This window comes from Nocardioides bigeumensis (assembly GCF_039531755.1).
Lineage (GTDB): Bacteria > Actinomycetota > Actinomycetes > Propionibacteriales > Nocardioidaceae > Nocardioides > Nocardioides bigeumensis.
The window spans coordinates 736,769-794,439 of sequence record NZ_BAAAQQ010000013.1; the positions used below are offsets into that span (position 1 = coordinate 736,769).

The 57,671-nt window shown below is 67.4% G+C and carries 45 protein-coding genes and 1 tRNA gene (1 of these 46 cut by a window edge); 23 read left to right on the plus strand and 23 right to left on the minus strand.

Annotated elements, in window-relative coordinates; all coding sequences use genetic code 11:
* Positions 1 to 446, minus strand: the 5' portion of a protein-coding gene (locus ABD295_RS17790; RefSeq protein ID WP_344305148.1) for a type III PLP-dependent enzyme domain-containing protein. It extends 349 nt beyond the left edge of the window; 446 of the gene's 795 nt are visible here — the first part of the coding sequence; it begins with the start codon at positions 444 to 446; the stop codon falls past the left edge of the window.
* Between the two features lie 150 nt (positions 447 to 596).
* Between ABD295_RS17790 and ABD295_RS17795 the strand changes: the two genes are divergently transcribed.
* Genes ABD295_RS17795 through ABD295_RS17805 form a run of 3 tightly spaced genes read left to right on the plus strand, consistent with a single transcriptional unit; the run spans position 597 to position 3,583 of the window.
* Complete coding sequence (locus ABD295_RS17795) at positions 597 to 2,150, plus strand: serine/threonine-protein kinase (protein WP_344305149.1); 1,554 nt, start codon at positions 597 to 599, stop codon at positions 2,148 to 2,150.
* A 34-nt stretch (positions 2,151 to 2,184) separates the two neighbouring features.
* Positions 2,185 to 3,126, plus strand: a complete 942-nt coding sequence (locus ABD295_RS17800) for an alpha/beta hydrolase (protein WP_344305150.1) — start codon at positions 2,185 to 2,187, stop codon at positions 3,124 to 3,126.
* A gap of 7 nt (positions 3,127 to 3,133) precedes the next feature.
* Positions 3,134 to 3,583, plus strand: coding sequence for a GNAT family N-acetyltransferase (locus tag ABD295_RS17805; RefSeq protein WP_344305151.1), 450 nt, complete (start codon positions 3,134 to 3,136; stop codon positions 3,581 to 3,583).
* On the opposite strand, the gene ABD295_RS17810 is transcribed toward ABD295_RS17805, so the two are convergent.
* The 3 genes from ABD295_RS17810 to ABD295_RS17820 are packed head-to-tail and all read right to left on the minus strand — an operon-like array spanning position 3,577 to position 6,475.
* Positions 3,577 to 4,833: a flavin monoamine oxidase family protein gene (locus ABD295_RS17810; RefSeq protein ID WP_344305152.1), complete on the minus strand. Its 1,257-nt coding sequence runs from the start codon at positions 4,831 to 4,833 to the stop codon at positions 3,577 to 3,579. The genes ABD295_RS17805 and ABD295_RS17810 overlap by 7 nt on opposite strands.
* Positions 4,830 to 5,618 carry a hypothetical protein gene (locus ABD295_RS17815; protein WP_344305153.1) on the minus strand — a complete coding sequence of 263 codons (789 nt, stop codon included), beginning with the start codon at positions 5,616 to 5,618 and terminating at the stop codon, positions 4,830 to 4,832. Before ABD295_RS17815 ends, ABD295_RS17810 begins: the two co-directional genes overlap by 4 nt.
* A complete protein-coding gene (locus tag ABD295_RS17820) occupies positions 5,615 to 6,475 on the minus strand; it encodes a DICT sensory domain-containing protein (protein ID WP_344305154.1) in 861 nt (286 codons plus the stop codon). Before ABD295_RS17820 ends, ABD295_RS17815 begins: the two co-directional genes overlap by 4 nt.
* A 126-nt stretch (positions 6,476 to 6,601) precedes the next feature.
* On the opposite strand from ABD295_RS17820, the gene ABD295_RS17825 reads away from it, so the two are divergent.
* Complete coding sequence (locus ABD295_RS17825) at positions 6,602 to 7,258, plus strand: CPBP family intramembrane glutamic endopeptidase (protein ID WP_344305155.1); 657 nt, start codon at positions 6,602 to 6,604, stop codon at positions 7,256 to 7,258.
* A gap of 11 nt (positions 7,259 to 7,269) precedes the next feature.
* Here ABD295_RS17825 and ABD295_RS17830 read toward each other — a convergent pair whose 3' ends face one another.
* The 3 genes from ABD295_RS17830 to ABD295_RS17840 all read right to left on the minus strand — a co-directional run bounded on the left by ABD295_RS17830 (position 7,270) and on the right by ABD295_RS17840 (position 10,659).
* The gene (locus ABD295_RS17830) at positions 7,270 to 8,190 is read right to left on the minus strand and encodes an NAD(P)H-binding protein (RefSeq protein ID WP_344305156.1); all 921 of its coding nucleotides are present in this window, start codon (positions 8,188 to 8,190) and stop codon (positions 7,270 to 7,272) included.
* A gap of 172 nt (positions 8,191 to 8,362) precedes the next feature.
* Positions 8,363 to 9,352, minus strand: coding sequence for a formylglycine-generating enzyme family protein (locus tag ABD295_RS17835; protein WP_344305157.1), 990 nt, complete (start codon positions 9,350 to 9,352; stop codon positions 8,363 to 8,365).
* 338 nt (positions 9,353 to 9,690) lie between these two features.
* Positions 9,691 to 10,659, minus strand: a complete 969-nt coding sequence (locus ABD295_RS17840; protein WP_344305158.1) for a LysR family transcriptional regulator — start codon at positions 10,657 to 10,659, stop codon at positions 9,691 to 9,693.
* Between the two features lie 117 nt (positions 10,660 to 10,776).
* On the opposite strand from ABD295_RS17840, the gene ABD295_RS17845 reads away from it, so the two are divergent.
* The 5 genes from ABD295_RS17845 (at position 10,777) to ABD295_RS17865 (ending at position 14,900) form a co-directional block, all read left to right on the plus strand.
* Positions 10,777 to 10,929: a hypothetical protein gene (locus tag ABD295_RS17845; RefSeq protein WP_344305159.1), complete on the plus strand. Its 153-nt coding sequence runs from the start codon at positions 10,777 to 10,779 to the stop codon at positions 10,927 to 10,929.
* A 145-nt stretch (positions 10,930 to 11,074) separates the two neighbouring features.
* Complete coding sequence (locus ABD295_RS17850) at positions 11,075 to 12,169, plus strand: alpha/beta hydrolase family protein (protein WP_344305161.1); 1,095 nt, start codon at positions 11,075 to 11,077, stop codon at positions 12,167 to 12,169.
* Positions 12,170 to 12,217: 48 nt separating this feature from the next.
* Positions 12,218 to 13,408: an NAD(P)/FAD-dependent oxidoreductase gene (locus ABD295_RS17855; protein ID WP_344305162.1), complete on the plus strand. Its 1,191-nt coding sequence runs from the start codon at positions 12,218 to 12,220 to the stop codon at positions 13,406 to 13,408.
* A 42-nt stretch (positions 13,409 to 13,450) separates the two neighbouring features.
* Complete coding sequence (locus tag ABD295_RS17860) at positions 13,451 to 13,864, plus strand: hypothetical protein (RefSeq protein ID WP_344305163.1); 414 nt, start codon at positions 13,451 to 13,453, stop codon at positions 13,862 to 13,864.
* Positions 13,865 to 13,898: 34 nt separating this feature from the next.
* Positions 13,899 to 14,900, plus strand: a complete 1,002-nt coding sequence (locus tag ABD295_RS17865) for a LysR family transcriptional regulator (RefSeq protein ID WP_344305164.1) — start codon at positions 13,899 to 13,901, stop codon at positions 14,898 to 14,900.
* 7 nt (positions 14,901 to 14,907) lie between these two features.
* On the opposite strand, the gene murD is transcribed toward ABD295_RS17865, so the two are convergent.
* The 3 genes from murD to ABD295_RS17880 form a co-directional block, all read right to left on the minus strand.
* Positions 14,908 to 16,179, minus strand: coding sequence for a UDP-N-acetylmuramoyl-L-alanine--D-glutamate ligase (gene murD / locus ABD295_RS17870; protein ID WP_344305165.1), 1,272 nt, complete (start codon positions 16,177 to 16,179; stop codon positions 14,908 to 14,910).
* On the minus strand, positions 16,176 to 17,495 hold the full coding sequence (locus ABD295_RS17875; RefSeq protein WP_344305166.1) for a MurL-like N-terminal domain-containing: 1,320 nt from the start codon (positions 17,493 to 17,495) through the stop codon (positions 16,176 to 16,178). Before ABD295_RS17875 ends, murD begins: the two co-directional genes overlap by 4 nt.
* A 110-nt stretch (positions 17,496 to 17,605) precedes the next feature.
* Positions 17,606 to 20,368: a hypothetical protein gene (locus ABD295_RS17880; RefSeq protein WP_344305167.1), complete on the minus strand. Its 2,763-nt coding sequence runs from the start codon at positions 20,366 to 20,368 to the stop codon at positions 17,606 to 17,608.
* A gap of 626 nt (positions 20,369 to 20,994) precedes the next feature.
* Here ABD295_RS17880 and ABD295_RS17885 point away from each other — a divergent pair.
* The 7 genes from ABD295_RS17885 to ABD295_RS17915 all read left to right on the plus strand — a co-directional run bounded on the left by ABD295_RS17885 (position 20,995) and on the right by ABD295_RS17915 (position 37,118).
* The gene (locus ABD295_RS17885) at positions 20,995 to 21,972 is read left to right on the plus strand and encodes an AAA family ATPase (protein ID WP_344305169.1); all 978 of its coding nucleotides are present in this window, start codon (positions 20,995 to 20,997) and stop codon (positions 21,970 to 21,972) included.
* A 177-nt stretch (positions 21,973 to 22,149) separates the two neighbouring features.
* Positions 22,150 to 24,348, plus strand: a complete 2,199-nt coding sequence (locus tag ABD295_RS17890) for a S8 family peptidase (RefSeq protein WP_344305170.1) — start codon at positions 22,150 to 22,152, stop codon at positions 24,346 to 24,348.
* 132 nt (positions 24,349 to 24,480) lie between these two features.
* The gene (locus ABD295_RS17895) at positions 24,481 to 29,031 is read left to right on the plus strand and encodes an ATP-binding protein (RefSeq protein WP_344305171.1); all 4,551 of its coding nucleotides are present in this window, start codon (positions 24,481 to 24,483) and stop codon (positions 29,029 to 29,031) included.
* Positions 29,032 to 29,243: 212 nt separating this feature from the next.
* Positions 29,244 to 30,467, plus strand: a complete 1,224-nt coding sequence (locus ABD295_RS17900) for an MBL fold metallo-hydrolase (protein WP_344305172.1) — start codon at positions 29,244 to 29,246, stop codon at positions 30,465 to 30,467.
* A gap of 572 nt (positions 30,468 to 31,039) precedes the next feature.
* On the plus strand, positions 31,040 to 33,985 hold the full coding sequence (locus ABD295_RS17905) for a UvrD-helicase domain-containing protein (RefSeq protein WP_344305173.1): 2,946 nt from the start codon (positions 31,040 to 31,042) through the stop codon (positions 33,983 to 33,985).
* 106 nt (positions 33,986 to 34,091) lie between these two features.
* Positions 34,092 to 35,312, plus strand: coding sequence for a tetratricopeptide repeat protein (locus ABD295_RS17910; RefSeq protein WP_344305175.1), 1,221 nt, complete (start codon positions 34,092 to 34,094; stop codon positions 35,310 to 35,312).
* 759 nt (positions 35,313 to 36,071) lie between these two features.
* Positions 36,072 to 37,118, plus strand: coding sequence for a competence protein CoiA family protein (locus ABD295_RS17915; protein ID WP_344305176.1), 1,047 nt, complete (start codon positions 36,072 to 36,074; stop codon positions 37,116 to 37,118).
* A gap of 76 nt (positions 37,119 to 37,194) precedes the next feature.
* Here ABD295_RS17915 and ABD295_RS17920 read toward each other — a convergent pair whose 3' ends face one another.
* On the minus strand, positions 37,195 to 37,965 hold the full coding sequence (locus ABD295_RS17920) for a DUF4839 domain-containing protein (RefSeq protein ID WP_344305177.1): 771 nt from the start codon (positions 37,963 to 37,965) through the stop codon (positions 37,195 to 37,197).
* A gap of 176 nt (positions 37,966 to 38,141) precedes the next feature.
* On the opposite strand from ABD295_RS17920, the gene ABD295_RS17925 reads away from it, so the two are divergent.
* On the plus strand, positions 38,142 to 38,948 hold the full coding sequence (locus ABD295_RS17925; RefSeq protein WP_344305179.1) for a GIY-YIG nuclease family protein: 807 nt from the start codon (positions 38,142 to 38,144) through the stop codon (positions 38,946 to 38,948).
* A 199-nt stretch (positions 38,949 to 39,147) separates the two neighbouring features.
* Here ABD295_RS17925 and ABD295_RS17930 read toward each other — a convergent pair whose 3' ends face one another.
* The 3 genes from ABD295_RS17930 to ABD295_RS17940 all read right to left on the minus strand — a co-directional run bounded on the left by ABD295_RS17930 (position 39,148) and on the right by ABD295_RS17940 (position 41,326).
* Positions 39,148 to 39,927, minus strand: coding sequence for a DUF4145 domain-containing protein (locus ABD295_RS17930; RefSeq protein WP_344305180.1), 780 nt, complete (start codon positions 39,925 to 39,927; stop codon positions 39,148 to 39,150).
* Positions 39,928 to 40,093: 166 nt separating this feature from the next.
* A complete protein-coding gene (locus ABD295_RS17935; protein ID WP_344305182.1) occupies positions 40,094 to 40,696 on the minus strand; it encodes a recombinase family protein in 603 nt (200 codons plus the stop codon).
* A 132-nt stretch (positions 40,697 to 40,828) separates the two neighbouring features.
* Positions 40,829 to 41,326, minus strand: a complete 498-nt coding sequence (locus tag ABD295_RS17940; protein WP_344305183.1) for a hypothetical protein — start codon at positions 41,324 to 41,326, stop codon at positions 40,829 to 40,831.
* A 522-nt stretch (positions 41,327 to 41,848) separates the two neighbouring features.
* On the opposite strand from ABD295_RS17940, the gene ABD295_RS17945 reads away from it, so the two are divergent.
* On the plus strand, positions 41,849 to 42,688 hold the full coding sequence (locus ABD295_RS17945; protein WP_344305184.1) for a hypothetical protein: 840 nt from the start codon (positions 41,849 to 41,851) through the stop codon (positions 42,686 to 42,688).
* Positions 42,689 to 42,704: 16 nt separating this feature from the next.
* Here ABD295_RS17945 and ABD295_RS21270 read toward each other — a convergent pair whose 3' ends face one another.
* From ABD295_RS21270 to ABD295_RS21275, 3 genes are read right to left on the minus strand one after another with little or no spacing between them, the layout of a single operon-like run.
* Positions 42,705 to 43,088 carry a tyrosine-type recombinase/integrase gene (locus tag ABD295_RS21270; protein WP_425574119.1) on the minus strand — a complete coding sequence of 128 codons (384 nt, stop codon included), beginning with the start codon at positions 43,086 to 43,088 and terminating at the stop codon, positions 42,705 to 42,707.
* Between the two features lie 5 nt (positions 43,089 to 43,093).
* Positions 43,094 to 44,167 carry a site-specific integrase gene (locus tag ABD295_RS17950; protein ID WP_344305185.1) on the minus strand — a complete coding sequence of 358 codons (1,074 nt, stop codon included), beginning with the start codon at positions 44,165 to 44,167 and terminating at the stop codon, positions 43,094 to 43,096.
* Positions 44,137 to 44,334 (minus strand): helix-turn-helix transcriptional regulator, encoded by a 198-nt coding sequence (locus tag ABD295_RS21275; RefSeq protein WP_425574120.1) that lies wholly within the window; start codon positions 44,332 to 44,334, stop codon positions 44,137 to 44,139. Before ABD295_RS21275 ends, ABD295_RS17950 begins: the two co-directional genes overlap by 31 nt.
* A 622-nt stretch (positions 44,335 to 44,956) precedes the next feature.
* Here ABD295_RS21275 and ABD295_RS17955 point away from each other — a divergent pair.
* The 3 genes from ABD295_RS17955 (at position 44,957) to ABD295_RS17965 (ending at position 47,801) form a co-directional block, all read left to right on the plus strand.
* On the plus strand, positions 44,957 to 45,922 hold the full coding sequence (locus tag ABD295_RS17955; RefSeq protein WP_344305186.1) for a hypothetical protein: 966 nt from the start codon (positions 44,957 to 44,959) through the stop codon (positions 45,920 to 45,922).
* Positions 45,919 to 46,866 (plus strand): hypothetical protein, encoded by a 948-nt coding sequence (locus ABD295_RS17960; RefSeq protein WP_344305187.1) that lies wholly within the window; start codon positions 45,919 to 45,921, stop codon positions 46,864 to 46,866. The genes ABD295_RS17955 and ABD295_RS17960 overlap by 4 nt, the downstream gene beginning before the upstream one ends.
* A 194-nt stretch (positions 46,867 to 47,060) precedes the next feature.
* Positions 47,061 to 47,801, plus strand: coding sequence for an ATP-binding protein (locus tag ABD295_RS17965; RefSeq protein WP_344305188.1), 741 nt, complete (start codon positions 47,061 to 47,063; stop codon positions 47,799 to 47,801).
* 106 nt (positions 47,802 to 47,907) lie between these two features.
* Here ABD295_RS17965 and ABD295_RS17970 read toward each other — a convergent pair whose 3' ends face one another.
* The gene (locus ABD295_RS17970; protein WP_344305189.1) at positions 47,908 to 48,474 is read right to left on the minus strand and encodes a hypothetical protein; all 567 of its coding nucleotides are present in this window, start codon (positions 48,472 to 48,474) and stop codon (positions 47,908 to 47,910) included.
* 314 nt (positions 48,475 to 48,788) lie between these two features.
* Here ABD295_RS17970 and ABD295_RS17975 point away from each other — a divergent pair, with 314 nt between their 5' ends.
* A complete protein-coding gene (locus ABD295_RS17975) occupies positions 48,789 to 49,058 on the plus strand; it encodes a hypothetical protein (RefSeq protein ID WP_344305190.1) in 270 nt (89 codons plus the stop codon).
* A 397-nt stretch (positions 49,059 to 49,455) separates the two neighbouring features.
* Positions 49,456 to 49,824: a hypothetical protein gene (locus ABD295_RS17980; protein ID WP_344305191.1), complete on the plus strand. Its 369-nt coding sequence runs from the start codon at positions 49,456 to 49,458 to the stop codon at positions 49,822 to 49,824.
* A 31-nt stretch (positions 49,825 to 49,855) separates the two neighbouring features.
* On the opposite strand, the gene ABD295_RS17985 is transcribed toward ABD295_RS17980, so the two are convergent.
* The 5 genes from ABD295_RS17985 to ABD295_RS18005 form a co-directional block, all read right to left on the minus strand.
* Positions 49,856 to 51,031, minus strand: a complete 1,176-nt coding sequence (locus tag ABD295_RS17985) for a hypothetical protein (protein ID WP_344305192.1) — start codon at positions 51,029 to 51,031, stop codon at positions 49,856 to 49,858.
* Positions 51,028 to 51,807, minus strand: a complete 780-nt coding sequence (locus ABD295_RS17990; protein WP_344305193.1) for a GIY-YIG nuclease family protein — start codon at positions 51,805 to 51,807, stop codon at positions 51,028 to 51,030. The genes ABD295_RS17985 and ABD295_RS17990 overlap by 4 nt, the downstream gene beginning before the upstream one ends.
* A gap of 49 nt (positions 51,808 to 51,856) precedes the next feature.
* A complete protein-coding gene (locus tag ABD295_RS17995; protein WP_344305194.1) occupies positions 51,857 to 52,396 on the minus strand; it encodes a hypothetical protein in 540 nt (179 codons plus the stop codon).
* 1 nt (position 52,397) lies between these two features.
* Positions 52,398 to 57,299: a DEAD/DEAH box helicase gene (locus ABD295_RS18000; RefSeq protein ID WP_344305195.1), complete on the minus strand. Its 4,902-nt coding sequence runs from the start codon at positions 57,297 to 57,299 to the stop codon at positions 52,398 to 52,400.
* A gap of 260 nt (positions 57,300 to 57,559) precedes the next feature.
* A tRNA-Thr gene (locus ABD295_RS18005) sits at positions 57,560 to 57,635 on the minus strand.
* Between the last annotated feature and the right edge of the window lie 36 nt (positions 57,636 to 57,671).

Sequence of the window (57,671 nt, forward strand, 5' to 3'; positions counted from 1 at the left end):
GCGCCTTCCTCGGTCGAGGACAGCGGCACCACCCGGACCAGCACCGCAGACCCTGGGGCGGCGATCGCCACGCGGCAGGTCTCCTCGGGCGAGCGCACCACGAAGGTCCGCACGCCGGACCCAGCCATCGCCGCGACCTCGTCGCAGCTGTCGAGGCGGGCGGTGCTCACGAGGCCCGAGCGGTCCGGGCCGGCGTGAGCATGGGGTGCACACGCGGCCGCACCTGCGGCGTCCTCGACGGCGAAGCCCGCCCCCGCGCGGGCCAGGCTCACGAGGAGCGCCTCGTCGCCGCGGGTCGCGACGTCGTACAGCAGGGTGGTCCGGTCGAGCACGGCCGCCATCCGACGGAAGCGACGCGAGGCCGACGTGACGTCGAAGCCCGAGACGGGAGGGGCGGTCCGCCCGGACGGCAGGGTCCGGACCGGAGGGGAGGCGAGCATCGTCATGGCCTCAGCCTGGCCGGGCCGGGCGGCCCGGCACATCAGTCAAAATACGCATTCTGGGCAGATTCGTCCGCTCAGGCCGCATGCGGCGGCAGGTACTGCTCCGGACGATGGGGTACCTCGCCCTCAGGGGACCGAACCGAGGGGAGACCTGTGCCTGCTGCGCCAACGACCGTCGTCGGGGGTCGCTACCGGCTCGAGCGCGCCGTGGGCGCGGGGGGCATGGGCGTGGTCTGGCTCGGCCACGACCAGGTGCTGGGCCGCCCTGTCGCGCTCAAGCGCGTGGGCGTCCTTCCAGGCGAGTCGGCGGACGACCGGCGCCGGGCGATGCGTGAGGCGCGGGCGGCGGCTGCGCTCAACCATCGGCACGCTGTCTCGGTCTTCGACGTGGTCGAGCACGAGGACGCCCCGTGGCTGGTGATGGAGTACGTCGAGGCGCAGACCCTCGCAGACCTGCTCGCGGCCGGCCCGCTCCGCGCAGAGCGCGCCGCCCGCATCGGCGCCCAGGTGGCCTCGGCCCTTGCGGCGGCCCACGCGGCGGGGATCATCCACCGCGACGTCAAGCCGGCCAACATCCTGGTCGCCGACGACGACGAGGCGAAGATCAGCGACTTCGGCATCGCCCACCTGGTGGTCGACGAGCGTCTGACCAGGACCGGGCTGGTGAGCGGGACGCCGGCGTACTTCTCCCCCGAGCTCGCCAGCGGCGCCGCGGACCCGGGGCCCGCCTCGGACGTCTGGGCGCTGGGGGCCACGCTCTATGCGGCGGTCGAGGGGCACCCTCCGCACCCCCGCCAGGCCAACGTCCTCGCGACCCTGAAGAGCATCGCGGGCGACCCGGTGCCCCCGCCCGTGCGCGCCGGCCTGCTGACCCTTCCGCTGACCCACCTCCTCGACCCGGACCCTGACAGCCGGTGGACGATGGCCGAGGCGGCCCGCGCCCTGGACGAGCTGACGCACCAGGGCGACGCGAGCACCGTCGCCGCCCCTCCGCCGACCCGGGAGGCGGCCGCACGTACGCCGGCCCCCGCGCCGACACCCACGTCCACCCCGGCCCCGGAAGCGACGACGGCGTCGGCCCCGGCCCCCGCACCGCGGCCCGTGCCGGGAGCCACGCCGGCCGCACCGCGGCGGTCACGTGCGTACCCGCTCGCGCTCGGCGCCGCGGCCGCCCTGCTCGCGCTCATCGCGGTGCTCGTCGCGCTCGCGCTGCGCGACCCCGGCGCGCAGGACCCGACAGCCTCCGATCCTGAGCGCGGGGCGGCCTCGTCCTCGTCGGACGAGTCCGGCTCCGACGAGTCCAGTCCCGAGGAGTCGAGCTCCGGGAAGCCGAAGGAGACCGAGGAGCCGGACCCGAGCGCGGATCCGACGGAGGACCCGTCGCCCGAGCCGAGCAACCCGGCACCCGCGCCCGGCGGCGGGCCGGTGCGGACCGTCGACGGGTACTACGACCTCGTCCCCGACGACCTCGACACCGCGTGGGCGATGCTGACGCCCGAGCTGCAGGCGGAGATCGGCCGGGGCACCTACGACGGCTTCTGGAGCACGATCGCCGACGTGGACGCCACCGACGTCAGGTCCACCGGGCCGGGAGCGGTGACCGCCCGCATCACCTACACCCGCAACGACGGCACCACGACCGCGGAGGACCGGGCGTTCACGCTCGTCCGTGCCGGCGAGGGCTATCTCATCGCGTCCGACGGCTAGGACGGGTCTCTGGCCGGCGAACTACCCTCGCCGGGTGCCCTCCCGCCGTCACGCGCTGCTCGCCTACGCGGTGCCCCGGGTACGACGCGCGCGGGAGATGACCGACGAGCCCGCCGAGCGGGCCCGCGTCGAGGCCTGGCACCGGACCCTCGACCGCAGCTCCCTCCCGACCCGGATGGTGCCGCGCTTCGAGCAACGGTGGTCCGTGGTCACCGAACAGGTCGAGGGCGCGTCCGGCCCGTTCCCGTCGTACGTCGTCACCCCGCGCGGCAAGGAGCCGCACACGACGCTGGTGTGGATGCACGGCGGCGGTTTCATGGCCCCGATCGACCCGTTCCAGGTGCGCTACGCGCTGCGCCTCGGCGCCGCGATCGGCGCTCGCGTGGTCATGCCCGACTACCCGCTGGCGCCCGAGCACACCTGGCGCGACTCCTTCGAGCCCCTGGTCGGGATGATCGCGCGCCGTTGCGAGGAGCCGGGTCAGGTGGTCCTCGGCGGCGACTCGGCCGGGGGCGGCTACGCCTTGGCGCTGGCCCTTGTCCTGCGCGACAGGGCTGCCGTCGCCGGTGACGTCGGCGCACAGCCGAGCCGACTGGTGCTGCACGCCCCCTGGGTCGACCTCACGACCAGCACCCCTGAGACCGACTCGCTCGACCCGATCGACCCGTGGCTCTTCGTCGGCAAGATGCGCGCCTACGCCCTCTGGTGGGCCGGCTCGCCCGACGACCTCGGCCGCCCGGAGGTCTCTCCGGCTCTCGGCGACCTGAGCGGTCTGCCGCGCGCGATCGTCTTCCAGGGCACCAGGGATCTGCTCTGGCCGGGCACGAGGCTTCTCGTGGACCGGGCCGAGGAGGCAGGCTGGGACCTCACCTACGTCGAGGAGGACGGCTTGCTGCACGTCTACCCGATCCTGCCGATCATCCCGGAGTCGCGCCGGGCCTTCCGCCAGACGCTGGCCTTCCTGCGGGACCGGTGATCCGCCCATGAGCCGCCCGGCCGCCCAGGTGCGCGACCTGACCTTCGCCGACCTCGACGCTGAGACGGCGTACGCCGTGTGGCGGCTGCGCCAGCAGGTGTTCGTCGTCGAGCAGCACAGCCCCTACCCCGACCTCGACGGCCGGGACCTGGAGCCGACCACACGGCATCTCCTCGTCGAGGAGGACGGCGCCGTCGTGGCCTACGCGCGGGTCGTCGATGACGGTGAGACCGTGCGGGTCGGCCGGGTCGTGGTGGAGCCGACGGCCCGGGGACGCGGCCTCGCGGACGCCTTGATGCAGGTCGCCCTCGACGGCGACGGTGACCGCGCCGTCGTGCTCGACGCGCAGACCGAGGTGGCCGGCTGGTACGCCACCTACGGCTTCGAGGTCACCGGCCCCGAGTTCGACGACGACGGCGTGCTGCACCTGCCGATGCGGCGCGACCCCTCTCAGTGAGCCGACTCGCCCAGGTCGCGCAGCACCGCCCGCGCGATCCGCTCGCCTGACACCAGCGCACCCTGGATCGACGCGGTGTCGCGGTGGTCGCCTGCCGCGTAGGTGCGCTCACCGATGCGCGCCGCGCTCGTCGTCCTGAACGACCCCACGCCGACCGCCTGGAAGGGCAGCGCGTGCGCGATGTCGTGCCGGACGAGCAGGTCCCAGTCGTGGGCGGAGGTCCTCCAGAGATCGCCGAGGTGGCGGCGTACGGCGGTCTCGTCGGTCGCACCCTCGCGCGACGGCAGGCAGGTGGCCTCGACGAGGTGGCGCCCGGTCGGGGCGTAGGACGGGGCGGCGTGACTCACGACCGCGGCGTGCTGGACCGGTCCGCGCGCCCGGCCGTCGACGGTCAGGAGCGCCTGGTCGTAGGGCGGCGAGTCGGTGGCGAACCACCAGGTGACCAGGCCGCTGGTGCGAGGCGTCGCGCCCCCGGAGAAGCCGGCGACGTCCTCGGCCGCGACGGCGACCACCGCGGCCCGTGCGGAGATCGTGGCGGTGTCGGTGGTGACCCGGACGCCGTCGCGGCGGCCCTCGACCCCGGTCGCCCTGACCCCGAGACGGACCCGGTCGCCGAGCGGGGCGGCGAGCTGCTCGGGCAGCGCCTGCATGCCGCCGCGGGGCAGGCCGGGCGTGCCGAGGAGGAAGGTCCGCACGAGCAGCTTGACGAAGGTCGCGGAGGTGGTGCCGGTGTCGTCGGCGAGGACGCCGGCCAGGAACGGCTCCAGCACCTCCTGGCGCAGCGGACCGGCGACGCCCGCGCGGTCGAGCGACTCCGCCAGGGTCAGGTCGGGGGCCGACTTCACCCGGCCGGGACGCGCCACGACGGGCCCGGCCCACCGGGCGAGAGCGGCGAGCTCACGCGGCTTGAGCAGCCCGCCGGTCAGCGTGGAGCGCAGCCGCCGGGGCGCCCGGCGCGGGTCGGCGACGACGCTCAGGCCGGTCGGTCGGCGGACGGCGACACCGGCGTCGAACGTCTGCAGCCCGAGGGCGGCGACGTCGACGAGGCGGCCGACGGCGGGGTACGCCGGGTTGAGCAGCTGGAAGCCGCGGTCCACGAGAAACCCGTCCACGGGGTCGGTGCGCACCCGCCCGCCCACCGCGTCCGCCGCCTCGAGGACCACGACCTCACGGCCGGCCTCGACCAGCTGACCCGCGCACGCGAGCCCGGCGAGCCCGGCGCCGATGACGACGACGTCGGTGTCGGTCATCGCGTCGGCACCTGCCTCGACCGCAGGCGAGCCGTCGCGACGACCACGAGGACTGCCGCCGCCGCGGCGGCGGCAGCGGTGACTGCTGACTCCGGCCGGTCGGTGGTGCGGCCGACGACGATCCAGCCCAGCGCCCAGACGAGGGCAGCGGCGACCGGCCACCGGGCGCCGAGCTCGCGGGCGAGCAGGATGCCCACCGCGGCCGCCAGGACGAGCCCGCCCGCGGCGGCAAGCTCCGCGGTGGCCCGGCTCACCTGGAGGCCGGTGGTGGCGAGGGCGGCGGCGACGTTGGCGAAGCTCGCAGCGGTGACCCAGCCGAGGTAGAGGCCGAACGTGCCGTCGAGCAGCACCCTGTCGGTCCGGCCCGATGCGGGGAGTCGGGTCAGCCGGGCGACCAGCAGCGCCAAGGTCACCGCCAAGGCGAGGATCACCCCGACGCTGATCCAGACCCAGCCCTGTTGGGTGACGAGGAGCCATCCGGCGTTGAGCACCATCGACAGCGCGGCCGGCCAACCCGTGGCCCTGGCCCGCTCGCTGGTCGCAACCGAGGGCAGCCACTGCCACACGGCGTACGCCGCCAGGCCGGCGTAGATCACCGACCAGATCGAGAACGCCGGACCGGCCGGCGCCAACAGCGTCGCGTCGGCAGCGAGGGCTCCGCCAGACGACTCCGCGACACGGGTCCCGAGCACACCGGTGCCGACGAGGGTGCCGAGCACGCAGAACACCTCAGCGAGCGTCACGGCCACTTGGCGGGTGCGGTCGGCGCGGGTGGGGGCGCTCATCCGCGGACCCTCCGGTCGAGCGCGCCGATCACCCGGTCGCAGAAGTCCGTGACCGCCTGCGCCGACGACGGGGTCGCCGTCGGGGCGGCGAGCAGGTCGGCGCGCACCCGCGCGATCCCGCTGACCCCCGCGGCCTCGGCGATGTCGAGGCAGACGCGTGCGGCGGTGCGGACCGGGCCCGGGTCGAGGGTCCAGACGGCCTCGAACTCGCGATCGGCGTCGGCCTGTGGCTGCTGCCCCGGCGGCTCCCAGGCGCTCAGCACCGCGGCGAAGCCGGGCGAGTCGCACACGACGGCCCACTCCTCGCGCAGCGGCTCACCCAGGTCGAGCGGGACCAGGACGGGCCCGCCCTCCGCCGGGGCGGGCGGCGTCCCCAGGTCCGTGAAGTCGGCGATCGCGAGGCTGAAGCGGGACCGCCTGGCGATGTCCTGCCAGCGTCGCCGGGACCGCTCGAAGAACTCACCGCGCTGGAAGGCGGCGAACGCGAAGCCGCAGTGGCCCCGAGCGCACAGCTCGTCCTCGATCGCGTGCGAGAGCCCGACCAGGGTGGACTTGCGCAGCCGCTGCCGCGGCAGTCGCGGGTCGGCCTCGCGCACGGCGGCGAAGATGCTCGGCTCGTGGCTCTCGCGCAGGGCGCGCACGGCGGCAACGGCCCGGTCGAGGCGGAGCCCGCTCTGCTGGCGGGCCAGCACCTCGCGGACGGCGGCGACGTCGGCGGCCTGGTAGCGGCGGTGCCCGCTGGGCAGCCGCACCGGCTCGGGGAACCCGAACCTCGTCTCCCACATCCGCAGCAGCCCGGGACTCACGCCGGCGCGCTCGGCGAGGTCGCCGATGGAGAGGGTGGCGCCGGCCGTCATGCCTGCGACGATAACCTAAACACGTTGTGTAGATAGCGGTGCTGGCAGAGGGGAGGGTCCGTCCTGAGCGGCTGGTGGCAGCGCTTCGAGCTGGGGCGGTTCCTGCACGCCTCGCTGGTCGAGCAGGTGCCCCGCGACCACGTCGAGACCGAGTCCGCCTTCCGACGCCGGCGGATCGTCGTGGGCTTCACCTTGCTGGTCGGTGCCGCGCTGCTGGGGGTCTCGCTCAACCTCGAGCCGGGCGACGACCGCTTCTACGTGCTCACCGTGCTGCTCGCGGCGACCTGGGCGGTGGGCACGCTGGTCGCCGGGCCCGTGCACCTCGGCTGGGCGCACACGCGGTCGGCGACCCGGCACGCACGACCGATCGTCCAGCCCGTCGCGCTCGGCCTGCTGGCGGTCGGCGTCTTCTCGGCCGGCGCCGTCATCGTCGCGCAGGTCCCGCTGCTGCGCGACCAGGTCGACGAGGTCCTCGACCACGCCCGCTTCGCGTCGCTGCCGGTCGTCGCCCTGATCACCCTGGTCAACGGCCTGGCGGAGGAGGTCTTCTTCCGTGGCGCGCTCTACGCCGCGCTGCGCTCGCGGCAGGTGCTCTGGTCGACGCTCTTCTACACCCTCGCCACGGTCGCCACGGCGAACGTGATGCTGATCTTCGCCGCCGCCGTCCTCGGGCTGCTCGTCGGCCTCCAGCGCCGGGTCACCGGCGGCGTCCTCGGCCCGATGATCATCCACGTCGTGTGGTCGATGAGCATGCTCTTCCTGCTGCCCGTGCTGGTGTCCTGACCGGCTGAGCCCTAGGACTTGTCGGCCGCGCGCTCGGCGAGGGCGCGGCGGACGGCCTCGTCGAATCCGACCGGCTCGAAGGAGACGACGTCGCGGATGGCGTCGTCGCTGACGATCACCTCGTTGCTCATCGAGTCGATGAGGGACCGGCCGGTCGTGACGTCGACGTTGGTGACGAGGGAGAGCCAGCGCGAGGAGAGCCCGGGAGTGAGCAGCGGCACCGGGACGAGCAGGAGCGGGCGACCGCGGATGCCGGCCACCCGGCGCAGCATGTCGGCGTACCTCATCACCTCGGGGCCGCCGACCTCGAAGACGCGGCCGCGGGCGTCGGGATGGCCCAGGACGCCGACGAGATAACGGATCACGTCGTCGATCGCGATCGGCTGGGTGCGGGTGCGCACCCACTGCGGGGTGACCATCACCGGCAGGTGGTCGACGAGCTGGCGGGTCATCTCCCACGAGATGCCGCCGTGGCCCACGACGATCCCGGCGCGCAGCACGGTCACGGGCACGCCGGCGGCGCCGAGCAGCTCCTCGACCTCGCGCCGGCTGCGCAGGTGGGCCGAGAGGTCGTCGTCGCTGCGACCGAGGCCACCGAGGTAGATGATCTGCTCGACCCCGGCCTCCGCTGCCGCCCGGCCGAAGTCGGTGGCGGCCTCCGCGTCGAGCCGCTCGAAGTCGGCCGAGTCGAGCGAGTGCACCAGGTAGTAGGCCGCCCGGCAGCCCTCCAACGCGGCCGGCAGAGAGTCGGCGTCGTGGACGTCGCCGTACGTCGCGGTGCCCGCCCCCTCGTACTTCTCGGGCTTGCGGGTCATCGAGCGGACCTCGTGCCCGGCCTCCTCGAGTGCGGCGCCCAGGCGGCGGCCGACGAAGCCCGAGGCTCCCGTCAGCAGCACGGGTCCGGTCGACGCGTTCGTCGGCTGATCCGTCATGTCGGCCTCCTTTCGGGTGAACTTCGTCAACATTTCTCCACAGGCTGTGTAAGAACGAGACTAGTGGACGACCTCCCGGGTGCCCGCACAGCCGCGGTCTCGGATCTGGCGCCAACGCGCTCAGAACCGCGGATCAGGGGGACTTCGCCTGGACAGGGCTTGGTGGGCGCGGTCAGACGTCGGTGACGCAGCGGAAGCCCGCGTGCCCCGTCGTGCTGTCCGGGGTGTTCGCAGTGCGCGCGGCGACGCGGTAACGGTTGCAGTAGGACACGTGGCACAGATAGCTGCCGCCACGCTGCACTCGGGCGATCCCGGACACCGGCCCCTGGGGGTCGCGCCGCGTCTCCTCGGACTCGGGCACGTGGTGGTCGACGCTCCACCAGTCCGCCACCCACTCCCAGACGTTGCCGGAGGTCTCGTGGACGCCCAGGCCGTTGCCGGCAAAGGACTTTACAGGGGCGGTCCCGAGCCAGCCGTCGTCCACGGTGTTGCGGTCCGGGAAGCGCCCCTGCCAGATGTTGCAGCGGTGCCGGCCCCGCGGCGTCAGCTCGTCACCCCAGGGGTACGTCGCCCGCTCGAGCCCGCCGCGCGCGGCCTTCTCCCACTCCGCCTCGGTCGGGAGGCGCTGCCCCGACCACGCGGCGTACGCCACGGCGTCGTGCCAGGACACGTGCACCACCGGGTGGTTGCCGAGGTCGCCGATGTCGGAGCCGGGCCCGCCCGGCGCCCGCCAGGTCGCGCCGTCGACGGCGAGCCACCACTCGGCCCCGGGCACATGGGCGTCCTGGACGTGTCGCCGGGCGTCGGGATGGAGGAGCAGGTGGAAGACGTAGGACCAGCCGAGCTGCTCCGCCGTGGTCACGTGGCCGGTCGCCTTCACGAACGCCGCGAAGCGCGCGTTGGTGACCGCGGTCGCGTCGATGCGGAACTCGCCGACCTCGACGCGGCGCACCGGCCCCTCGCCGTCGTCGAGGAACGCGTCAGGGTCGTCGCCGCCCATCCAGAAGGCCCCGGCCGGGACCGGCACCGTGCCGCGCGCCGGGTCGCGGCGCGACCTCAGCACCGCGGTGGCGGCCTCGGGCGCACGCGGGCGGGGGGACGCCGCCGCGTCGACGGTCGAGGCGGTGTCGCGGGACGGGCCGCAGCACGACGACATCCGCATCTCCCCTTCGCTAAGTGGACCGGCTCAGTAGTCTATCGCTGCGCGAAGAAATGGCCGATCGGTCGGAATTCGATGGACCACGTCCGCAATTCAGCCTCTTGATCACACAATTTGTCAGTCCAGGTCCGGTCGGCCGGCCAGGGCCTCCGGGCCTGCCGAGACGCGTCGATCACAGGGGAGTCGACGACCTCGGCCGAGCCGAGGGCTGCCGGACCTGGACTGGACAGCTGTCGGCTGGACGGGAGCGGCGCTCAGTGCGCGACGCTCGACCACCTGGCTGGCCGCCGACCCGAAGCTGCCCCGGGTCAGGGTGATGATCTGCGACAAGGTCCATCTCACTACCTGGTGTGTTGTGACAAGGGCCGTGGAGAACTCGCAGTGAGGGGCTCGGTCCAGGGGTGGCGGAGCCCTTGGCGGATCGCCTTGAGGCAGGCGTCGATCCTCGGGTCGCCCTGGCTGCTGGTCCGGGTGAGCACTCGGACCGAGCGATACATCCGCGGCCGCAGTGGGATCCCTGCGACGTTGCGCTCGTAGGCCGCGACGCTCGACGGCAGCAGGGTGATCCCGGACCCGACGGCGACGAGCCGGGCCAGGACGTAGAGACCGTCGAACTCCCAGCGCCGGAACGGGATGGCGCCGAGGTCCGCCAGCCGGGCGTCGCCGGCCATCCGGGAGACCTGGCCGGGCGGGGAGCTCAGCCAGGTCTCGGTCCGCACCAGCTCCCGCAGCGTCGCCGCCGACACCGGCTTGTGGAGGTGGCTCAGCGCCACCGGGTGGTCGGCCGGAAGGGCGAGCACGATCGCTTCGCGGTGCCCACGCTGGGCCCGTAACGGTCCGGAGGTCACCAGCGCCTCCTCGCCCCATTCGTCGACGACCGCGATGTCCGTCGTCCGGTCCAGCAGGGCGGCCGACGCAGCGGTCGACTCGATCTGCAGGGCAACCACGTTGAGCTCGGGGTGCTGACGCTGGAGCTCGGCGAGGTCCGGGGCCGCCGCCGCCGCCAGTCCGGGGATGAAGCTCACCCGGACCCGTCCGGCGATCGTGCCGGACCGCTCCCGCATCCGGCTCTCCGCCGCCTCGACCGCGGCCAGGATCGTCGTGGCGTGCTCGACCAGCTCTTCGCCGGCATCGGTGAGGCTGGCACTGTGCGCGGTGCGCTCGATGAGTGACACCTGCGCCTCCCGCTCCAGGGCCGAGAGCTGCTGCGACACCGCGGATGGCGACACCCCGAGCTCCTGCGCCGCGGCCGCGATGCTGCCGCGCCTGGAGAAGGCCGAGAGCACTTCCAGGCGGCGAAGATCGAGCATCAGTTTTCCTTGTCCTACCCTCAGTCCGGCATGGTTTGTGCTGATGCTATCGCCGGATCATGATGGGTTGTGTCGCGAGACGGACTCGTGACCTACTTGCAAAGGATCTGATCAGCCATGGCGACCCGCAGCACGCACGCATCGAGGACCTCGAAGGTCTGGGGCCTCAACTCCGCACTCAGCCGAGCCTGGGAGAGCGCGCGTCTCGCCGACCGTCAGGTGATGGAGATCCGCGCCGACCTGAGCCGTCAGGCGATCAAGGCCCTCTGACCCGCCCGCCAGGGGCCAGCGGCAGGCATCGTCGCCGGTCTGGTCCTCGCTGAGGGTTGTCACGACGCCAGTGGCCCGGGTGTTTGCGGACACAGGCGGCGGAACGGACCGACGGCGGTTGCTGCTGCTGGCTACCGTGAGGCCAATGCGCACCCGGGAGGGTCTCGTCGCGATCGCGATGGCGGGCGCCCTGGTGAACGGCTGCAGCGCCGACGTGGAGCCAGAGGCCGAGCCGACGCCGAGCGCCTTCTCGTCGACCGCCACCGGTGACGAGTCCCCGGGCGCACCGAGCGACGACGCCACCGACGAGCCCGACGACCCCCGTGAGGAGACCGAGCCGACCAAGCCGGTGTCGGTGCTGGGCCTGGCGGCCGAGACCCACCGCGGCGACCGGCTGCGGCTCGGCGCGGTGCGGGAGCGGACGGCCGCCTACACGTCGTACGACGTCGCGTACCGCAGCCGCAGCACGACCCGCGCCGGCGCAGGACCCGAGGAGGGCTACACGATCTCCGGGGTCCTCAACGTGCCGACCGGGCGCGGACCGTTCCCGGCGGTCGTGCTGGCCCACGGCTACATCGACCCCGCCTACTACGTGCGCGGCCAGGGCATGACGCGCGAGCGGGGGTACCTCGCCGCGCGCGGCTACATCGCCCTGCACGTCGACTACCGCAACCACGCGGAGTCGACCGACGACCCGGCGTACCAGCGGCGGATGCGGCTCGGCTACACCGCCGACGTCATCAACGCGGTCAACGCACTCCGGGCCAGCCGTGACGTCCCGGTCGACGACGACCGCGTCGCGCTCTTCGGACGGTCGATGGGTGGCGGCGTGATCCTGAAGGCGCTCGTGGCCGCGCCGGGCCTCGTCCAGGCCGCGGCGCCATGGGCGTCGGTGTCGTCGCTCGAGGCCGAAAACTACCGCCGGTTCATGCGGGACCCCGAGGACGTCGGTGTCCGAGGCGAGCTCGAACGCCGGTGGGGCACGCCGGCGCAGAACCCCCGGCACTGGCGGCAGAACTCCTCGCGGCCCTACCTCGACCGGATCACCGAGCCCGTGTTGATGGTGCACGGCCGCTTCGACGACAGCTGCCCGCCGGAGTGGGCCACCGCGACCTTCCGGGCGCTGCGGGAGAACGGCGTCGACGCGCAGCTGCAGTGGTACGACGACGGCCACGCGTTCGGGCCGGCCTTCAACGCCGCGATGGACCGCACGGTCAGGTTCTTCGACCGGCAGCTCTGATCGCGGACGGCCCTCCCGTTTGAATGACTGTTCAAGTACGCTCTCCACGTGGGCGTCGTAGTCGTCGGAGGTTCCCTGGCCGGTCTCGGCACGGTGCTGGCGCTGCGCCGCCGCGGGTTCGAGGGCGAGGTGACCCTCCTCGGCGAGGAGACCGAGCGCCCCTACGACCGGCCCCCGCTCTCCAAGGAGTTCCTCGAGCCCGGCGCCGAGACGCCGTACCTCGTCAAGGACGGCGAGCTCGAGGAGCAGGGCGTGACCTTCCTCCCCGGCACCCGCGCCACCGCGCTCGACCCCGACCGCCGGCGGGTCCGGCTCGAGGGCGGCGAGGCTCTGGCGTACGACGCCGTCGTGATCGCGACCGGCGCGCAACCGCGCACCCTGCCGGTGCCGGGCGGAGACCTGCCGGGCGTGCGGACGCTACGCAGCCTGGACGACGCGCGCGCCCTCCGCGACGCGCTCGACGCGAGCCCCCGGGTCGTCGTCATCGGCGGCGGCTTCATCGGCGCCGAGTTCGCCTGCGCCGCCCGGGCGCGAGGCCTCGACGTGACCATCCTCGAGCGGGAGCGGGAGCCGTTCGCGCTCAGCCTCGGTGAGGCGGTCGGCCGTGAGCTCGGGCAGCTGCACCGCGCCAAGGGCGCGACCGTCCGCACGGGCGCAGGGATCGTCGCGCTCGAGGGGGCCGACCGGGTCGAGGCGGTGATCCTCGACGACGGCACCCGGATCCCCGCCGACCTCGTGCTGGTGGGCGTGGGCGTGACTCCCCGGACAGCCTGGCTCGACGGCTCCGGAGTGAGCGTCGGCAACGGCGTGGTCTGCGACGCCGCGCTGCGCTCGGTCTCGCACGAGGGCGTGTACGCCGCCGGCGACGTCGCCTTCTGGCCGCACCCCCTGCTCGGCGCACCGGTGCGCATCGAGCACTGGACGAACGCCAACGAGCACGGCGACCTGGTCGCCGCCGGCATCACCGGGACGGCACCGTCCGCGGACATGCCGCCCTACGTGTGGTCCGACCAGCTCGGCTTCAAGATCCAGGTGATCGGCCGGGCCGCGCCGACCGACGACGTCCGGCTCTTCCACCGCGACGGGCGGATCCACGCGGCCCTGTGGTCGCGCGATGGCGCGCTGATCAGCGCCTTGTCGCTCGACACCCCCCGGCTGCACCTGCGGGCCCGCAAGGCGATCGTGGCCGGCGATCCGGTCGACGACTTCGTCGCCGAGCAGGCCGCACTGCTCCTCTAGCTCCGAACAGGAGTCCCGCACATCGGGCGCGCGTCCTAGCGCGTGTCGATCAAGGGAGCGGGGCTCGGGCTGCACCGCACTCTCGAGGGGAACCTCCGCACGTCCGAACCGCTGTTCGAGGCGACGTGCGTGGCGGCCGGCGCGACGCACCGGGCCGACGACACGACGACGCCGGCGACGTACGTCTGCGAGGACGTCATCGGGGCATTCCCTGACGCGGGCGTGGGGCCGCGAGTAACATCGCTTAATACAGTCGCCTCATACGCCTTCCGCAGCAGGTGCCCCATGCTCGAACGCCCCCGTCCCACCCTGCGCCGCCGCACAGCGGTGGAAGCTGCCGTCGAGACCGCGCCGCTGGTCATCGTGGCGGGTGCCACAGGGATCGTCAGGGCCTGGGCCACCGCGAGGCACCCTGACGCCACCCCCGTGGTCACCGTGGCCGGTACGACGCTCTGACCACCCCGAAGGCCGGACCGCCGAGGCCGCTCGCATGACGTTGGAGGTGCGCCACCTCCGCGTCGTCGTCGCCATCGCCGACCACGGCTCCATCACGTCGGCGGCGCGCGCGCTCGGGGTCGCGCCCGCGACCTTGTCGACCCAGCTGCGCCGGACCGAGCGGATGACGGGGCGAGTGCTCTTCACCCGGCTGCCCCACGGCGTCCGCCCGACCCGGGCGGGGGAGGTGTTGATCCAGCGGGCTCGGGCCACTCTCGCCGACGTCGACGCGCTCGCCGAGGGCCTCGACCTCTCCGACGTGACCAGGCCCGAGGACGACACCCTGGTCGTCGGCGGGATCGCCTCGCACTGGTTCGGCCGCTTCCTCGCAGCGACACGCGTTCTGTCGGGGCGGCGGATCGAAGGGCGGGACGACGACTCGACGACGATCCTCGACGAGTGGCTGGCTGCGGGGCGCGTCGACGCCGCGGCCGTGGCGGTGCACGGGTACGCCGACCTCCAGCCGCCTCCCGGCTGCTGCCAGGTGACCGTCGTGCAGAGCCAGCCCTACCTCGTCGCCCTCGGCAGCGGACACCGGCTGGCCGGCCGCACGGAGATCGCGCTCGCGGAGCTGCGCGACACCCCGTGGTTGCTCCCCCGCGGGCACCCCGACGGCACCATGCCCGCCTTCCTCGACGCCTGCCGTCGGGCGGGCTTCCGGCCGGAGGCACCCGTCGGTCCTGCCGACGTGACCTACTACGCGTCCTGGCTGACCGACGAGGGCGCCGCGTGCCTGGTCTCCCCGGCCTACGCACCTGCGTCGGGGGTCGTCGTGGTGCCGCTGCGCCACGGGGTCGGGTCCGAGGTGCGGCTGCGCTGGAACCCCGAGCGAGTCGACGACGAGGTGGCCGACCAGCTCGCGGTCGCGCTCGCGACGGCGTACGTCGATCAGGTGCGCCTGGTCAGCGCCGGCGCCGACTGGTGGCGCGCCGTGCCGGACCTCCGGCCCCGGCTGGCGGCGGCGCTGCGCGACCGGGCGCCGCCCCTCGACGACTGAGGCGGGCTCAGGCGGACCCGGCGAGCGCCCGCATCGCCGCCTCGAACTGGTCGGCCCGGTCGGCGTAGTCGCGGAAGTGGTCGAAGCTCGGCGCTGCGGGTGACAGCAGCACCACCCCGCCCGGTCCGGCCGCCTCGTACGCCGCCGCGACGGCCGACCCGAGATCCGAGGCGGCCCGCACCGCGACGTCAGGGGCGTGCTCCGCGAGCGATGCGGCGATCCTCTGACCGTTGTCAGGCATCGTCACCACCAACAGGTCGTCCGCCCGACCCGCGAGGCCGGTCGCCAGCGGGGCGTAGTCGATGCCGCGATCCTGACCACCCACGAGCAGCACCACCCGGCGGCCAGGGAAGGCCGCCACGGCCGCGAGCGTCGGCAGCACGTTGGTGCTCAGGCTGTCGTCGACGAAGTCGATGCCGCCGACCGATCCCACGTGCGTGAGCCTGCTGCGCAGGGGCCGGTACGACGCCGCGGCACTCTCGGCGAGCGCGTCGTCCTCGGCGCCCGGCACGCCGAGCGCGACGAGGGCGGCCCGCGCCAGCAGGGCGTTGCGGCGGTTGTGCTCCCCGAGGAGCCCGAGGGCGGCGACCCACGCGGCGTCCGCGTCGGGCACGCGCTGGACGGAGCCCCCGAGGAGGGTGGCGTGGGCCTCGAGCTCGGTGTCACCGGCAGGAACCAGCACGGCCTCGACGCCGGGCTGGGTGCACAGCGACAGCTTGTCGCGCACGTAGGCGTCGTACCCGCCGTGCCACACGAGGTGGTCCTGCGCCAGCGAGGTGACCGCGACGACCCTCGGCCCGACGTGCAGGTCGTAGGCCTGGTGGCTGGAGGTCTCGATGATCCACCAGTCCGCGGCAGGGGCCAGCGGATCCCAGGGCGGGACCCCGATGTTGCCCCCCGTCAGGCACCGGACCCCCAGTCCGGTCGCGAGGGCTCCGGCGATCGAGGCAGTGGTGCTCTTGCCCTTCGTCCCCGTCACGCACACGACCCGGTCGCGCCGCGCCTCCTCCAGCCAGAGCGCCAGGCCACCGGTGAGCTCGACCCCCTGCGCCAGCAGGTCTCGAGCCGGCGCGGCGTAGGGGCTGATCCCTGGGCTCTTGACGATCACGTCGCAGCCTGCGAGCAGGTCCAGGTCGCTGTCCCCGTCCACCACGCACTGCGGCGCGATGCCCTCGGCCTCCAGGCGACGCAGGGTCGCCCGGCCCTCGACGCCGGTCCCCCAGATCCCCACCCGGCGACCGCGCAGGCCTGCCCACCCGCCCATGGCAGCGCGCGTCATGGCAGGAAGTGCGGACCGCGCTGGTCCAGCAGCACGGCCTCGGACGGGACCGGAAGGCCGGACTCCTCGACGTACGCCGCCAGCCGCGCCAGCAACGGCGTGTCCTGCCGGTCCGGGCGCGCGGCGGCGAGCAGCACCGCGCGGCGGCACTCTCCCTCGTCGCCCACGCACTCCAACGGCTTCGGTCGACCCGGCGCCCCGAGGAGGGAGCGGAACTCCGCCTCGAGGCTCGCGTCGGCGAGGGGCTCGCGACCACCGAAGATCGCCTCGAGGGCAGGACGATCAAGGTATGCGGCGAGCACCAGGTCGATGAAGCAGCACTTGTCGCAGCGGCCGCACCACTGCGCCAGGCGCTGGTCCGCGTCGACGAAGAAGGCCTTGTTGCAGCTGCGGAAGGCGTGGTGGTACGCCGACAGCGCGGCGAACCGCTGAGCGACCCAGACCTCGCTGTAGGGCCGCAGCGCGCTGTAGAACGTCACGCCGTCGACCGCGTCGGCCACCACCGCACGGAACGACTCCTCGAACGCGAAGCCCTTGCTCCACTGGTGGTTGACGCGCACACCGTTGGCGACCAGCTGCGTCGGTTCACTGGCGGAGTGCTCGTTGGACATCACCACACGGTCGCGGCCCTGGGTTGCCGCGACGAGCAGCGCCACAGCGGTCAGCACGCCGGTGACCGGGACGTGGCCGTTGAAGTAGCCGCGCTCCCGCGAGGCCAGCACCTTGGGGTCCAGGTGCCGCCGCGCGCGCACCACCGGCAGCCCGGCGACCGCAGCGGTGCGCTCGATCGGGTCGAACGGCACGTCCGAGGTGTTGGCGACGAAGAGCGCGATGTCGGGCTGATCCGCCCTGACCTCCTCGACGACCACGATCGAGTCGATGCCGCCGCCGAAGGGAATCAACGGCCGGCCTTCGGTCGTCCGTGCCTGAGCCGTCGGCACGTCACGAGCTGGCCCCTCGATCACGAGGTCGCTGAGGTCGAGTCCTCCGGTGTGCGCGAACTCCGCCAGCCCATGGAGGTAGAGGTCGCGCAGGAACTTCCGCTCCCGGTCGGTGACCCCGTCCGGCACCGAGATCCGCGCCGGCGCGCCGGTCTTGTAGTACGAGACCGCCGCCAGCAGGAACACCAGGCGGGCCAGCGCCTGCGCTGCCTCGGAGTCGAAGTCCCCGTCCGAGGCACCGCAGTCGATCCGCTCCTCGAACCGCTCGCCGTCGAGGTCGTAGGCGCAGGTGAGGAGCCCGACGGAGGTGAGCTCGAAGCCGACGTACGTGAAGACGGCGCCGCGGGCGCGCTCAGGGTGACTCCGGTGGCTCATCTCGCGGTCGAGCGTACTGGTGTCGCCCGCGCCGAGCAGACCCCGAGACTGCGTTGGCCCGCCTCCCTACCGGAGACGGGCCAACGATCACGAGGGGTGCAGCGGCGATCTCAGGAGGTACGGGGACCTGAGTTGATGTCAGCGGGGTTTGAACCTGCCTTGATCTCGGCCTTGTCGTTGACGCCGCTGCCGTCCGTGTCCTTCTTGTTCGGGTTGGTCGGCTCGTTGTCGAACTTGTCGTTGCGAGCACCCTTGACCTCAGCCTTGTCACGCAGGCCGTCCCGGTCGGTGTCCTTGAGGAGGGGGTTGGACTTGAACTCCTTCTCGAAGGCCTTGTTCACGAAGCCGCGCACCTCGGTGCCGTCCCCGAGACGGTCGTTGTCGGTGTCGGCGTCGTTGGGGTTGGCGCGGGTGTCGCGGATCTCGCGGGAGTCACTCAACCGGTCACCGTCGGAATCCCGCTTGAGCGGGTCGGTCGGCTCGTTGGCGAACTCGTCGTTCGCGGAACCCTGAGTTTCGACCCTGTCGTTCATTCGGTCACCGTCGGTGTCCTTCTTGAGCGGGTTCGTGCCGAGCGTGGCTTCCTGGGTGTCGGTCAGGCCGTCGTTGTCGGCGTCCAGGTCAGGGGCCGGGTTGGGCGTCGGGGCGGGGACCACGACCGGTAGGTCGTCCGAGGCGTCGAGCGGGTTGGTGCCCCGGTCGTACTCCACACCGTCGTTGATCGAACCACCGTCGGTGTCCTTGCGCAGCGGGCTGCTGCCGATGCGAACCTCGTCGCCGTCCCACAAGGCGTCGCCGTCGGTGTCTTGGACCAGCGGGTCAGTGCCTGCAAGCACTTCGCCGCCGTCGGTCAGGTTGTCACCGTCGGTGTCCTCGTCCCACGGGTCGGTGCCGTTGGCGATCTCGTCGCCGTCGTTGACACCGTCGTTCTCGGAGTCGGCTTCGTTCGGGTCGGTGTCGTAGACGTTGACCTCGTCGCCATCGGTGAGACCGTCGGCGTCGGAGTCGGGGTTGGTCGGGCTGGTGTGGTGCTGGTTGGCCTCCTCACCGTCGAGCAACCCGTCCTCGTCGGTGTCTTCGACCAGCGGGTCGGAGTGGAAGGTGTTGACCTCGGCACCGTCGTCGAGGCCGTCGTTGTCAGTGTCTGAGCTGTTGATGTCGGTGTCCTGAGCGACCTCCTCGCCGTCGACGAGTCCGTCCTCGTCGGAGTCGGCTTCGTTCGGGTTCGAGTCGTAGGTGTTCACCTCGGCACCGTCGGTGAGGCCGTCGTTGTCGGAGTCGGCGTCATTGGGGTCGGTTCCGAGAGCATCTTCTTCGGCACCGCTCAGACCGTCGGTGTCAGCATCCTGAAGCAGGTAGTCATCCAAGCCGTCGCGGGGGTCGGTGCCGGCGCTGGACTCGTCGAGGTCAGAGGAGCCGCCGTCGTCGGTGTCCACCAGGTTCGGGTCGGAGGTGTGACCGTTCGGGTTGGCGTTCACCTCGGCCGCGTCATCGAGGCCATCGTCGTCAGAGTCTGTGTCGTTGGGGTCGGTGAGGTGGGTGTGGACCTCGGGGCCGTCGTCGAGGCCGTCGCCGTCGGAGTCGGCGTCGTGGGGGTCGGTGTCCTGGACGACCTCATCGCCGTCCTCGAGGCCATCATCGTCTGAGTCGGCGTCGTTCGGGTCGGTGAGGTGGGTGAGGACCTCATCGCCGTCCTCGAGGCCATCGTCATCGGAGTCGGCGTCGTTCGGGTCGGTGAGGTAGGTGAGGACCTCAGGGCCGTCGTCGAGGCCATCGTCATCGGAGTCGGCGTCGTTGGGGTCGGTGTTGTAGGTGCCGGTCTCCTCGTGGTCGAGCAGGCCGTCGTTGTCGGTGTCCACGTCCGGGGTGCAGTCCACGCCGCCGACCTTCACCTGCGACTGGGTCGATGCATATCCCAACGTGACCTGACCCTCGTACTCGCCGTCCACCGAGCGCGTGTAGGTCGCGCGAACGGGATCGATGCTGTTGTAGGCGTAGGAGTAGGTACCGTCGCTGTTGGCGTTCTCGGAGGCAGCGTTGATGGTCAAGTGCAGCTGCATACCGGTCGCCGTGTCGGTGAAGACCAGGTTCGCTGGCCCAGTGGTGTCGTCGTTGACCGTTTCGACGCCTTCAGGGTCGGTCACCCGGACAGTGGCGGCCACCAGGTCAGAGACGGGAGGGTTCACGCCGTCGGCTGTCGACTTGGCGGTGGCTGCCTGCAGGATCTCGACCTTCACGGTCCCGTTCAGCAGGAGGTAGGTGCCGGTGTCGCCCTCGGAGGAGGTGGTGACGCCACGGTGGTTCGGGACCCCGTTGGCGAACATGACGCCAAGGGTGTGACCGGTCTGCGGCGTGCCGTCGGTGTCGAGAAGATCGAAGGACCCGAAACCGTCGTCACGCGCGTCGACCTCGACACTGGAGGAGCTGGAAGCCTCAAACAGAGGAGTCTCCAGGGGAAGACAGGTGGCCGGATCGGCGGACTGGTTGACCTCCAAGGTGCTGCTGGAGACACCGAGGTGGAACCCGCTGTCGCTGCCTGCGGGGCCGGTCACGCTCACCGGCCCGACGGCACCGTTGGGCTCGGAGTCACGGTTCTGTGCTCGAACGTCGGCAGCTACCGCCAGGTTGGTCCCATAGGCGTCCGCCTGCCCGTACGCGTAGCGGTCGATGTCGCTGTAGTGGTAGTTCGTGTTGTCGGCGACGCCGCCGGAGACATTGACGGCCTGCCCGTTGCTCGGGTTGTAGTCCTGCAGGTTGATCGGATGGATGCTGGCCCGGGCATAGAAGTGGCGCTGAGCCGGGTCGCTCGCAGCGGTCGCGGAAGGCGCGAGCACGATGGCGAACCCGGCAGTTGTCAGGCTGAGCACAGCCATGACGGACAGCCGCCCGGCAAGGGGGCGACCGCGGGTGTTCTTCACAGGGGAGTGTCCTGACTCGGTAGAGGAATCTGCTCCGAGGGTGGAAGCAGCGACCGTCCGCGGAAGGCGGGCGGTCTTGTGATGTATCGGCGCTGCTGGACCGTGACTTGATGGGCTGCTTGGGCGTCATCCAGACGGCTGCCTGGGAACCTCCGCCTGGGCGCGGTCGGTCGTCTCGAGACGTTGACTCTGCTGCGTGATCAGCTCCGAGCCGAAGGTCAGCCGAGGAGCCGGGGGTGGAGCCGCCTGTCGGAATCGAACCGACGACCTATTCATTACACGGAGCAGTGGCGACTAGGGACTCGGCGGGTGCCTCCGGGACAGGTATCGGCTCACTTCACGCTCAACTGACCTCCCGCCGCCACCCGTCGAGGCCCGAGGTATCCCCGGGGGTCCCGCACAAAGACCGGACCAATCACCGGACTTGACGGCCTCGGCGAGGACTCGCAACCAGTGCACACCTGTCGGTACCCCGAGACACCATTCCAGCATGCCCCGAGACACCCCGAACGCTGTGGTTCCCGACGCCTTCACGCTGCGTTGCTGCCATTCCCCAGGACCAAAACCGTTAGAGTCGACCCATGGCTGGTAGGCACCTGAAGGAGATGTTCGCGGCCTTCCATCGCCACGATGAACTTGCCTTCCGGCGCGCGGCTATGGAGGTCATCGAGGAAGAGCAGGGCAAGCACCACTACGCGTTGGCGCGCGACCTTCAGCGCTTGCTAGCGGCTGGTGGCGGGGCAACCTTGGACTCGGGCGATGTCCTCGTTCTCCCGGACCCGCCGATGGACCGTGACGGCGACTGGTCACTGGCAGCCGTACGCGCTCCGCAGGTTGACCTCGCCCAACTCATCGTCCAGCCGAAGGTGTCTAGGGTGCTCGACCAGGTTGCGGCCGAAGTCCCGCGCTGGTCCGAACTCGACCGACACGCCGTCCCGCGCCGTCAGCGGTTCCTGTTCCAGGGTCCTCCCGGCTGCGGCAAGACGACGGCTGCCGAAGCCTTGGCCTCCGAGTTGGGCCGACCCTTCGTTTTGGTCCGCATCGATGCCGTGGTGTCCTCTTACCTCGGTGAGACCGCGAGCAACCTCCGGCGCGTTCTCGACTTCGCAAACCAAGCGCCCTTTGTCGTCCTCTTCGATGAGTTCGACTCGCTTGGGCGCGGCCGGGATGACGCAGCCGAACATGGCGAGATGAAGCGCGTCGTGACTGCGTTTTTACAGATGATCGACCAGTACCGAGGCCCAAGCGTCCTCATCGCCGCCACGAACCACCCCGGCCTCCTGGACACCGCGTTGTGGCGTCGGTTCGACGAAGTGGTGACGTTCGACCGCCCATCGGTGCACGACATCCGGCGGCTGCTGCGCCACCGTCTGCGCAGCGTTCCGCATTCGGCTGTCAACATCGACGAGACAGCCTCCCGCCTGAAAGGGCTGCCTCACGCCGCAGTGGAGAAGGTTGTGTGGGACGCGCGCAGGACTGCCGTTCTCGCTGGGCGGGACAAGGTTGGCAGCGCCGACATGGCGGAAGCGGTTATAGGCGTCCGTTCAAGGCCCTGGTGACCCATGCCGAGACACCCCCAACTGCCGCCACCGGCGACAGTGCCGGAGCGACGCACCCCCACGGGCTTTCCTCCCCCACCTCCACGTAACCCGCATAGGCACGGTCAGCGCCTGACACAGGACCTGACCACGGCTCAGGCCGTTCGTCGCATCCCGACTGGCATCGACCCGAACCTCGTGTTCAAGATCCTGACGCCCAGTGGTGGACTGGATGAGGAGTCTCTCGCCCGCAGAGGGCTCGTCACCTTGGGAGACAACGGCGCGCACACCTATTTTGTCCTGACCTCGGACAACGGTGCCGCACTACGCTCCGCGCTCGACCAGTACTCATCCGCCGAAGACCGAGAAGGTGCCAAGGGCACCTACGGCACGATCTTCGACAAGGTCGACTCCCTTGCGCCCTACGGTCCAGAGGACCGTCGAGGCGTCGGCCTCGATGATGTCCCGACTGACGGCACCGCGTTCGTTGTCGATATCAGCGTATGGCCTTCCGAGGACTACACCGAGGCCCGGCGCAGGGCTGACGTCGTCCAGTCTGTGGTGACGCGCAGCGGCGGCTCTCTGGTGCATGCGGCGCAGGTGAGTGCACGTGTCACGGTCATCCGTGTGAGTGTCAACGCAGGCGGCCTCGAAGACCTTCTCGCTACGAGCGTGGTCGAGAAGGTCCGGACGCCCCCGGTCCCCTACATGGACCCCAGCGACTGGCAGGACATCTCCCTCGCAGACATCGAGATAGTTCCTGTGGAAAGCATGTCGGTCGGTGTGCTCGATGACGTGCCCGCGACGGGTCATCCGCTTCTGGGAAGCCTCGTCGCATCCGTCGACGAGTTCGGGCCGAGTGGCCATGTTTGGCAGCAGCAGGGGCATCACGGGACCCTCGTGACTGGCCGTGTCCTGTACCCGCGCCTGCAGGAAAGTCTTCGAGACCTCACCCCGTTCGAGGCGGTCGGGCACGTGCACATCGCCCGAGTCCTTGAACCCGACCCGGTCCAGCCACTCCGCACTCGGTTCGCAGGCGGCGACCTTGGCGAGCCTCCCCATCTTGTTGTTCGCAGAGCCGTCGAGTACCTCGCTGACACCTACGACGTCCGCGTCTTCAACATCAGCATCGGATATGACGAGCCGTACGACGGCTCCCATGTCGGGGAGTTCACCGAGACCCTCGATGAACTGGTTCGCGAACGCAACATCGTGATCGTCGTGCCAGCAGGCAACGTCCCGGCCTCGCCCACCGGCACGACCGCCAGCGGTCTTCACGGCGGGCACGACTACCCCGGACACCTCGACGCGCCGGAGCACCGCATCGCTGAGCCCGGTCCGGCGGCTCTGGCGGTCTGCGTCGGCTCAGTCGCGCACAGCGACGCTCCCCGCGAGTGGAACCCGCCACGGCTTGGCGACAAGGCTGTCGCGCCGATCGGAGGGGTGTCGCCGTTCAGTCGCAGCGGACCTGGCGTCGGGCACATCAAGAACTACTCCAACAAGCCGGACTTTGTTCACGAAGGGGGTAACTGGGTCGTCACCGACACCGGAAACCTCATCCTCGAAGACCATGGTGTGTCAGTCGTCAGCACCGCCTTGGAGCCGTCGGGCCGACTGTTTCGCGCGACCAGCGGCACGTCGTTCGCCGTGCCGCTGGTTGCGCGCGCAGCCGCCGATGTCCTCCACGAGTACCCGGACGCCTCCGCGAATCTTGTCCGTGCGCTGCTCGGAGCGTCAGCCACCGACGCCGGTCTCGAAGCGACGAAAGTTGCGGACGTGACAGCGAGGCGTCGTCTCTACGGCCTCGGGAAGCCGACCGCCGCCGCCGCCCGCCTGAGCGACGAGCACCGGGTGACCATGACGTTCGACGGTGAGATGGCAGTGGACTCGGTTGTCGTCCACCCGGTCCCGGTGCCCGAGGCGTTCGCCAAGACGCTCAGCCGGACGAGGCGCGTGCGCGTTGCTATGGCCTACGACCCGCCCGTGCGACGACAGCGGCGCGAGTACCTGGCGAGCACGATGCAGGTCGACCTCTTCCGCGCCATGACACTCGACGAAGTCCAGGACCTCGTGGGCAAGCAGGACCCGGCCAACGCCGTCCGCATGATCTCCGACCGGCGACGGGTCGCCCTTGAACCAGGTTCCGACCACGTTCGCAGTGCGACACTGCACGTACGGACTTGGGAGCCGAAGCGACTGAACGTCGACGATGGCGAGACCTACTACCTAGTCGTCACCAACACGACCAAGCCGTGGGCTCGCGACAAGACCGACTACGCGACGCAGAAGTACGCGCTCTCCGTCGTCCTCGAAGACGAAGGACGCCTCGACCTTGACCTGTTCTCCCTCGTTACGCAGCAGGTCCAGCCCGAGGTCCGCGCTCGACTGCGCACCTGATTCGGCGGCCTGCTCCGGTTGGCGCTGCGTGAACGGCCCACCTGACGGGCATAGACGTTTGCCACTGAACGTGCGCGCCGGATGAAAAGGTGGGCCGAGTCCGGAACTCTCCTGCTCACCGAAGGAGCCACAATGTCGCCGCCTGACCCTGACTTTGCTGACGGTCTTGGCATCGACGCGGCGGTGTTGAGCGCGAGGGCCGTCTTTCACAACCCGAGGACGACCGTTAGTCGCGAGCCCACAGGCGAGCGAGAGTGCGCTGCTGCCGTGGGCGCTTTGGCACAGGCGTACGCGGATGCGGGCGGCACTGTTCAGGAGATCATCGAGAACAGTCGCGGGGCAGCGGAATCACTATCATCAGATCCGTTTCAAGGCTTGTCGGAAATTGTCCAGAACGCCAACGACGTTGGGGCAGGCCACGTAGATATTCGGTTGCAGGATGGGCTGCTTGAGGTCAGACACGACGGCCGACCGGTGGGCCTACGGGACTTGCACGCGATGGCCGCCCCGTGGTTGACCACGAAGCGTGATGACGAGGCAGCGACTGGGCGGTTTGGTGTCGGCCTCAGCACCCTGCACGCGTTCAGCGCCACGTTCGAGATTCATAGCGGGGACTACCACGTAGAGGTCGGTGACCCCTTTCTCGCAAGTCTCGAAGGGAGCGTCAAGCCGCTATCCGGTCCGCTGCGCGATGACACGATGCTGCGCGTCCGCACGAACCCAGATGCCGTTCAGTCGGACGACTTCATCGCCTGGTGCGAGCAATGGGACGACCGTGGCCTTCTGTTCTTGAGCAGCGTCACCACAGTTACATTCGCGAGTCCTGGCTGGTCTCGCAAACTGTGCCTGTCTCGTGAACCCGAAAGTGGGTTCACCTGGTCATTGCGCGGAGTCGAGGTGCCAGTCGTCCAAGAGGTCGTGACGGCTCCCGACGGGCGTCGGTGGCTCCTGAGCGCCGTCACAGTGCCCAGCCCCAAGGGCATACGTCGAGCCCATAAGGCGACCGGGACCACTACGCCGGTTGGAGTGGCGCTCTCCTTAGATGGTGACCCCAGCGGATGTCTCTACGCCGGGCTGCCGATCGAATCTGTCGATGGACTGCCGTTCATGGGCAATGCTCAGTTTGACCCGATGACGAACCGCCAAGGCATGCGAGACACGGCCTGGAATCGGGAACTTATCGACGTCGTCGGCGCGCTCTGGAAGGCCGCAGTTCTAAACCTCTTCGAGGTCGACCCTGCGCAGGCGTGGGGCAGCGTGCCGCTCCTTGTTGGCTCGGAGTCGAGCGTCGGGTTCGCAGCCCTGCTGCGAGACCAGATCCGTTGCCGATCGGAGGAGATTGCTCAGCAGGTCACGTTCGCAATCAGGTCGGAACGCTTCGCACTGGTTGAACTAGCGATTGAGTCGGAAGAACTCGGCGACCTTCTCACCGCGCAAGAGGTCGCGAAGATCGCGGGCCGTGATGCCAGTTTGCCCGTTGAGGTACGCGATGCTGCGGGTCTCTGGCGGATGGTGACATCTGCTTGGAGAGATGCTGGGGTTCCGCTGCCGGGTGAGGTGACCGTCGAGGACGCCGTCGGGCTCTTGGGGGCGTCTGACCGTCCCACAGGCAAGGTCATTGCGCTCACAGCGGCGGCAGTGCGTGCGGGTTTGCTGGACCTCCTGCCCAGCATCGAGTGTGTTGTCGATGTCGGCGGCGAGCATCACTATCCGCCCACGGCAGGCGACGACCGCGTGCTCATTGACGAACTGTCCGGTTTAGCGACGGTGCTCGCCATGTCCATTGTGATCGCGCCGGAGTACCTAGCCGACGACGAGGACGCGACCGTGGTTCGCGAGTGGCTTCGTGAGGCAGGACATCTAGTTTCTGCGGACGACGACCAGACAGTTCTCGACCGGCTTTCACAACTAGGCCACAAGGGCGAAGTACTTGACCGCCCGCTGAGCGACGCGCAGGTCGAGGCGCTGCGAAGTGCCTTGGAGCCCCTGGGACCGACGCTCTGGAGTTCGCTCGGAGACGGCATCGGCAGGGCGATCTTATTGAGCGCGTACTCGTATGACGACAACGGGAAACGCGTCGAAGGCTTCGCCCGACCCTGCGACGCGTATCAGCCGCGAGCCGTAGACAGGGAAAAGGACGCCTTTGCGGTCGCCGCTGCAAGTACCCCGGATCTGACGTGGCTGGCCCCTCGCTACGCGCAGGTCATGCGGTCGAAAGTCGGGCGAGCCGGTTTGGGCGCCCAGAGATTCATGCGTCATCTCGGTTGCTCAACGACACCACGACTGGTGCCTCACCAGGACTTGTCCAAGCGCTTTCAGAGTGAAAAGCGGCTCGGACTCAAGCAGTGGATCGGCGACGGTCTCCACGAGCGAGGTCATGCCCTGACCGACCTGAATTGTGACTACACGCTCTCTGATCTCGACAGCCCGGACCTGACGGCGGTGTTGTTGAGCATCGCCGCCGAGAAGCGAACGAAGCCCCGACGAGAGCGGGCAATCGCGATGGCTAGCCTCCTCAGTCGGTCGTGGCGCGACCTTGCCGATAGTGCTGAGGTCCCTGCCGCGCAGGCATACAACGGCTGGAACGTACACGGATCCGTACGGGCCTACTGGCTATGGCGTGCTGCCACCATCCCCTGGCTTGACAGCGTCGACGGCGTCCCCTCCGCTCCGCAGAAGTTGCGGCTTCGCACGCCATCAACGATCGCCGTGTTCGGTCCCCATGCGACGGGATACCTGCATCCGAGCCTCGACCGCGCACGCCCTGAGGTGCTTCAGGCACTGGGCGTTGCTGGAGACCCCAACACTCACGACCTCCTAACGCGGCTGCACGACCTGCAGACCGCCGAGCGGAAGGGCGCGGTAGACGAGGCAGGGCCTGAGAGCGCGGCTGTCTATCAGGCTCTCGCTGCCCGTTTGGGAGAAGGCCGGTCCTCCATCGGCATGACTGACCGGCAACTGCGTGCGGCGTTCACCGCCCGGGGTGGGCTGATCAGAACCTCTGCAGGGACCTGGACTCGCCCCGAGGATGTCTTCCTCGACCCTCCCGTGTTCGGTGCGCGCCGCGACTTCGTACCCAGCGTCGCCGGGGCAAGCAGACTGTGGACGGCTCTTCAGGTCAGGGCACCAGGGGTCGACGATTGCATCAAAGTCATCACCGAGGTTGCAAAGACGAACCTAGCCGCGAGCCCTGCTGACGAATCAATTGTCATCAACTCCCTGCGGCTTCTCGAAGCATTGCTGAGCAAGCCAGGGTCGACCAATCCGCGACGCAAGAGACGACTCACTCAACTTCCAGTCTGGACGACTAGCGGATGGACGAGCACTAGACCCGTATACGCCCTCGAAGACCCGCAACTGGCTGAAGGAGTAGGCGACCGGGTTCCTGTCTGGCAGCCGGGCGGTGAAGCAGCGCACTACCAGTCACTTCTTGAGCACCTGCGCATCACCCTGCTCCCTGCTGCTCTCTTTCACGTCAGCGACGTTCAGGACGCGGAAGTTGACGTCGTTGCGACCGGAAAGTTCCGGTCCGCCGCACGCCTCCTGAAGGAGGATCTCGTGCGCAACGACCCAGACACTGAGCGCGCTGGCATGGTCACATGGGACGAACTGGTCGCGTTCGACGTGCGGGTAGAGCCCAATCTCCAAGTCGAGGCGCGGATGCCCGACGGGACCACGCTGAAACTCGCGGCTGACACCAAGGCTTCCATCCCTGATAGGGCGGTGTTCCTTCGCGAGCCAGCCTTACTCGATCGGCTCAGCGGAGGGGGGAGAGCCGTCGCAAGTTTGTTCGCGGCTGACCAGCGGCTCCTGGCCCAGGCTTGGCTCGCAGCCCTTGAGGCAGAGCGCTCGGGCCGTGAGGCGGTTGAGTTGCGGCTGGCACGCGAGCAGGCCGCTGCAGAGGAGGAAGACACCCAGGCAAGCATCGGCAGACTTCGCGACATGCAGGCTGAGGTGAAGGGCCGCCGCGCCGCAGGCAAGCAGAAGAAGTCAGCACGTCCTGTTGCGCCCGGGAACCAACCCCCGACGAAGACAGGAGGCATCACCCCAGCGAAGCAAACACCGCGTGTTCTGGTTGATCCCCAAACTCTCGCGGTCGTAGATGCCGATGGAAAGGTGGTCGAGGGACAGAAGAAGGACCCCTCACCACCCAAGACCCCCGGGCCAAAGGGCGGGCTCCGCAAACCAAACAGGGGCGGTGCGGCTCCGACCCCGCGCTCGACCTTCCGCTCGTACACGGACGAGGAGAAGGAGACACTGGGACTGGAACTGGCACGTCGCGTGTTGGCGAGCGACGACCAGGACATCATTGATATTCGGACTCAGCGACGCGTCGGCGCAGACGCTTTCGATGAACGAGGTCGGTACTACGAACTGAAAGTGAGTGCCCGAGACGAGCCGGACCAGATTCGACTAACCGACTCCGAAGTCGAGCGCGCCATGTCGACGCCTGACTTCTTCCTCGTCGTTGTATCGGGCCTCGAAGGTGCCCAGGCGAAGCCCAAGGTGCGCGTAATCGTCGAGCCAATGCGACACCTGAACGTGTCGAAGAGCAGCCAAGTCCTTCTCACTGGGGTTCACCAGGCGCAAAGCCTCGTGTTTGACCTCGCCCCCACGACCGAAGCGGTCGATTACGATGTGGAACCGGCGGAAGGGGATGAAGGGACAGGACCTGAAGACTGACTCCAGCCGAGGTGCGCAAGCGGATGGAATCCTGGTCGGGCAGCGGTGTCACGACTCGGTGTGCATCGCACCTAGGGAACGACCTCGGCGAACCAGGCCCCAGTCGGTGTACTCCCACTCTCAGCGACGGCAGACGCGCTCCCAGTGGTACCGCTGCTGCAACCGGCGCGCCAGGGTTCTCGCCGTGCGGCTTAGCGGTTAGCGTCCGGCGAATGCGAATGGTTCATGTCGTCGACGTGGGCGACGGCGCGTGCGCGATCCTGCGGCCCTGGCCCGACCACGGTCTCGGCCCTGCGACAGTCATCGACTGCGGCGTGTGGAGAGCCCGGGCCAAGACGGCGGCCGACACGCTGCTCGGCGCGCTCGACGGCGATCTTTCTGAAGTTGAGTCGTTCGTCGTCAGCCACTTCGATTGGGATCATTGGGGTGGACTTCGCAATCTGGAGCACTTCCCCACGGCCCTGAACACGCTCTACTCCGCCACCCTCTTCTATCCCTCCATGCCGTGGCGTGTACCGGCTGCTCTCTACGCGTTGATGGGTCCGCAGACAGGCACAGGATCGGCCGCCCTGGACCTGAGCAACTCGATGCACCCACTGCTGCGACGTGGCGAGACACTCACGCTGCAACCACTGCACACGGGGAAGGGGACCATCAGGCTTGCTGGCGAGCGGTTCGACGTGCTGTGGCCGCCGCAGTTCATCGACCGCGTCTTCAGTCGCAGGCTGGACGGGGCGGTCAAGGCGGTCGAGGACCTAGCCGAGGACTTGGAGGCGGCGGGCTACCCGACACTGAAACGCAACCTCGACGACGCTAGAAGCGGGGCCGCCACGCTCGCTGACGGGGTGGAGGCTGATGACGGTGCACCACCAGACCTCGGAATGCGTATCGCGGGCGACAGTGAGGCCGCCCAATTCCCACACGAGGACTTGGACTGGCTCGACACGGATGGTGGCGATGACCTTCCCCTGGAGGAAATCGACGCCGAGGAAGCACTGGGGGCGCGACTGGAACACGAGGACGACGACGCCGACCCCGATGATCCAGACCTCCATCAGGTCCTCGGGACGTTGCCGGAAGGCTTCACCGACAGACATCGACGCGTCCTTCGACGCATTAGGGCAGCCAACAACGACCTGTCCCTTGTCCTTGCCAGCAGAAGCGGCCGGCTGGTCGCTTTCGGCGACATCAGCGGCTTCGCTCTTCGCAGGGTGCTCATCTCGCCCCGACTTGCGGGGCGACGCTTCGAAGTGATGCTCCTTCCCCACCATGGGACACACCCGCTACCCGACGGCATGCCCGCAGCAAGATGGTGCGTCGCCCAGGGAGGGGTCCACCACCTTCCGCGATGGCAAGCGAACCATCCCCTGCCGCACCCCGACGCCCACGTCTGCTGGAACACCGCCGAGAGGGGCAGCCTGTTCCCAGGTTGGTAACGACGGGTTCCTCTCCGGACCGTGAAGTCATCTGCGTGGTGTTTCGTAATCGACCGTTCAAGCGACAAGTTCGTCGTACGCCTCGTTGCGCGAGGGGCGACCGGGTTTGGCCTACCAAGGTCCCCGCCGATAACTGCGGGGAGCGACGGCATCAGCGCGGTCGCCGGACGGACGGGGCATTTTCATGAAGCGCGCTCACACGAAGATGGTTGAGGTCCACGCGTCAGCATGCGGCGCGGTGCAGAAACACTTCGGCCCGCAGGAAGTGGAACGACGTCTACTGGGCGTCTGGGTCGAGCCAGATGGCCAGGTCGTGCTCCATCTCAACTCGACAGAGACTGCATCTGTCGTCACTCATGCCCTATGGCTCCGCTACACGGTCGACGGAGGTCTACACCGGGAACACGGTTTACTCATCCGGGTCCTTTGAGGCGCCGCGACGACGGCAGCGACGCTCGCCCAGGCTCGCACCCGAGCACCCGAGCACCCGAGCACCCGGGCACCCGGGCACCCGAGAGTGGGCTCTTTGAATTCGCGCGGTTTCGTCGTCACTGGTCGCTAGCGTGTTCGTCATGAAGGGCGAGGACGTCAACAAGGCTGTCCTCGTCGCTGTCCTTCACATCATCGAGACGTGGATTGAGAGCGACCGGAGCGCTCTCGCACGCGTGAACGGCCTGGCCGCGACCACCGACTCCACGGTGGATGACAAGAGCAAGCGGGCATACAGCGTCCTCAAGCACTTCCTGCCCCCTCAGGCGCATGCCAACCTGGTGGCGGGCATCGCCAACATCGCGCCTCGTGCCACGGACGGGGTAGGAGAGACTGCGCGTCGTTGGGCGCGTCCGGAGCGGCGTATAGAGGTGGGCCGGTCGCTGCTGGCTGCTGCTGCCCGGGCGCAGCGTGCGGCCGAGGCGAGGGATGAAGCGGCTCGCGTAGCCGCAGAGGAGGAGGCTGCCCGGCTCGCTGCCGTAGCACAGCGTCTCGCTGCCGAAGAGGCGCGCCGCGTTGCGGAAGCCGAGGCAGAGGCCCGCAGAAGGGCTGAACGGGCCGCCGCGCTGAAACGTTTCCGGGTCGAGGCCGAGGCGATGCTCCAGCGTGACTTCCTCGCTGGCGACGCGTGGTTCGACTCCTGGGATACCGACGGCCAGGTCACGCGGTCTGACTTTGAGGACTGGAAGGCAGCCTTCGTCCAAGAGTGGGCCCGCAACGTCCTCGGTTACGACAAGTTCGACAACCAACAGGCTCGGGCCGTCGCCACCACGTCCGCCGACCTACGCCTGGTCGCACGAGCAGGCAGTGGCAAGACCCGTGCGATCGTCACCCGCGCGCTCTTCCTGCAACTGCACTGCGGGGTCGAGCCCGGCGCGATCGTGCTCGCCGCCTTCAACCGCAAGGCTGTCGAGGAGATCAGTGACCGCCTTCGCGCGGCCCTCCCGGCAGATGCTCGCCTGCCACATGTGGTCACGTTCCACGCCCTTGCATACGCGCTGCTGCGGCCGGAAGAGGAACTCGTCTTCGACGATGAGGACTCTGAATCGTTCGCCCAGTCCAAGAGGGTCCAAGCGGTAGTCAACGACCTGCTCGTAGAACGCAAGGACGACGTGAGGCGGGCCATGCTCGGCCACTTCACGGAAGATTGGAAGCGAATCGAGCAACGCGGGTTGCACATGACGCGTGACGAGTTCTTCGCCAGCAGAGCCGAGGTGACCCGCGTGACGCTTCGCGGCGAGTACGTGAAGTCCTTCGGAGAGCGGGTCATCGCGAACGCCCTGTTCGAGCACGACGTCGACTACAAGTACGAACGCAACTTCACCCGGGGCGGGTTCAACTACCGCCCCGACTTCACCGTCCTGGCGGCCGGGAAGCCCCGTGTCGTCATCGAATACTTCGGGATATCCGGTGACCCGCTGTACCAACGCAACGCGGACCAGAAGCGCAACTTTTGGGCGAGTCAGAAGGACGTGACATTCGTCGAGTTCAATCCTTCGCAGATCGTCTCGCTCGGCGACGAAGCCTTCCGCAGCCACGTGCTGTCGACGCTCGACCAAGCCGGAATCCCCTACCACCGTCTAAGCGAGGACGAGATCTGGGAACGGGTCCGCCATCGAGCACTCGACACCTTCAGCAAGACACTGCGGAGTTTCGTAAGCCGGGCACGGAATCTGAACTTGAGTGCAGACGATATCCGGCAGCGCATGTACGCACTCGATGAGCCTGACGAGAGCGTGCGCGCGTTCCTAGAACTCGCTGCCGACGTCCACGAGGGATACTTGGCCCGCAGCCGCCTTGAAGGGTTTGAGGACTTCAGCGGCGTCATGTGGCGAGCATCCGCCGAGGTACGCGCCGGGCAAGCCACCTGGACACGAGCGGGCGGCAAGGAGCACGGTGATCTCCGCGACATCCGCTTCATCCACGTCGACGAGTTCCAGGACTTCTCCGAGATGTTCATGGACTTCATCCAGGCAATCCGCAACCAGGCACCACGTGCCGTGCTGTGCTGCGTTGGCGATGACTGGCAAGCCATCAACGGATTCGCCGGGGCCGACCTACGGTTCTTCGCCAACTTCGAGACTGACTTCCCTTCCTCGACCACCCACCAGTTGGTAACCAACTACCGCTCCGGCCGCCAGATAGTGTCGGCCGGCAACACCGTCATGAACGGTCTCGGTGAACCCGCTCGCTCCTTTCAATCGGCACCCGGCAGCATTCAGATCGCCCGCCTCACGGACTTCGTGTCCTCACCTATCGAGCGACACCTTTTCCAGGGCGACATCGGCACGCCAGCGCTGCTACGACTGATCAAGCACGCGCTGGCCGAAACCGACGGAAACATCGCTGTCTTGTTCCGACGCAACACCGTTCCATGGTTCACCAACACGGGCCAAGGCGCATTCGGAAGAAGACTCGACGCCTACCTCACCTACCTCCAAGGCCATTTCACCGAGGAGGAGAGCAAGCGGCTGGAGGTCACAACCGCCCACAAGTACAAGGGCCGGGAAGCCGACTTTGTCATCGTCGCGGATGCGGACGCGAAGTCCTACCCTCTGCTCCATCCCACTGCTGGCCTGTTCGAAGTGTTCGGCGACACTCTTGACAGCATCACCGACGCTGATCGTCGCCTGTTCTACGTCGCCACCACCCGTGCGGAAACTTCTCTCTGCTATCTCGTCACCCGCGAGGACCCCACGCCCTTCCTCGGAGCCCTCATGGCGACGGCCCACTCCGTCCGATGGGACAACCTCCCGGTCGCGGTCACAAACGCCGACGCCAAAGTCGAGATCCGCATCTACGACGGTTACGACGTCCGCGAAACCCTCAAGGACCGGTTTGGCTTCGCGTACGACGAGTCCAACAAGACCTGGTACGCCTTCCGCCCAGCGGACGGGTTCGACTTCCAAGTCGTGAGGCAGGTCCTCTCCTTCATCGGTCCACGACTCATCGAAGTGCGCGATGGAAGCCAACGCGTCATTCACCGCGCCGGGGCCAGATTGGAGCGAGACGTTCAGGTGCCGTTCTAGAGGGGTAATGAATGCGGTCAATCGCGCCTCGCGGGAGACGTGACGACCGCTATCGTGCGGCCAGCAGCATGCCGCCGCATCCGCCGGGAGATAGCAGGGGTTCTCAATGGAACAATCTGACTTCGTCGCGGCCGCGTTGGCCCAGATGCTGCATCCCGAGAACCTCTCCAAAGTCACCGGCAGGACCATCGCAGCGACAGACGGCATCCTGCAGACCTACGAGAACGTTGCAGTCGATTGGGCGCGCATCCATGGTCAGGCCGCCGAGCGCGACCGCACGGTGCCACGGTTCCGCTTCCCGCCATACTGGGACCGGACCAGCCGCCCGACGAGCATCCTGGCGTTCTGGGACCGTAGAGAAAGGGTCCGGCTCGCCGGTGACCCGGACACGCCACCGGAGTGGCTCCAACTTCTTGCGAGAGACGGAGAACTCCGCGTTCGAAACCAGGTTGCCCAGAACCTGAACACGCCCGCCGACACGAGGAGCAAACTCCTCAGCGACTCTGACTCTCGAATCACGAGGATGGTCGAGGTCGCCGAGGGTCCCATGACCCTCGGGAGGACAAATTCGGCAAACGCGATGCACAGCGTCGCTCAGGAGTACGACTTTCGAGGCGAGTTCAAAGAGGCCGTCCACTGGTACACGAAGGCCGCCGAGAACGGACATGTCGGTGCGATGCACGACCTGGGCGCTGCATACCTAGACCGCGACGACCGCAACCTCGCCATCGGCTGGTTCACCAAGGCCGCCGAGGCGGGCGGTGATGCCACGGACATGTTCGTCGTCGGCGCGCTCAATGAGAAGCAGGGCAACCCGGAGCAGGCGATCAGGTGGTTCACCAGGGCCGCTGAAGCCGGGCATGTCTCCTCGATGCTTGGTCTCACCGAAATCTACTCTCAGCGCGGCGACCGGTCTCGGGAGGTGGTCTGGCTTCGGAAAGCAGCCGATGCTGGTGACGAAAACGCTCGCACGATTCTGCAGTGGTACGCCAGCCAGGAGACGACCTCGGCGCAGCAGAGCGAGACCGCCGTCGGGCCAGTCGCGGGACAGAAGCAGGGTGGCTGCTACATCGCCACCGCCGTTTACGGCTCCTACGACGCGCCCCCCGTGGTGACGCTCCGGCGCTTGCGGGACGAGCGACTCGCCCGGAGCGTCTGTGGTCGCGCATTCATCCGGTTCTATTACGCGGTGAGTCCACCCTTAGCGAAGTACTTCGAGCAGGCGACCCGTCTCAACGGTGTCAGCAGGCTTCTTCTTGACGCTGCCGTGCAGAGGATCGATGAAGTGGATCGTGAGGAGGTCGCGCGCAATGTGAAGCGGCGTTGACCACGGCACTGCCGGTATGCGTCAACCCCGCCATAACCACACCCGACTCGGCCGTCACGGCAAGCACGTAGATCGCCGCTCTTCACCGGTGGCCCCCGTCAACACGAGTTGGTGCCGTCCCACATCGAGTAGGTAAGCGGGACATATTCGGCGTCACTCACCTGCGCGGCAGTGACAGTCCCAATATTCAGTCCCGGAAGTCAGAGTTCTGAGACCAACTTGTTGGGACGTGTCTTACTGCGTGTGTCCTGGTGGCCTTGTGCGTCTCCAGAGCGCACGCTGAGAGCGTGCCGGTCCGTTAAGGTGGCTCCAAATTGGACCCGTTAGGTTCATTCGTGGGCCCATCGCCATAAGGCGTGAACCGCGCACCGGGCAGGATGTGAGCCCGCCGAGTGCCGCAAGTCGAGGACGATCGACATGTCGGAATGCTCGAAAGTTTCCTACCCCAGCCGTTGGGCCGCCGTGGCTGCGATGCGGGCCATAAGCCGCAGGCATGCCAATCGGGGCCGCGTTGGCCCTAGGGGCGCTTACCTGTGCAACTGGTGCCGCTGCTGGCATCTCACGTCGAAGGCGGGCGTCCAAACCCCGCCTTGGGTGAAAGCGCAAGCACCGCGCTGAACGCGATCGGGGTGTGTACGCCGTGGGACCGGGCCCCTCGTCGGCCTCAAGAGCGGGCGTCGTCCACCGTCGAAGTTACGGATGGCTCCGGGTTAGCGGAAGACAGTACCGGTGTCGGTGTCCTCGCCTACCGTCGTCGCTGTGGACGCCGCACTCGACGTGCAGCCGGTCGAGCCCATCGAAACGCTCGACTCGTTCCGCGCGCAATCGGGCCGATTCCTGTTCGCTCAGCCGAGGTCCGGCGGCGACCTCGTCTACCTGGAGCAGGGCACAGCGCACGAGCGACGCGCAGATGTCCGCACGGCCCTGCGCTGCCCGGAGCCGGACTGCATCTCCCCGCAGATCACCACGGTCTCGCGGTCGGCCCGCAGCGCCCGGGACGGCTACAGGCACCTGGTCCGCCCCGGGCGAGGGCACGCCCCGGAGAGCGTGTTTCACCGACAGGCAAAGGCGCTGATAGTCCGGTGGGCGCGGGAGCAGGGGAACGTGGCCTCGGCGCGGGAGGAGGTTCGTGTTGGTGGCGGAGAGCGAGTCGCCGACGTCCTGCTGACCTCGTTTTCGGGCAACCTGCTTGCGGTCGAGATCCAGTACGCATCGCTGTCGTTCGAGCAGTGGGCTGAGCGTACGGAGTCCTATCAGCGGCTCGGGGTTGCGGTCACCTGGCTGTGGGGACACGTCGGCGCGCACATGCCGCTCCAGGGCCGGTGGCGCGAGATCGGTGCGCATCTGGTCCGCGATGCCCGGCCGGTCCTGTGGATCAACCCGGCCGACGAACGCATCGCCTGGGCCTACGACCTCCACGCTTTGCAGCAGCAGCCCCGGAAGCCGGACCCACCCAAGTACCAGTTCGGCCCGCTGTCCGGACTCGACCTGCGCCAGAACGGGATCTTCCCGCCGGGCTTCCTCGACGAGACTAAGCGGATCCGCGACGAGATTGAGCAGGCCGAGCGGGCTCGGGAACGGCGCGCAGCCGAGCACAACGAGCAGATGGAAACAGCCCGTCGTCGTCGGGCGCTCAACGCGCCGCAGGCGTCGCTCCGGATGGTCGAGCCGTTGCCCGAGCAAGACCCAGGACCGCCGTCCGAATGGCGGAGGCCCCGCAGGCACAACGGGCTGTGCCCCCGTTGCGGACTTCGGCTCGACCCAAGCCTCTCGGTGCACGCTGACCCGTTCTGCGACCGCTGGTAGGACCTAGAGCCAAACATTCAGCGGGGAGCCGAACTCGACTACACGGGCATCGGCATGAGGGCGGGGTGTTGCAACGTCAGCGCAACCGCGTGGAAACAGGCTCCAGCAGGAAGAGGCCACTGCGAGGCTCGAACGCTCCGACCTCGGCAACGATGTGGAGGTTGTCCCTGGTCCCGACGCTCGACCCGCGACCCTGGAGATTCAGGTCGTAGAAGTTGACGTCGCGGAACTGGAAGGAGGGGCCGGGGGCTGCGACCGTCTCGCTGTAGTCCCCGGCGTAGATGAGGAAATCGAAGCGCGTGTCGTAGTTCCCGTGCGGAGCCGTATACGCCACGTTGCCGTCGAACTCGATAGTCCTGCCCTCGTAGTTCTTCGCGAACGCCTGGCTCAGGTTGTAGTCCTCGCCCTTGGTCAAGAGCGTCTTGAGGTCCGGGTTGTTCTCGACCGTCAAGACCTCGTCGGTCACTGGTGTGGACGACTCGGTCTCTGTCGCGGTCGGCTCTTCCGAAGGCTCCTGGGATGGGGAGGTGGCTGTTTCGCTCGGTGTCTGGCTCACACCCTCGGACGACGATGCCGTGGCTTCGTCGGGGACATCATCGCCCTGGAGTGCGACGATGCCGCCGACGACCGCAATGGCCACGACGGCGACGGCTGCCAAGGCCGCGACCAGACCCCACGGCGTCGGCTTCTTCACTCGGCGAAACGTCATCTCCGTGCGCAACCGTCCCTGGTCACGAGTGTGAAGTTCCCACCCGGCGCTCTGCATCTTCTTGACCGTGCTGGACTCGCGGCCTCGGATGACCTTCATGGACTGGTACCGGTACTGCGCGTCGCCGCTGTCGGACATCTCGCCTGCTCCCGTCTGCGCGCAGTCGTCGCCGAGCGCGGTTGGATAGTAGGCGGACCCGGCGGTCGCAACGACATCGCCAGGCGCGGCCCGCCACACGGGCGAGCGAACCGGCACCACGGTTGGCGGTCGCTAGGGTCGCGACCGTGACTCCAAACCCTCGGCAGGCGGCAGCGATGACCCTCACGTTCGCAGCGATCATGGCCAGTGCGGGGATCGAGCCCGCCGAGACCTTGGTCATCCGGCACGCCTACGTGCCCCTACACAGGGACGGCAGCCCAGGCATCCATGCCGACTCCTCCGACGACGAACTCCTGGCCTACACCCGCGTGCAGTCGATCAGCGCGCGCACCTTCCCAAAAGCCCCGCCCCGAGTGTGGGTCGTGTTCCTACCTGAGGGTGGCGACCGCGCCCGGCTGTGGCGGGTGGTGATCAACCATGGCGAGATCGAGCGCAACGACGAGACCCGCACCTTCAACCTGAAGGTCTCGGATGAGATGAGTGACCTTCGGAACCGATTGGTCATCGCCTGGCGCTCACCCCGCACGTGGCGGGTCAACGCGAGCACGGCCGCGCCGTACCAGGTGATGGAGATTGCCGACGCCCAGCCGGTGCGGTTCCCGGGGTTCGACGCGCTCGTCCTGGGACACCCCCAACTCCAAGCCGTCGTCCGGGAGCACAGGTACGCCACCTGGCGCACTGCCCTCTCCTCGGTCGGCGGGATCTACCTCATCACCGACACTCGCGACGGCAGGCACTACGTCGGCAAGGCCGACGGCGCAGAAAACATCTTGCAGCGCTGGACGGCCTACGCGACCAACGGGCACGGCGGCAACGTGGAACTACGTGGACTGGACCCGTCCAGTTTCAGGTTCTCAGTGCTGCGGGTGTTCGACCCAACAACTCCTGAGCCGGTCATCAACGCAGCAGAGAGCCACTTCAAGAACGCACTCGACTCCCGCCGTCATGGTTTGAACCGCTGACCGAGTAGCCCCGCCTCCGCCGAAGCCGAGGTGGCCAACAAGTGCTACCGAGGTCGCCTGGCTGGACAGCCAAGCCGATGTCCCCGTCCGTACACCGGCATGACCGGTCATGGGCAGAACCGGATCGCCGCAGCGCTCGCCATCTGCACCATGCGATTGGATCGGGCTGCCCTGAGCCCCACCGATCATTGGGCGCGCCTCAGGGTTGCCGGGCGGGCCCCTTGGCTGCGTTGATGGTCTGCGCGTGCGCGTCGATATCTGGCCCCGTGAAGAGGCGGTGGAACGCTTCGTCGAGCACTCTGGCACCGTCCAACACCTCGATAGTGGTCAGATCCGAGTCTTCATGTGTTCCTGCGTTCCCGAGCCACTTGACTGCGAAGAGCAGGTCGGCGACCGGGGGACGATTGGGGTCGGCGTTCCGCCACTCCTTGATGCGTTCGTGAGCGTTACGGAACTGTCCGGTTGAGCGGGTCGCCGAGATGCCTTCGGAGGTCAGGAAGCGCTCCACCGTGGCGCGTAGCGCGGTTGCGGCAAGGCCGGGATCTGCGAAGAGCACGCGAGATGCGCGCAGTACGCCCTCTCGGACCTCCTCGGGAGCCGACTTTGGGATCGGCATCATCAACATGGGCGGGTGCAAATGCGTGACGGTGTAGTACGAGGAGTAGGGGATGCCTTGGTACTCGAACTCGTCGTCGCGCGTGGACTTCTGGGAGTAGTCCACGCGGTAGTCCCCGGTGCCGTGCACGGCCTGCTGGCATTCGGGGTTCTCACACTGCCCGCGCACGACGAACGTGCCGGAGATCCACTCTGGCTCGAAGGCGGGGTGGCTGCGCGCCGAGGCTGAACCGTGGCCTTCGTCCTCGATGGGCGACGAGAACCCGATGTACCCCGTCTGGCAGTTGGGGCACTCTGGACGGGGCCATGGCTGCCCGGACTCGATGGTCTTGGCGAGGCCGGAGAGGGCGGGGTCCACTGGCATGCCTGGAGCGTAAACGCCGAACGGGTGCGTGCGCTGGGTTGTCAGGCGGTGAACAGCAGACGACGGCAAGCCAGGCCCCCGCTGGTGCGGTCCCGGAGGAACCACCGCCGTCCTCAGAGCGTTCTCGGCAGATGAGTGCGCCCCATTGGAGCAGGGGCACAACTAGTTAGGCAGGAATCACCTGCATGTGTCGGTAGAGCGTCGACCGGCTCCATCCCACGAGCCGGGCCGCATCGGCGGCAGGCAGCCCATCCTCAGCCATGGCCCGCCGCGCCATCCTTACCTTCGCCCCGACCTCGACGGGGTCGGGGGCTGGGCGTCCGAAGCGCACTCCCCTTCGGCGCGCACTGTCCATCCCAGCCTGCACGCGAGCCCTGATGAGGTCGCGCTCGAATTGCGCGCAACTGCACAACAAGTTCAGCAGGAGCCGACCATGAGGAGTGTCGGGGTCGATGCCGTCCGAGATTGAACGAACCGCGACGCCGCGCTCTATCAGTGACTCGACCGTCGAGACGACATCTACGAGGCTTCGCCCAAGGCGGTCGATACGCCAGACGACCAGGGTCGAGTTCGGCCCACAGTGGGCGAGCGCCTGGGAGAGTCCCGGACGTGACGCCGCGACTGAGGCACCTGAGATGGTGTCGGTGAAGATGTTGGAGGGCTCTACGCCTGCGGCTATGAGGGCATCAATCTGCAGGTCATGACGTTGGTGCTCTCCGGAACTCACTCGTGCGTAGCCAACGAGATGGCGTGGTGCGTCATCGTTCATGTGCCGACTCTCCCTCAGCCCACCGACACTATTGGGACACGTTGCGGGACGGTCTCCCGGCGGACTACAGACTGCACCAAGTCACCAGGCGTACGCCGCGTAAGTCGTCGTGTGCTGGCGTGATGTCGTCGTTCACTCTGCACCTCGCGAGTAGAGAACGTGATTCGTGATGAGGTCTCGGACCTCCACGACGTCCCTCATTGCAATGGGGTTTGTGTGCACATGCCAGGTGCTGGACTTTCCCCCACCGACTCGTCCGAGGTGGCGCACCCACTGCTTGTCGTAGTTCTTCTGCCGAGGAGCCCATCGATTCCAGGGCTGTGCCCCTACGTCCACGGCAATGCGCACGGCCCGCTTCTCCTGGGGTAGCCCGTGGTCATCACCGCTACCCGGACGGTCCTCGCTGGTGAGCCACACAACGGAGGGAGAGCCCGCCTCGATCTGGACAAACCCTCGACTGAGAAGCACCTCCACCTCTTCTAAGTCGGTCGGGGGGCGGAGGTTGGGAACCGTGGTCCGGATGACGCCCTCGCGGAGAATGGAGTCGGCCCATTCCGCGCGGGTGTAGTGGTAAAGGTGCTGGGCTCTAGCCGCAGGTCGGCCCGGGCTGAGGTTTCGCTTCTGCTTCATTTGAACTCCTGGTCTCGTGACCGCCGGATGGCGGGACAACCAAAAGTCTCGGTCCGGAGTAGGACAGGACGCCTTGGACGGATCTTTCTCGGGGTTTGCCGTGGACGGCTTCTGGAGTCACCGGAGCCGCTGCGTCCTCGACCATCACCGTGCTGAGGACCAGCCGCGCGACGGTAGACAAAGTCGTTCAGGTCAAGGCCGCTGTGGAGCCGCTGCTGACTCCGTGACGTCGACCGGTTAACCTGCGCGTTCGCTGTCGAATTCGCCTGCGAGTGCCAAGGCAAACCCCGGACGAACGGCGCATCTTCTCTTGAAGTCATGACGACCCCACCTACCTCCACCCGTGCGGCTGTGTCTACACATGTAGACACAGACTCTGCGTGCGCCCCGCTTTCGTTTGAGGCAGCCCGCCATCTCACCGATGCCATCCGGATCACAGTGAGTGCATTACATGTTCTCGTTCACCGCGCATACGTTGGGAAGGCGCACCTCGCACTCGGTTATGGGCGCTGGGCCGACTATGTGGGTAGCGAGTTCGACGGGATGAGCCGCGCCCGCTCGTACCAATTGCTCGGTCAGCACGAAGTCATCGCGGTGCTCAGCGAGGCCGCTGGCACGGACGTGAGCGACGTGGTGACCGAGAAGGCTGCTCGCGACATCAAGCACCGTCTTGACCTGGTCGCCACAGAAGTAGCGGAACACAGCACCGGCCTTACAGACCGCGACCAGGTGTTGACTGTGGTCGCCGAGGTGCTCAACGTGACCCGTCGAGCAGACGCCGACTCGCTCAACCGCATGCCGAGCATGGCTCAACTGCGAGCGAGCCAAGGGAGGGGCACATCGAGCGATCTCTGGTACACGCCACGAACCGCAGTTGCCCCATTACTGGGAATTCTCCCCCCACCTCCGCTACGCGTCTGGGCCCACGCCGATGTGCGAGGTCGTTCCCACATCGTTGACGTCCTAGAAGAGGCGGGATACGAGGTCGTCTGCTCGGACTTGAGCACGGGCCAGGACTTCTTTTCCTTCACGCGCGCAGATGTTGAGGCGATGGAGGTGGATGTCGCGATAACCAATCCCCCCTACTCGGTGCGCCGCCTTTGGCTGTCGCACTTGGTCGACCTGGGCATTCCATTCGCGGTGCTCGTGCCAGAGACCGGAGTGGGCGAGTGGGCTTTTGCACCTCTGCGGGCGGCCGGTGCCGAAGCCGGAATGCTGCTCCTGAACCGACGAATCGCCTACTCCCAGCGCTGGGACGCCAAGCCTTTGGGAAACCCTCCGTTCAGCAGCGGGTGGATTTGCCGTGGAATGCTCCCGCCAGGCCAGCAACTGGTGTTCGGTGAGGTCCCAGCGTCCTTCTGAACCAGTTCGCCATCAATTACCTCGCCCGAGGCATACGCGGCTCGACGGGGCGCTCGCTCGCTTTCCAGTCCGGGTCGAAGAACTGGCTGAGGGCCTCGCGGGCGTCCTGACCAACCATGGAGTCGTGCACGTAAACCTGACCTGTCAAGGAGGGGTCTGCGTGGCCCATCTGATGACGCGCTGCTTCCATACCCAGTTCGCGCTCGACCACCGTCGCGACTGCCTTTCGGAGCGAGTGGGGTGTCGTCCCTTGAAGCGGCGTGCCCTTGAGGGCCTTGCGGAGCCGTGACCGAATGTTGGCTGGCTGAAGCCAGGTGCCCCTCGCTGAAGCGAAGACGGTCTCGTCGGCGCGGGGTATACAGCCCTTTTCCAGCACACGACTCCGTCGCGCACGGAGCATGCCTGCTACGAAGTCCGGAAGGAACAATGTGAGGTCGGGCTCGTCCTGGTCAAGCCGGCGACCTCGATTGAGTCGACGTCGCGAGAGTCGTTCTTGCGACGTAGAGATCGGTACATGGGGAGACCGTCGCGTGACTCAATCAGAGTTCCGCAAACCACGACGTACGGAACGTCGGCATCTAGGTGAAGGTCGCACCACCGGACGGCGAGGGCCTCGCCGATGCGACACCCCGTCCCGAGCACGAAGTCGACCACTTCGGCTAGGTCCTTGTTCTGCATCCGGCCCTTGTGCGACTTCCTAGTGGCTTCAGGAGTGATGAGCGTCCGCAACGTCCGTGCGCGGTCGACACTGAGCCGCTGCGTTGACTTGGCTCTGCGCTTGGGACTCGCGACGGCCGTCATCGGGTTGCCCTGGATGGCCCCGTCTTTGACAGCGAGGTCGAACATCTGGCTCAGGACGGTACGAGCCTGCTTGGTCGAGAGCCCCTTGGCCTCCAAGCCGCTGAGCCACGACTCAAGGGCTCCTCGCGTGCACTCGGTTAACTTCAGGTCCGGGATTCCACCCGCACGCTTGACCACCCTCCACTCGCCTCCCGCGAGAGTCTTCCTCTCACCGAGAATGGTCGTGCGAATGGTGACTTCCATCTGACGCAGCGAGGACGGCTGTAATGGGCCTTCCGCCCGCGCCAAGCCCGTCGCGCGACGATGCGCCAGCCAATAGTGGGCGAGTCGCTCAACCGTCCACGAGGGCTGGATAGTGGCCGACGTCGTCGCGGTCGGCCGTGCAGCCAGGGCCCGATCGAGGGCACGCTCCGCCTTCCCCTTCGTGTCAGCCGAGCGGCTCATCTCCTTGTACTCGCCAGTCGGCAGGCGGTAGCGGACACGAGCAGTAACCCAACCGACCTCAGACTGTTTTGGCCGAGGCTCGTTGCGAAGACGCGTCCGAGTCTCCGAGAGAGTCCCATCAGATGCCGCAACCTCGACGGGCTTCGAGTAGTACTCGAACCACTTGGTTCCGTGGCTGCCTGGCTCCAAAGCCTCGCGCGCCATCAGGAGGCCATCCACTCGCGCGAAGTCCAAGCCTGCTCATCGAGCCAGTCGTCGACATCTTCCCGGCGGTAGCGGATGACACCCCGCTGAAGCCGGATGAATGCGGGACCGACGCGAAGCGAGCGCCAGTTGGACAACGTTTTGGTGCTGATCTGGAGGTACTCGGAGAGCGCCTCAGGATGAAGAAGTTGGCCCATTGGGGTCACCTCTCTCTGGGAGATGCCGGGACCCACTGTCCCAGCGACTGTTCTCGTTATCGGCTGCTTTGGGGGCCGACCGGGGGTCACCGGGTGATGTGGGTTGAACACGGGGTCGTCGCACAGGCCACCGGCCCGTAGTTGACCCGCGAGGTAGTCGCCGTAGATGGACGGGGCGTGGCATGCGCGCTCTCGGACGTGTCGGAATTGCTCGCATCAGGGCCACACCCCTCCGGCCGAGCCGCTGCCGCTCGCACCCTTCGACACGTCCCAACTCCGGCCTCCCGAGGTCGACGAGCATCACGCAAGGCACCGACATCTCGGCAGGACACGTCCGGGCGCGCAGGACCGCGCCGCCAAGCCAAGTCAAGTCAAGTCAGCCATGCCCAGCAGCAACCGGCCTTCTCCGACACGTTCCGTTCGGGCCCTGTCTGTCGGGACGTGTCGGGAACCTGCCGATAACTCAGGGGACCAACGGGCGGGCTTCGAACGAACGCAGTCTCCGACGACTCTCATCGGCAGAGCACCGAGAGAACGTCGGTCAAGACATTTGGATCGAACTTGAGGGCCGACCCCTCCCCTAGCGCCCGGCAAGCACAACCACCATCTGCAAGGAGTAGCAGTGAACTTGTTCAACCAAACTTGGCAGCGGACGCCTGGGCCATTCGAGCCCATCGAGGTCCGACGCATCGCCGAGCGGGCGATTCTGGGGCGGCTTGGTGACGCGTACGCCGCTGAGTACGGACTCATCGGCTGTCTTCGACACGTCCACAATGTGGGTGACCAGACCGCCGCCGTCCACCTCAACTCCGGCGGGAACGCGGCCGCCGTTGCCGAAGCATTCATGCACGAGGGGTACGCAGTCTGGCGCGGGACACGTCCCGACTGCGGAGTCGTTCTCATCGTTTCCAGGTCCGCCCGAATCATCGACACGAACGACCAGGTGCGTCGGTACGCCGTCGACCTTGCCACCCGCACTGGACGCCCATTGGGGGACATCCTTGACGCTTGGCGCGGTTTCAAACGCTATTGGGACGAGCCGCTGACGTCCTCGAACTGGGACAACTACCGGCCCGCAATGTCCACGTGCCCTGATCATCACACCGGCTCAGCGAGCGAGTGGTTCATCTCGTTCCACCAGCGCTGGCTTCCAGCAGGACTTTCAGTTGCACTCGCCACCCACGGCCTCACCGCTGGACAAGCCTTCAGTGTGCACGCCGAGGTGATGGAGACACCCGGCTTCGCGCATGCCCGTCGGGCACTCGAAACTGGGAGCAACCCCTCGGCCGCTGTGCTGCGGCTCGTGTCTTCCTGGCGCTGGCACGTTGCCCGCGCAGCACAGGGTCTGACAAGTGTGGACCGCCTCAACCTCCAGGCCATCGACGACGACTGGGTGACCAACCTGAGCGGCCCGTCGAACGGCTGGACCCCCTGCCAAGCGGTCACCGACGAGATTCGCGCCGCGTGGGCGATGCTCGCCGCCCTCAAGCCAGCCGACGGAAAAGAGACGGGCCGGGCGTCCACCACAGACACTCGGCCCAGCGACGCATCTCCTGCAGCCGTGTCCGAAAGGCAGCACCACCGATGAAGACCATCGAAACCCGTCCCCATGTCCGCCTCGCCGCAGACTGGACCGCCGACCCGGACGTCCTCTCCATTGACCCGCTCGACCGGGCGCTTGCCGTGTACGTCTACCACGGCTACCTGGCCGCCAGCCGTCGCGACGAAGCGTTCGGGTCGGTCCGCAAGGCCAAGAAGGTGCTGCGCGCGATCCTCGCTGGCATCTCCGGCGACCCTGACCATCTCATCAGCGTCTTGGTCGAAGCCGACCTCGCCGAGTACGACGCTGCCGCCGACATCTTGAACCTCACCCAGTGGGCCGAATGGCAGCAGACCGAGGAGGAAGTCACCGTCGGTCAGCAGCGCCGCTCCGCGAAGGCCAAGGCTGCCGCTGACAAGCGCTGGGCTGCCGAGCGAGCCCGCACGACCACCATCGAGACCACAGGGACCAGCGCCGTCGATGCTCCGAGCATGCTCGGAGCATGCGCCGAGAATGCTCAGCCATGCTCGGACATGCAAGAAGAGAAGCAGAAGCGAAATGAACTTGAATGTGAAGTAGAAGGCGAAGCAGCGGCGGCCCAGAACCCGCCGACGCCGACGACCAGCGTCGACACCACAGGCCCGGCTGCTGCTCTAGTCGATGCTCTCTGGACTGACCACGCCAAGCAGGAACGGCACGAGCGCGGCCTCCCAGTCCTCAGCAGGTCTCAGGGTGAGTCGCTGCTCGCTGCTGTCGTCGGAATGCTCGCTGACACTTCGCTGCCCGAGTGGGCGCTACGCGAGGCCGTAGACGGCGCTCTGCGTGGCGGGAAGAGCCCAGCGGCCTACGCCAAGGACGTCGCCCGGAAGAAGGCACAGGAGGCCGCCAGCGGCCCGTCGGCCTCCAGTACTCCAGCGCGGGTGTCCGGCCGGGCGGCGGTGCCGTCACTGCCGGGCGTGACTCGCGCACCCAGCCGCGTCAAGACCGCGTAACCCCCCAGACCCCACCTCCGAAAGGCACCATCATCATGTCTCAGAACACCGCCCTCGCTGCGCTGCTCGCCAACGTCACCACCAGCCCCGACACCACCGACGGGTCTGCTGAGGAGTTCCCCGCAGGCCGCGCGGTACGCGCAGGACACCCCGACAGCGCACCCGACGGACCCACCGCCGCCGCATGGCTCGCCATGACCGGCGACGAGATCGACGCCCTCGACGACAAGCCCCTGATGGCGCGCATTGTTCGGTTTCGTCACGAAACCGAGAAGGGCAAGACCCGGCCGGTGGTCGTATACACCCCCGACCCCGAAGACGCAGAGGTCACCGCACGGCTCATCGCAGAGAACCGGGCCAAGAACCTCCGCAACAGCCTCGGCGCGAAGTACGACACCGCCTTCCTCAACTCCCCCATGCCCGGACAGGAAGCCGTCTACGAGCGGCTCGTGGCCTGGGCGACGAACCCTCGACCGGACACGCTGGTGCTTTGGGGCACGGTCGGCACCGGGAAGACCCATGCCGCCGCCGCCGCCACGGGTGTCGCTGTGTCAGGCACGGGTCAGGTGCCGACACTGGTGACGTGGGAGGACCTGGCTGACGCGTGGATGCCCGGGGACAACGTGTCCGACGACCTCATGGCCCGCCGAAGCCGCACCCGAGGCAAGGTACGGGACGCGCAGGTACTCATCATCGACGACATGTACCGCCGCAAGCCGTCGGAATACACGAGCGCCGAACTGGCGGCATTGCTCGCAAACCGCCAGGGCTCGGGTCGCCTCACGATCATCACCACGAACGTCGCCTCGCTCGACACCCCCGAAGGCGAGGATTTCGTCGCGGCCTACCCGTTCGCCGAGCGGGTCATGGACCGACTCATGGACGCGGAGAACATCCACCTCACTGGTGCGTCGCTGCGAGGCCGCCACGCCTGACGACAGCACCGGCGGACAAACCGCCCCGACACCAGTAGCGACCTGATGCCGGGGCGGCTTCGTTTCCGTCTCCTCGGATGGTTCCGCCGAGGCGGGCTGGGATAGGTCACACGTCCACGTCTCGCTGGAAGAGCCGGATGACACCGAGGTCGGCCAGTGAACCCAGCATGTCCTCCGGAGTGAGCGGGTCAATCACCCACACACGGTTTGAGCCACCCAGCGGCAGCGGCTGTTCGACCCATGGTTCGTATCCGGTGGACACCACCACGAGAGGCACGTCTGCGGTCCAGCACGGGTGACCGAAGAGGTCCTCGTGGAGGCCCTTCGGCTGGGTGATGCGGACCTGGAACAGCATGGCCTTCTCCGGCTCGGTGAGCCGGTCCCACCGCTTGTCGCACTGAGCATCGTGGATCTGCTCGGCCTGCACGACGACGGACAGCCGCATCGCAGCCTTTACCCGTGCAATCAGCCGTGCCTGCTGGTCGGTCTCGTCCAGATATGCGGGGTCACCGATGAGTGCGGACACGGCTTCCTCGGGGTCTTCGCACCAGCACTGCAGCCAGCCGCCGCTGTATTGCACCATCATCGGAAACGCCTTGCCCGTGTCAGGGTTGATGGGCGGTGTCGGCGGCTTCTCGGAGGCGGTGGTGTTGCGGGTGATGGTGAACGTCATGCGTGCTCCTGGTGCGTGCGAATCCGGACCGTACGTCCGACCACCGACAGACCTCCCCCCGCGCCGATGTCACGGAGTCCAGTAGGGGAATGCCCGGTTCGGGTGGCACACCCCGGCTCGCACGGCTGCGTACCCGTGTCTCACCGAGGCAAGAAGTCGTCACGCGCCGTTTCAGCAGGTCAGACCCGGTTCCGGGGTTCACACCAAACACCCCTCCCCGACTCCGACCACGGGGTGACTAAGAGTGGTGTCAGCACCGGTTCGGCGTCGGTGCTCTGTGACACTGGATTACTGGACCTCGTTAGTGCATGGGTATGAACGCGACGGCGCACCTGTCCCCCATCCGCACAACGGTCGACCTCCCCCGGCCCCTCCATCGGTCGGTGCGGCACCTCTGCCTCGATGAGCGGATGTCCTACACCGCGCTCGTGCAGATTCTGCTTAGCGAAGCGGTACGCCTGGGCAAAGCCCGAGATTCGGTGTCCGAGTCGTTCGATCCGGTGGTAGCGGTGGCGGCTCGTGACCGCCAGTGGCAGGCGTTCCTCTCCGGTAAGGGACCGCACCCGTTGTCCGGCGGCGTGTGATGGGGATGCGTGTCAGCGGCGTGTCCAAGCCGCGTTCCCTCAAGCCCCGCCGTCCAATGACCTGCCTCGACCGTGTCTTCATAGTGAGCACTGCGGGAGCCGTCATCGTCTGCCTCAGTCAGGGCGAAGTCCTGCTCGCTGGGTTCCTCGCCGTCATCGTGGTCCCCTTCCTGGTCGGAGACCGGTAGTGGTTCACGGGTTCCCCGGGGTGTCCACATATGTAGACACGCCGCATGCCGGGCGGGGCTTCTGAGCGGGTAAACGCAGGCACAGAAAGCGACCAGGGATGGACGTCCAAGTCCGTCGTGACCTGTCAGGGCGGTGCCCCAATCTATGGACACAACGTTCTCCCCGGCACCGAAGTCCGGGGGGACCTCACCCTGAGAGGACTCACCTGATGGTGCGCCTGCCGATTACCCCCGACAACATCTATCTTGCCGACAACGGGCGCTGGACGTGGTGCGGTGTCGACGTCACCGACCACCCGTTCTGGTGGTTGTGCGCCGACTGTGGACTCTCCTATGAGGAGACCATTGCCGTGAAGACGGCCGCCTCCGATTGCGGACTGTCTGCTTGTCCGGCGTGCAAGGTCAAGGCGGCCCTCTGCTCAGTGAGCGGATGCTGGGACGCGATCCGAGCGGAATGGGAGTGCGAGTGCGGAGCCGTTACGAAAATCTGCCGTCAGCACGTGGACTTCATGTCCGACGAGTTGAGCCGCTGCGGACCCGCTGCCTTCACTACCGTCACCCTCCTTCGCGGCGCATAGTTCCGGTCGTCCGGGGCTGAGACTTACCCGTTCAGTCGTGTACCAGGTGGCTCGCTTGGTGCTGACTGAATCGGTTCGCGGTGTGCACGTTGTGAGCCGCACAGGGGCGACCGTCGAGCACTTCAACGGCTTCGGTCATCGATGCCCAGGGGGACGGCCGCCCGGCACGCACGAAGCCGCTGTCGTCCACGATGATGTGGCCCCACTCGAACAGGGCGTCGCAGCCAAGCGAGCACGCGAGCATCGCCGAGCCCCGAAAGTCGAGACGTTCGGCGTCGTCGAGGTGGCGTCTGGGCACGATATGGGCAGCGACGAGCACGTGCTGGGGCAGGAGGCGACCACAGAGGGCGCAGGGGGCCTCTGAGCGCCCGGCCAGCAGGTGGCGGCGTAAATGGGCCTGCTCGCGTCGTACGCGGCTCACAGCCATGGTGTCGGTCGAGTCGAGGTCGAGCACCGAGTCGGGCATGCCGAGCAGCACCGGCTCCTCCCTTACGCCAGGGAGGACCACGGTCCCAGCAGCGTTAAGGAGTGCGTTCGCCTCGTCCTCCCTGAGCCGGGCTACATACAACTGCCGGGGTGTCCCGTTCCTGTCGAGCGGCCCTGGTGTGCCGTGGCTGATGAGCGCGGCGATGTCACGGAAGTGGAGGCTCAAGCCGGTCTGTTGGACGTCCACCTCGACCAGCCAGCCCTCGTCACCGTCCCCAGGTCGCATCCGGTACCCCTCGGGGCGGGTAGCGGGTCGCCAGGGCGTACGTACGACCGAGACCGCACGCAGATATTGGTTGGCGTAGTGGAGCACTACGTCGCCCACCCGCATCTCCTTGAGCAGCCGCCGATCCGGCAGGTCCCTGCCCTTCTTCGGCAGGCTCCACAACGTCTGTTGCTCGATGGCGACGTCGTGGTTGTAGCCCTGGCTGACCCACCAGAACTGGCGGTGTCCTCCGATTGAGTCGAGCCGCTCGCCCTGCTCAGGGTGACCGTTCTCGCGGGCCCGGTACGCGCAGTCCGCACAGGGGGTGAGGTTCGCCATCTGCTGGTCGGTGGCCAGCCGGGCAGGGTCACCGACGAGGCTGCCGTCATCGTTGCGGTACCAGTGCTCGCAGTCGGCAAAGTGGCGACGTTCGATAGAGCGGCCGTTCGGGAGCCCGGTGCTCCGGTCGACGGGATCCTTGACCCACTCGACTGTCGGGTAGCCGTAGGTGGTCACTCAGACCCCGTCTCGTACTGGGCGTTGTACTCCTCGACGTCGAGCCTCATCCGACGGGCGATGTAGTCGAGGTAGCGCAGCGAGGTTAGGTACCACTCTGTTCCGGCCTTCACATTGACCTGCTGGAAGTGGTCGGCCGCCCGAAGGGCCTCGTGGAACTCACGTTCCGCTGCAGCAGACGCGTCCACGGGGTAGATGCGCCGGAGCACCGGGTCCTCGGGCAGTCCGACCCACCTTGCGTCACGCACTCGGTTGTACGCATCGACCGAGGAGTGTCCGACCTTGTAGAGCGTGTGGCCGCGCTTCTGGTCGACCGGGTAGTTCAGGTAGTGCGGGAGGCTCCACACGTACACGCCAGGCCGTCCGGCCGCCTCGGCGCGCTTGGACGTCTCGACCGCCGTTTCGGTCTCCTCCGCGACCGCCGAGGTGTCCTCAGCGCGGGAGGTAATCAGAGCCTCCTGATCCTGCAACTCTGCCCGGAGGCTCGGTGAGAGGTTCGGGTTCTTCAGCCACTTGCGGACCCGGCGGGCGGCGGTAGTCGCCATGCTCGGCGCAGTGGGGACCTCACCGTCTCGCAGCACCCGGACGAGCATCCGGTAGATAGAAACCCACCCCGTGGTGACCGTGCCCTCGCGCTCGGCCATCTGCTGGGGCGTCAACCCCTCCTGCTCGTACGCCCACAGGTGGCCGAGGACCGACGTGTCCTCCGCCAGCAGAGCCTCGACCTCGACCCGACGGTCGTAGGCGGGCACACCAGGAGATGGAATGTCGGTCATGCCCTCAGTCTGGAGGACTGTGACGCCCCCACCACTGTCATTAACGGCTTCACTCGCACAGAGCGCACACACCCGTCGTTGACAGTTCCATGGAGTGGATGGGGCAGACCGGAAGAGCGACCGGCTCGGTCTTTCGCCGGCGAGCCTTGCGAGCCGCGACCTGCGGGGTAAGCGCAGCGACGCCGCCGTCGGCCGGGAGGTCTTCCGCGTAGGCCCGGTAGCAGAGGAGGCGATGTTCAGCGGCGAGTAGGTCCACATCGGCGTCAGGATCCGACGCGACGGACTTCGGAGCCTTGGCGTAGCCCGGGCCGATGGTGCCGTCTTGATGAACGCAAAGCGCCGTGAGTGGGGGATCGCCCCGCTGGGTCGCCTCGACGGCGACGTTCTCCAAGAGCCTGCCGATCCAGTAGTCCAGGCGCTGTGCCGTCGTTATGCCCGACACCTCCTGAACCTCAGAAGCCAACTCTTTGTAGGTGATGACCGAGTGGTAGCGGCGGGCGGTGGTCAGAAGAGTGTCGCGAGCGACAACCGTCCAGGCAGCAATGGCTACGGCCTGGCTGACCTTCGTTCCGTTCGCATCGACCGGCATGTCAGGCCCCTTCGATGATGTCCAGAGGCGGGAGCGCATCGACAATCTTGTTGGTCTCGACAGAAACCGTCACCACGCGTGCCATGAGGTCGAGGATGTAACGCGGGTCGCCGACCTCGCGGGACCAATCGTTGGGATCGTTGACGATGCCCGAAGCCTTGTCGCGCTTCACGTAGTAGCGATCGATCATCCACTCGATTGCCGACCGTGAGCCGAGCATGTACCGGAAGGCGTCCTCGGGGACGCCCCGCAACGTGATGCGGTCGTTGTAGTGGATGACCGAGCGGTCATGGCGCTCCCCGGCTGCCTTCTGCTCCGCGCTGGCCTTACCAAGAGACATCTTCTTTGTTCCCACCGAGAAGAAGGCGTACGGATCACCAACGGGCTGACACTCCAAGCCGTCCAACGGGTATGGATGCACCGCCTCGTAGCCAATGTGCAGGTTGGACAGCGCGCGACCAGCAGTCGCATAACCCTTGAAGTCGCGCACCATCGGGATGCGCGGAAGCATCTTTTTGAGGTCGGCCGCATAGGTCTCACGATAGGGGGGCGAGTGCAGGAGACCGTAGATGTAGAAGAAGATGTCGTCCTTGCTCACCTTCAGGCCGGGGTACGCAGCCAGGAATCTCTTGAGTGCGTCGTCGGTGATGTTGTCGACCTTGCGGTGACCATCGATCACCTCCCCCTCGCCATCAATTGCAAGCATGCCCGAGTCCTCCTCGACAGCCTCGTACCGCCAGCGCGGGAAGAACTGGCCACCTTGACCGAAGAAGTTGACATCCGTGATTGCGTTGGAAGCCAGGCAGCAAAAGGGAAGAGGTGTGCCGCCGACGTTGAGGTGATAGCCGAGATTGCGAGAACCGGTCTCAGGGAACACCCGTGGCAATTGCCCACGGATGTGATTGAGCCCCGCGTCGTAGTACAGGGACTGAGAGAAGAAGGGCCGGTAGTTTGCTCGCCCGACGTGTGACGGCTCGAAGTTGATTCGACGCCCTGACGCGAGCCGGTTCTTGAGGCTCAAGGTCCACGAGATCCGGGTCGGGTCCAGGTCTATAAAGTCCGCCACAAGGTCCTTGGCCTTTTTGCGCGACGGCCGACCCGCGAGATGCTCCTGGAACGCGGCGACCTGCTCGTTGTATGCCGTGACAGTCAAGGAGACGTTGCGGCGAAGAACTTCACCTGACGAGTTGTAGACCCACGCGTCGCGGCCACTCTCGAGCCCGCGAGTATATGTCCCGAAGACTGTTGCACCCTCAAGGTCTTCGCCGTGCTTCGCGCCAAGCGGCAGGAACGCCTGATACGAGTCGTTGCGCTGAGTGAGCCAATCTCCATGAGCATTCGCATTGATCTGCCTCGTGTCGAGACCGAGCACCGACTCGGCGTCGGCGACCGCTCTGACCTTCTGACCTGCGCTCAGGTAGTCGGCTACCTGGGCGTACCGAATCGACGCCTGGCCGTCGCGACTGGGGTTCTTTACAAACAGGACGATCGCGATAGTTGCACGGGAACCACCCTTCGAGTTCCTTATCTCAGTGCCGTCGTGACGCCAGCCCCCGAACTCGAATACGGGTCGACCTTCTTTTCGGCCCTCCTCGCCCCCAACTCGGCCGTTACCTCGTAGGTTGAAGACGTAAATGGAGGTGAAATCGGCGGCCAGCGCCTTTCGCATCCCATCGGCGGTGTTTGAGTCAAGGAATCCGCCATTCGTGATGTAGGCGATGAGTCCCCTGTCCTTGATACGAAGGGTGGCCCATTTGATTGCTCGAATATACGAGTCAAACATCGAGTTGTTGCCGCCGCGCTGGCGCTCGGACATGTAGTCCTGTCGTAGAGCGTCGTCCAGAGAGGGGTACTTCTCATTTTGGTTGTTGTCATTCGCGCTGTCCTGGCCGGAAGAGTACGGCGGGTTGCCCACGATGACCGTGATCGGCAACTGCTTAAGCGCTTCGAGGCGGGCGTTGTTCTCGGGGAACACGTTCAGGTCTGGCCGGTCGTCAGGTTCCCAAGACTGGAAGGTGTCCGTGAGAATGAGTCCGGGAAAGTCCTGAGGGTCGCCCGACAGGTCAGCGTAGGTGGTCTCGATATTGACGGCGGCGATGTAGTACGCGAGTAGCAAGATCTCGTTGGCGTGCAACTCCATGGCGTACTTGCGGGCGAGGTCATGCGGCTCTATGAGACCGGACTGGAGGAGTCGGACCATGAAGGTGCCTGTCCCGGTGAAACCATCAAGGACGTGAACACCTTCATCGGTGAGGCCCTGGCCGAACTCGGCGCGGAGCACGGAGTCGGCTGACTTCAAGATGAAGTCGACAATTTCGACCGGTGTGTAGACGATTCCCAACTTGTCGACGGTCTTCTTGAATGCCGTGGCAAAGAACTTGTCGTACAACTCGATCAGGATGCGCTGGCGGCCCTCCGCGTTGTCGACGCCCTCGACGCGGCGGCGGACAGATGCGTAGAAGTTCTCCAACGTCTGGTTCTCGCTGCCGAGGTTGTGTTCGTCGAGCGAGGCAAGCATCAACTCCATGGTCTGGGCAACAGGATTCTTGGCGGCGAAGTCGTACCCGACGAAGAGTGCGTCGAAAATTGGCCGGGTGACGAGGTGTTGGGCGAGCATCTCGATGGCCTCGTCGCTGGTGATGTTGTCGTTGAGGTTGCCGCGCAGTCCGGCTAGGAAGACCTCGAACTCCTTGGCCTGGCTTGACTTGGGATCGGTCAGCAGGCCCCTGATGCGCGTGATGTGGGCCTGAGCGATGTCGGAGACATCCTTGGCCCAGGTCTCCCAGTAGCGCCGCTCGCCGACCTTCTGGACGATTCGGGCGTACATGGCGTCGCGGAAGCCTTCGAAGCCGAAGTCGAGCGCCAGTTGCCCGCTCTTTTCGTTCTCCTGCTTTGACGTGGGGTCGTCGGGCGAGACCGGCTCGTCGTGCGGCGTGACGTTGTCGATTACGAGGCGGTCGGGCTTGTGCTTGTTGAGTTCGATTTGGTTAACGAGCGCCTGAAAGCGCTCGTCGTGGGACCGGAGCGCCTGAAGGACCTGCCACACCACCTTGTAGCGCTCGTTGTCTCGCAGCGCCTCTTCAGGTGTGACCCCGGAGGGTACGACGATGGGAAGGACGATGTAGCCGAGTTCCTTGCCGGGGGCCTTGCGCATGACACGGCCAACCGACTGGACCACGTCGACCTGTGAGCCACGCGGAGTCAAGAAGATCACCGCGTCTAAAGAGGGAACGTCGACGCCTTCGGAGAGGCAGCGGGCGTTACTCAGGACGCGGCACACGTCCTCCGGGGTGGACTCCTTGAGCCAGGCGAGGTGCATGTTGCGTTCGTGGATGCCCATGGTCCCGTCGACGTGGGCGGCCTCGACACGCAGCCGGTTCGTCGGACCCTGTCCGGACTCGTCTTGCAGGGCCCGGTCGACGATGGCGGGGAAAGACAGAGCGGCGGCCTTGGAGGCGCGGATGTCCTTGGCGAACGCCACGGCCGTCTTCATCGGCTTGAGGCGGGTGCTCTCGGTCTCCTGATCGGCCGAGCCGTAGTGCTTGGCAAGGCCGTTCCAGCAGCCGATCAACTTCGCGGCATCCCCGAGTGCGATTTCCCCGCCAGTCGCCATCGCACTCTGGAAGTTCTCGGCGACGTACTGCTCTTCCACGGCGAGGACAAGGACCTTGTAGTCGGTGAGCAGGTCGGCCTCGACGGCGTCACCGAAGCCGAGGCGGTGGAACTCCGACCCGTACAGAGTCTCGTCGCCCATGTCCGCGAGAACGGCGTCGGCATCGGACGCCTTGCGCTTGACGTCGTCCCCGAAGACGCGAGGTGTCGCCGTCATGTAGAGCCGTTTTGCAGCCTTGAGGTAGTCGCCGTTGTGGACCTTGGTGAAGGCCGACTCGTCGCCGCCCGCGAGGGTGACGCCGGTGGTCCGGTGCGCTTCGTCGCAGATGATGAGGTCGAAATCGTCCAAACCGAGGTTCTGTGCCTGGGCGATGACGTCGATGGACTGGTAGGTCGAGAAAACGACTGTCATCCGCTCCTTGGCGTACTTGCCGACCGACATCCGCTCAGCCAGTGTCTGGGCATCAGTGGTGGCCGGTTCGGTGAGGTCGATAGTCGGCATGTCGGCGTCGTCGGTGTTGACCTTGCGGCCGACGCGGACATCCGAACAGACCGCGAAGGGGCGGATGTCGACCTCGGTGTTCGCCATCCACTCACGCAGGCTCTGGGAGAGCAACTGGATGGACGGGACTAGGAACAGGACACGTCCACCGGCCCCGACGAGTTCCTCGGCGATCTTCAGCGAGGTGTAGGTCTTGCCTGTTCCGCAGGCCATGATGAGTTTGCCCCGGTCGAGCGTCCGGAAGCCGTCGAAGACATCGTGGAGTGCCCGCTCCTGATGCGGTCGCAGCGCCTTCTTGCCGGTGGAGACCAGCACCTCGGGCGTGGTCCATGAGTACTGAGCCCAGTCGAAGGCCGACTCATCCAGCCAGGCGATGTCCACTCGCTGAACCGGGACGGCTTGATGGGCGAGGGTTTCGGAGGCGTTCGAGGACCACGACTTTGCCGTGTCGAAGATGTAGCGGCGCGTGAACTCCTTGCCACCCGAGGCCGACAGGAACGAGTCGATGTCGCCCTTGGCGACCGTGGAGCCAGGCGCGTAGAACTTGCACTGGATGGCCGCGTAACCATTGTCGTCGCGCAGCGCGGCGACCAGGTCGATGCCGGTGTCCGTACGTCCCTCGCGACCCGGCCACTCGGTCCACAGCCACACGTCGGAGAACCGGTTCGCCCACTCGGGGTCGTTGAGCAGGTAGGTCTTGATGAGCCGTTCGAACTTGTCGCCCTTGTCGCGCTCATCGAGCGCCTGGGCGCGGAGGTCGCCGAGTACCTCGTAAATCGTCGCCGTCACGCCACGGAGTTTGCCCTATTGGCAGTCCATTCCGGTGTCCATACAGACCTTGCAAGCGGCACGGCTACCTCTTTCGCGCGCGCGGGCCTGCTCCGAACCGGTCCGAGCAAGATCACATTTGCTGCAGATGCTCTCCCGCGCTGGTCAGCGTGAGGCTGCTCGACACACGTCTCAATCACCGGGCTATCACCGGAAAAGGCAAGCATCGACCAACCATCGGGTCGTCCCCGAGCACGTTTCCGCAGTTCAGGGACCATTTTTGGAGCCGCCTGTCGGAATCGAACCGACGACCTATTCATTACGAGTGAATCGCTCTACCGACTGAGCTAAGGCGGCGCGCTGCCCGGCGTACTGGGTCTCTCGTCGAGGACC

Excerpts from the sequence above, each read along its gene's own strand:
- ABD295_RS17805 (WP_344305151.1), top strand. The coding sequence starts at position 3,134 with ATGAGCCGCCCGGCCGCCCAGGTGCGCGACCTGACCTTCGCCGACCTC.
- ABD295_RS17810 (WP_344305152.1), bottom strand. The coding sequence starts at position 4,833 with ATGACCGACACCGACGTCGTCGTCATCGGCGCCGGGCTCGCCGGGCTC.
- ABD295_RS17815 (WP_344305153.1), bottom strand. The coding sequence starts at position 5,618 with ATGAGCGCCCCCACCCGCGCCGACCGCACCCGCCAAGTGGCCGTGACG.
- ABD295_RS17820 (WP_344305154.1), bottom strand. The coding sequence starts at position 6,475 with ATGACGGCCGGCGCCACCCTCTCCATCGGCGACCTCGCCGAGCGCGCC.
- ABD295_RS17830 (WP_344305156.1), bottom strand. The coding sequence starts at position 8,190 with ATGACGGATCAGCCGACGAACGCGTCGACCGGACCCGTGCTGCTGACG.
- ABD295_RS17835 (WP_344305157.1), bottom strand. The coding sequence starts at position 9,352 with ATGCGGATGTCGTCGTGCTGCGGCCCGTCCCGCGACACCGCCTCGACC.
- ABD295_RS17840 (WP_344305158.1), bottom strand. The coding sequence starts at position 10,659 with ATGCTCGATCTTCGCCGCCTGGAAGTGCTCTCGGCCTTCTCCAGGCGC.
- ABD295_RS17845 (WP_344305159.1), top strand. The coding sequence starts at position 10,777 with ATGGCGACCCGCAGCACGCACGCATCGAGGACCTCGAAGGTCTGGGGC.
- ABD295_RS17850 (WP_344305161.1), top strand. The coding sequence starts at position 11,075 with ATGCGCACCCGGGAGGGTCTCGTCGCGATCGCGATGGCGGGCGCCCTG.
- ABD295_RS17865 (WP_344305164.1), top strand. The coding sequence starts at position 13,899 with ATGACGTTGGAGGTGCGCCACCTCCGCGTCGTCGTCGCCATCGCCGAC.
- murD (WP_344305165.1), bottom strand. The coding sequence starts at position 16,179 with ATGACGCGCGCTGCCATGGGCGGGTGGGCAGGCCTGCGCGGTCGCCGG.
- ABD295_RS17875 (WP_344305166.1), bottom strand. The coding sequence starts at position 17,495 with ATGAGCCACCGGAGTCACCCTGAGCGCGCCCGCGGCGCCGTCTTCACG.
- ABD295_RS17880 (WP_344305167.1), bottom strand. The coding sequence starts at position 20,368 with ATGGCTGTGCTCAGCCTGACAACTGCCGGGTTCGCCATCGTGCTCGCG.
- ABD295_RS17885 (WP_344305169.1), top strand. The coding sequence starts at position 20,995 with ATGGCTGGTAGGCACCTGAAGGAGATGTTCGCGGCCTTCCATCGCCAC.
- ABD295_RS17895 (WP_344305171.1), top strand. The coding sequence starts at position 24,481 with ATGTCGCCGCCTGACCCTGACTTTGCTGACGGTCTTGGCATCGACGCG.
- ABD295_RS17900 (WP_344305172.1), top strand. The coding sequence starts at position 29,244 with ATGCGAATGGTTCATGTCGTCGACGTGGGCGACGGCGCGTGCGCGATC.
- ABD295_RS17905 (WP_344305173.1), top strand. The coding sequence starts at position 31,040 with ATGAAGGGCGAGGACGTCAACAAGGCTGTCCTCGTCGCTGTCCTTCAC.
- ABD295_RS17910 (WP_344305175.1), top strand. The coding sequence starts at position 34,092 with ATGGAACAATCTGACTTCGTCGCGGCCGCGTTGGCCCAGATGCTGCAT.
- ABD295_RS17920 (WP_344305177.1), bottom strand. The coding sequence starts at position 37,965 with ATGTCCGACAGCGGCGACGCGCAGTACCGGTACCAGTCCATGAAGGTC.
- ABD295_RS17925 (WP_344305179.1), top strand. The coding sequence starts at position 38,142 with ATGACCCTCACGTTCGCAGCGATCATGGCCAGTGCGGGGATCGAGCCC.
- ABD295_RS17930 (WP_344305180.1), bottom strand. The coding sequence starts at position 39,927 with ATGCCAGTGGACCCCGCCCTCTCCGGCCTCGCCAAGACCATCGAGTCC.
- ABD295_RS17935 (WP_344305182.1), bottom strand. The coding sequence starts at position 40,696 with ATGAACGATGACGCACCACGCCATCTCGTTGGCTACGCACGAGTGAGT.
- ABD295_RS17940 (WP_344305183.1), bottom strand. The coding sequence starts at position 41,326 with ATGAAGCAGAAGCGAAACCTCAGCCCGGGCCGACCTGCGGCTAGAGCC.
- ABD295_RS21270 (WP_425574119.1), bottom strand. The coding sequence starts at position 43,088 with ATGCTCCGTGCGCGACGGAGTCGTGTGCTGGAAAAGGGCTGTATACCC.
- ABD295_RS21275 (WP_425574120.1), bottom strand. The coding sequence starts at position 44,334 with ATGGGCCAACTTCTTCATCCTGAGGCGCTCTCCGAGTACCTCCAGATC.
- ABD295_RS17960 (WP_344305187.1), top strand. The coding sequence starts at position 45,919 with ATGAAGACCATCGAAACCCGTCCCCATGTCCGCCTCGCCGCAGACTGG.
- ABD295_RS17965 (WP_344305188.1), top strand. The coding sequence starts at position 47,061 with ATGACCGGCGACGAGATCGACGCCCTCGACGACAAGCCCCTGATGGCG.
- ABD295_RS17970 (WP_344305189.1), bottom strand. The coding sequence starts at position 48,474 with ATGACGTTCACCATCACCCGCAACACCACCGCCTCCGAGAAGCCGCCG.
- ABD295_RS17975 (WP_344305190.1), top strand. The coding sequence starts at position 48,789 with ATGAACGCGACGGCGCACCTGTCCCCCATCCGCACAACGGTCGACCTC.
- ABD295_RS17980 (WP_344305191.1), top strand. The coding sequence starts at position 49,456 with ATGGTGCGCCTGCCGATTACCCCCGACAACATCTATCTTGCCGACAAC.
- ABD295_RS17990 (WP_344305193.1), bottom strand. The coding sequence starts at position 51,807 with ATGACCGACATTCCATCTCCTGGTGTGCCCGCCTACGACCGTCGGGTC.
- ABD295_RS17995 (WP_344305194.1), bottom strand. The coding sequence starts at position 52,396 with ATGCCGGTCGATGCGAACGGAACGAAGGTCAGCCAGGCCGTAGCCATT.